General features: G+C 56.1%; 48 protein-coding genes and 4 pseudogenes (1 of these 52 running past the window's edge). 22 read left to right on the top strand and 30 right to left on the bottom strand.

Annotation, left to right across the window (positions count from 1 at the left end; translation table 11 throughout):
- The 12 genes from AC1DXW_RS14180 to AC1DXW_RS14125 form a co-directional block, all read right to left on the bottom strand.
- Nucleotides 1-2836: the 5' portion of a helicase C-terminal domain-containing protein gene (locus AC1DXW_RS14180; RefSeq protein WP_477760111.1), read on the bottom strand. Its footprint begins 383 nt before the window's first position; the window shows 2836 of its 3219 coding nt (coding positions 1-2836); it begins with the start codon at nucleotides 2834-2836; its stop codon lies beyond the left edge, outside the window.
- Nucleotides 2833-4650, bottom strand: coding sequence for a phospholipase D family protein (locus tag AC1DXW_RS14175; protein WP_477756291.1), 1818 nt, complete (start codon nucleotides 4648-4650; stop codon nucleotides 2833-2835). Before AC1DXW_RS14175 ends, AC1DXW_RS14180 begins: the two co-directional genes overlap by 4 nt.
- Nucleotides 4647-5861, bottom strand: coding sequence for a DUF6361 family protein (locus AC1DXW_RS14170; RefSeq protein WP_477760110.1), 1215 nt, complete (start codon nucleotides 5859-5861; stop codon nucleotides 4647-4649). Before AC1DXW_RS14170 ends, AC1DXW_RS14175 begins: the two co-directional genes overlap by 4 nt.
- A 573-nt stretch (nucleotides 5862-6434) precedes the next feature.
- Entirely contained in the window at nucleotides 6435-7460 is a 1026-nt protein-coding gene (locus tag AC1DXW_RS14165; protein WP_477760109.1) for a hypothetical protein, read from the bottom strand.
- Between the two features lie 62 nt (nucleotides 7461-7522).
- A complete protein-coding gene (locus tag AC1DXW_RS14160; RefSeq protein WP_477756542.1) occupies nucleotides 7523-9202 on the bottom strand; it encodes an AAA family ATPase in 1680 nt (559 codons plus the stop codon).
- 205 nt (nucleotides 9203-9407) lie between these two features.
- Entirely contained in the window at nucleotides 9408-10736 is a 1329-nt protein-coding gene (locus tag AC1DXW_RS14155) for a restriction endonuclease subunit S (protein WP_477760108.1), read from the bottom strand.
- Nucleotides 10729-12276: a class I SAM-dependent DNA methyltransferase gene (locus AC1DXW_RS14150; RefSeq protein ID WP_477760107.1), complete on the bottom strand. Its 1548-nt coding sequence runs from the start codon at nucleotides 12274-12276 to the stop codon at nucleotides 10729-10731. The genes AC1DXW_RS14155 and AC1DXW_RS14150 overlap by 8 nt, the downstream gene beginning before the upstream one ends.
- Nucleotides 12273-12974, bottom strand: a complete 702-nt coding sequence (locus tag AC1DXW_RS14145) for a protein phosphatase 2C domain-containing protein (protein ID WP_477760106.1) — start codon at nucleotides 12972-12974, stop codon at nucleotides 12273-12275. Before AC1DXW_RS14145 ends, AC1DXW_RS14150 begins: the two co-directional genes overlap by 4 nt.
- Complete coding sequence (locus AC1DXW_RS14140; RefSeq protein WP_477760105.1) at nucleotides 12975-13679, bottom strand: hypothetical protein; 705 nt, start codon at nucleotides 13677-13679, stop codon at nucleotides 12975-12977.
- 2 nt (nucleotides 13680-13681) lie between these two features.
- Nucleotides 13682-14314, bottom strand: a complete 633-nt coding sequence (locus tag AC1DXW_RS14135) for a hypothetical protein (protein ID WP_477756485.1) — start codon at nucleotides 14312-14314, stop codon at nucleotides 13682-13684.
- Nucleotides 14315-14393: 79 nt separating this feature from the next.
- Nucleotides 14394-17870, bottom strand: coding sequence for a type I restriction-modification system endonuclease (hsdR, locus tag AC1DXW_RS14130; RefSeq protein WP_477760104.1), 3477 nt, complete (start codon nucleotides 17868-17870; stop codon nucleotides 14394-14396).
- A gap of 702 nt (nucleotides 17871-18572) precedes the next feature.
- Nucleotides 18573-19568, bottom strand: coding sequence for a tyrosine-type recombinase/integrase (locus AC1DXW_RS14125; RefSeq protein ID WP_477760103.1), 996 nt, complete (start codon nucleotides 19566-19568; stop codon nucleotides 18573-18575).
- Between AC1DXW_RS14125 and AC1DXW_RS14120 the strand changes: the two genes are divergently transcribed.
- The 3 genes from AC1DXW_RS14120 (at nucleotide 19561) to AC1DXW_RS14110 (ending at nucleotide 22691) form a co-directional block, all read left to right on the top strand.
- The gene (locus AC1DXW_RS14120; RefSeq protein ID WP_177413246.1) at nucleotides 19561-19824 is read left to right on the top strand and encodes a hypothetical protein; all 264 of its coding nucleotides are present in this window, start codon (nucleotides 19561-19563) and stop codon (nucleotides 19822-19824) included. The two genes, AC1DXW_RS14125 and AC1DXW_RS14120, sit on opposite strands and share 8 nt — an antisense overlap.
- Before the next feature lie 28 nt (nucleotides 19825-19852).
- Entirely contained in the window at nucleotides 19853-20308 is a 456-nt protein-coding gene (locus AC1DXW_RS14115; RefSeq protein ID WP_477760102.1) for a hypothetical protein, read from the top strand.
- Nucleotides 20309-20519: 211 nt separating this feature from the next.
- Nucleotides 20520-22691 carry a right-handed parallel beta-helix repeat-containing protein gene (locus AC1DXW_RS14110; protein ID WP_477760101.1) on the top strand — a complete coding sequence of 724 codons (2172 nt, stop codon included), beginning with the start codon at nucleotides 20520-20522 and terminating at the stop codon, nucleotides 22689-22691.
- 149 nt (nucleotides 22692-22840) lie between these two features.
- On the opposite strand, the pseudogene AC1DXW_RS14105 reads toward AC1DXW_RS14110, so the two are convergent.
- Nucleotides 22841-23016, bottom strand: a pseudogene (locus AC1DXW_RS14105) (transposase); the annotation flags it as partial.
- Between the two features lie 104 nt (nucleotides 23017-23120).
- On the opposite strand from AC1DXW_RS14105, the gene AC1DXW_RS14100 reads away from it, so the two are divergent.
- From AC1DXW_RS14100 to AC1DXW_RS14085, 4 genes and pseudogenes are all read left to right on the top strand, one after another.
- Nucleotides 23121-23714, top strand: coding sequence for a serine O-acetyltransferase (locus AC1DXW_RS14100; RefSeq protein WP_477756953.1), 594 nt, complete (start codon nucleotides 23121-23123; stop codon nucleotides 23712-23714).
- A 266-nt stretch (nucleotides 23715-23980) separates the two neighbouring features.
- A pseudogene (locus tag AC1DXW_RS14095) lies at nucleotides 23981-24061 on the top strand (glycoside hydrolase family 19 protein); the annotation flags it as partial.
- 2 nt (nucleotides 24062-24063) lie between these two features.
- Nucleotides 24064-24489 (top strand): cell wall hydrolase, encoded by a 426-nt coding sequence (locus tag AC1DXW_RS14090; protein ID WP_477760100.1) that lies wholly within the window; start codon nucleotides 24064-24066, stop codon nucleotides 24487-24489.
- Between the two features lie 70 nt (nucleotides 24490-24559).
- Nucleotides 24560-24769, top strand: coding sequence for a DUF7940 domain-containing protein (locus AC1DXW_RS14085; protein WP_477756482.1), 210 nt, complete (start codon nucleotides 24560-24562; stop codon nucleotides 24767-24769).
- A gap of 100 nt (nucleotides 24770-24869) precedes the next feature.
- Here AC1DXW_RS14085 and AC1DXW_RS14080 read toward each other — a convergent pair whose 3' ends face one another.
- Both AC1DXW_RS14080 and AC1DXW_RS14075 read right to left on the bottom strand, forming a co-directional pair.
- Nucleotides 24870-25316 (bottom strand): winged helix-turn-helix domain-containing protein, encoded by a 447-nt coding sequence (locus AC1DXW_RS14080; protein WP_477756481.1) that lies wholly within the window; start codon nucleotides 25314-25316, stop codon nucleotides 24870-24872.
- Nucleotides 25317-26050: 734 nt separating this feature from the next.
- Nucleotides 26051-26320 (bottom strand): short-chain dehydrogenase, encoded by a 270-nt coding sequence (locus AC1DXW_RS14075; protein ID WP_477756480.1) that lies wholly within the window; start codon nucleotides 26318-26320, stop codon nucleotides 26051-26053.
- A 466-nt stretch (nucleotides 26321-26786) separates the two neighbouring features.
- Here AC1DXW_RS14075 and AC1DXW_RS14070 point away from each other — a divergent pair, with 466 nt between their 5' ends.
- Nucleotides 26787-27008 carry a hypothetical protein gene (locus tag AC1DXW_RS14070; protein ID WP_477756479.1) on the top strand — a complete coding sequence of 74 codons (222 nt, stop codon included), beginning with the start codon at nucleotides 26787-26789 and terminating at the stop codon, nucleotides 27006-27008.
- A gap of 73 nt (nucleotides 27009-27081) precedes the next feature.
- On the opposite strand, the gene AC1DXW_RS14065 is transcribed toward AC1DXW_RS14070, so the two are convergent.
- Nucleotides 27082-27843 carry a transporter substrate-binding domain-containing protein gene (locus AC1DXW_RS14065; protein ID WP_477760121.1) on the bottom strand — a complete coding sequence of 254 codons (762 nt, stop codon included), beginning with the start codon at nucleotides 27841-27843 and terminating at the stop codon, nucleotides 27082-27084.
- A 392-nt stretch (nucleotides 27844-28235) separates the two neighbouring features.
- Here AC1DXW_RS14065 and AC1DXW_RS14060 point away from each other — a divergent pair, with 392 nt between their 5' ends.
- Genes AC1DXW_RS14060 through AC1DXW_RS14050 form a run of 3 tightly spaced genes read left to right on the top strand, consistent with a single transcriptional unit; the run spans nucleotide 28236 to nucleotide 30258 of the window.
- A complete protein-coding gene (locus AC1DXW_RS14060; RefSeq protein ID WP_477754081.1) occupies nucleotides 28236-28463 on the top strand; it encodes a hypothetical protein in 228 nt (75 codons plus the stop codon).
- Entirely contained in the window at nucleotides 28460-29872 is a 1413-nt protein-coding gene (locus AC1DXW_RS14055) for a PAAR domain-containing protein (RefSeq protein ID WP_477754080.1), read from the top strand. Before AC1DXW_RS14060 ends, AC1DXW_RS14055 begins: the two co-directional genes overlap by 4 nt.
- A 17-nt stretch (nucleotides 29873-29889) precedes the next feature.
- Nucleotides 29890-30258 (top strand): hypothetical protein, encoded by a 369-nt coding sequence (locus AC1DXW_RS14050; protein WP_223542390.1) that lies wholly within the window; start codon nucleotides 29890-29892, stop codon nucleotides 30256-30258.
- Between the two features lie 201 nt (nucleotides 30259-30459).
- Here the strand turns inward: AC1DXW_RS14050 and AC1DXW_RS14045 are convergent.
- The 7 genes and pseudogenes from AC1DXW_RS14045 to AC1DXW_RS14015 all read right to left on the bottom strand — a co-directional run.
- Nucleotides 30460-30744: pseudogene (locus AC1DXW_RS14045) on the bottom strand (type II toxin-antitoxin system RelE family toxin); the annotation flags it as partial.
- A complete protein-coding gene (locus AC1DXW_RS14040) occupies nucleotides 30737-30976 on the bottom strand; it encodes a type II toxin-antitoxin system RelB/DinJ family antitoxin (protein WP_477754079.1) in 240 nt (79 codons plus the stop codon). The gene AC1DXW_RS14040 and the pseudogene AC1DXW_RS14045, both read right to left, overlap by 8 nt.
- A 175-nt stretch (nucleotides 30977-31151) precedes the next feature.
- On the bottom strand, nucleotides 31152-32120 hold the full coding sequence (copD, locus tag AC1DXW_RS14035; protein WP_477760099.1) for a copper homeostasis membrane protein CopD: 969 nt from the start codon (nucleotides 32118-32120) through the stop codon (nucleotides 31152-31154).
- Nucleotides 32121-32123: 3 nt separating this feature from the next.
- On the bottom strand, nucleotides 32124-32507 hold the full coding sequence (gene copC, locus AC1DXW_RS14030) for a copper homeostasis periplasmic binding protein CopC (protein ID WP_477754077.1): 384 nt from the start codon (nucleotides 32505-32507) through the stop codon (nucleotides 32124-32126).
- A gap of 52 nt (nucleotides 32508-32559) precedes the next feature.
- Entirely contained in the window at nucleotides 32560-33423 is an 864-nt protein-coding gene (locus AC1DXW_RS14025) for a copper resistance protein B (RefSeq protein WP_477754076.1), read from the bottom strand.
- A 10-nt stretch (nucleotides 33424-33433) separates the two neighbouring features.
- Nucleotides 33434-35140 carry a copper resistance system multicopper oxidase gene (locus AC1DXW_RS14020; RefSeq protein WP_477754075.1) on the bottom strand — a complete coding sequence of 569 codons (1707 nt, stop codon included), beginning with the start codon at nucleotides 35138-35140 and terminating at the stop codon, nucleotides 33434-33436.
- A gap of 108 nt (nucleotides 35141-35248) precedes the next feature.
- Complete coding sequence (locus AC1DXW_RS14015; RefSeq protein ID WP_477754074.1) at nucleotides 35249-35950, bottom strand: murein L,D-transpeptidase catalytic domain family protein; 702 nt, start codon at nucleotides 35948-35950, stop codon at nucleotides 35249-35251.
- A gap of 85 nt (nucleotides 35951-36035) precedes the next feature.
- Between AC1DXW_RS14015 and AC1DXW_RS14010 the strand changes: the two genes are divergently transcribed.
- The gene (locus tag AC1DXW_RS14010) at nucleotides 36036-37793 is read left to right on the top strand and encodes a L,D-transpeptidase family protein (RefSeq protein ID WP_477754073.1); all 1758 of its coding nucleotides are present in this window, start codon (nucleotides 36036-36038) and stop codon (nucleotides 37791-37793) included.
- Nucleotides 37794-38017: 224 nt separating this feature from the next.
- On the opposite strand, the gene AC1DXW_RS14005 is transcribed toward AC1DXW_RS14010, so the two are convergent.
- Nucleotides 38018-38485, bottom strand: coding sequence for a hypothetical protein (locus AC1DXW_RS14005; RefSeq protein WP_477754072.1), 468 nt, complete (start codon nucleotides 38483-38485; stop codon nucleotides 38018-38020).
- A 244-nt stretch (nucleotides 38486-38729) separates the two neighbouring features.
- Here AC1DXW_RS14005 and AC1DXW_RS14000 point away from each other — a divergent pair, with 244 nt between their 5' ends.
- Entirely contained in the window at nucleotides 38730-40301 is a 1572-nt protein-coding gene (locus AC1DXW_RS14000) for a sensor domain-containing diguanylate cyclase (RefSeq protein ID WP_477754071.1), read from the top strand.
- Nucleotides 40302-40413: 112 nt separating this feature from the next.
- Complete coding sequence (locus AC1DXW_RS13995) at nucleotides 40414-41820, top strand: DUF1254 domain-containing protein (protein ID WP_477754070.1); 1407 nt, start codon at nucleotides 40414-40416, stop codon at nucleotides 41818-41820.
- 35 nt (nucleotides 41821-41855) lie between these two features.
- Here the strand turns inward: AC1DXW_RS13995 and AC1DXW_RS13990 are convergent, their stop codons facing one another.
- Nucleotides 41856-42188, bottom strand: coding sequence for a hypothetical protein (locus tag AC1DXW_RS13990; protein WP_477754069.1), 333 nt, complete (start codon nucleotides 42186-42188; stop codon nucleotides 41856-41858).
- Between the two features lie 177 nt (nucleotides 42189-42365).
- On the opposite strand from AC1DXW_RS13990, the gene AC1DXW_RS13985 reads away from it, so the two are divergent.
- Nucleotides 42366-43196: an arylamine N-acetyltransferase family protein gene (locus AC1DXW_RS13985; protein WP_477754068.1), complete on the top strand. Its 831-nt coding sequence runs from the start codon at nucleotides 42366-42368 to the stop codon at nucleotides 43194-43196.
- Nucleotides 43197-43251: 55 nt separating this feature from the next.
- Here the strand turns inward: AC1DXW_RS13985 and AC1DXW_RS13980 are convergent, their stop codons facing one another.
- Together AC1DXW_RS13980 and AC1DXW_RS13975 are read right to left on the bottom strand one after the other, a co-directional pair.
- On the bottom strand, nucleotides 43252-43557 hold the full coding sequence (locus AC1DXW_RS13980; protein ID WP_477754067.1) for a BrnA antitoxin family protein: 306 nt from the start codon (nucleotides 43555-43557) through the stop codon (nucleotides 43252-43254).
- A gap of 3 nt (nucleotides 43558-43560) precedes the next feature.
- Nucleotides 43561-43842 (bottom strand): annotated as a pseudogene (locus AC1DXW_RS13975) (BrnT family toxin).
- 256 nt (nucleotides 43843-44098) lie between these two features.
- On the opposite strand from AC1DXW_RS13975, the gene AC1DXW_RS13970 reads away from it, so the two are divergent.
- The 3 genes from AC1DXW_RS13970 (at nucleotide 44099) to AC1DXW_RS13960 (ending at nucleotide 47951) form a co-directional block, all read left to right on the top strand.
- Complete coding sequence (locus AC1DXW_RS13970; protein ID WP_477754066.1) at nucleotides 44099-45616, top strand: nucleobase:cation symporter-2 family protein; 1518 nt, start codon at nucleotides 44099-44101, stop codon at nucleotides 45614-45616.
- 237 nt (nucleotides 45617-45853) lie between these two features.
- Complete coding sequence (locus tag AC1DXW_RS13965; protein ID WP_477754065.1) at nucleotides 45854-46480, top strand: TetR/AcrR family transcriptional regulator; 627 nt, start codon at nucleotides 45854-45856, stop codon at nucleotides 46478-46480.
- 199 nt (nucleotides 46481-46679) lie between these two features.
- Nucleotides 46680-47951 (top strand): OmpP1/FadL family transporter, encoded by a 1272-nt coding sequence (locus AC1DXW_RS13960; protein WP_477754064.1) that lies wholly within the window; start codon nucleotides 46680-46682, stop codon nucleotides 47949-47951.
- A gap of 105 nt (nucleotides 47952-48056) precedes the next feature.
- Here the strand turns inward: AC1DXW_RS13960 and AC1DXW_RS13955 are convergent, their stop codons facing one another.
- Complete coding sequence (locus AC1DXW_RS13955; RefSeq protein WP_477754063.1) at nucleotides 48057-49517, bottom strand: efflux transporter outer membrane subunit; 1461 nt, start codon at nucleotides 49515-49517, stop codon at nucleotides 48057-48059.
- A 70-nt stretch (nucleotides 49518-49587) separates the two neighbouring features.
- Here AC1DXW_RS13955 and AC1DXW_RS13950 point away from each other — a divergent pair, with 70 nt between their 5' ends.
- Genes AC1DXW_RS13950 through AC1DXW_RS13940 form a run of 3 tightly spaced genes read left to right on the top strand, consistent with a single transcriptional unit; the run spans nucleotide 49588 to nucleotide 53985 of the window.
- Nucleotides 49588-49803, top strand: a complete 216-nt coding sequence (locus tag AC1DXW_RS13950) for a hypothetical protein (RefSeq protein ID WP_477754083.1) — start codon at nucleotides 49588-49590, stop codon at nucleotides 49801-49803.
- The gene (locus AC1DXW_RS13945; protein WP_477754062.1) at nucleotides 49736-50845 is read left to right on the top strand and encodes an efflux RND transporter periplasmic adaptor subunit; all 1110 of its coding nucleotides are present in this window, start codon (nucleotides 49736-49738) and stop codon (nucleotides 50843-50845) included. Before AC1DXW_RS13950 ends, AC1DXW_RS13945 begins: the two co-directional genes overlap by 68 nt.
- Entirely contained in the window at nucleotides 50842-53985 is a 3144-nt protein-coding gene (locus AC1DXW_RS13940) for an efflux RND transporter permease subunit (protein WP_477760098.1), read from the top strand. Before AC1DXW_RS13945 ends, AC1DXW_RS13940 begins: the two co-directional genes overlap by 4 nt.
- Before the next feature lie 640 nt (nucleotides 53986-54625).
- Here the strand turns inward: AC1DXW_RS13940 and AC1DXW_RS13935 are convergent.
- Nucleotides 54626-55816 carry an acetyl-CoA C-acyltransferase gene (locus AC1DXW_RS13935; protein ID WP_477760097.1) on the bottom strand — a complete coding sequence of 397 codons (1191 nt, stop codon included), beginning with the start codon at nucleotides 55814-55816 and terminating at the stop codon, nucleotides 54626-54628.
- Between the two features lie 60 nt (nucleotides 55817-55876).
- Nucleotides 55877-56644, bottom strand: a complete 768-nt coding sequence (locus tag AC1DXW_RS13930) for a 3-hydroxyacyl-CoA dehydrogenase (protein ID WP_477756342.1) — start codon at nucleotides 56642-56644, stop codon at nucleotides 55877-55879.
- Between the two features lie 351 nt (nucleotides 56645-56995).
- On the opposite strand from AC1DXW_RS13930, the gene AC1DXW_RS13925 reads away from it, so the two are divergent.
- The coding region (locus AC1DXW_RS13925; RefSeq protein WP_477760096.1) for an AraC family transcriptional regulator at nucleotides 56996-57671 on the top strand (676 nt) is incomplete at its 3' end.

The raw sequence follows: 57671 nt of genomic DNA, 5'->3' as shown, positions 1-57671 counted from the left end.
TCAGCTGTGAGCGATGCGCACGAGCGACGTTTTTTCTGACGGCATATCCCTTGTAGCGATGCACTCGACCTTCTCGTTGTTCCATGTCAACGGGGTTGGAGGGGAGATTCCAATGGACAATGGTGTGACACCATGGGTGGAAATCGAGCCCTTCCTGTCCAACGGACGTCGACGCCAAATAGAACGGCCAAAAAGGAGAGTTGAAGGCGGCTTGGACGGACTCCTTACGCGCGACGGCACCCACATCCTCGGTTTGTGCACCAAAGCGCAACGCAAAATGACTACGTAGTCTTTGAGGTAGAGGTGAAATTTGAAGCCGCCCATTTTTCGTTTCGATCAGGTCGGGGTGGAGTGTGGAAGTACGCAAAGTCATCGCCTCAAACATTGCTTCGGCGATCGGACCATGAACAGGTGTGTCTGTTTTGAAGCCAGCGCATTTTGCTTCAAGCAGAACATGGCAATATTCATCCAGCAGCGATTGAAGGTTTCCGTCAATGCAGTACTGCAAGGACAATTTCCAATAGCTGTCCTCATCCTCAAGTGAGCTCAATAGGGCAATCGTTCGAGGAGAATTGAATTGCCGGCGAAGGCCCTCCGCGATTAAGGCAGCAGAGCCCAGAAATTCAGTATCAATGCTGTCTGATGTCTCGCGTCGTACCCCTATCAGTGACCGCAGTGCGCACACACCCGGCGCGGCCAATGCTATGTCCGCCAACACACCAAACAGATCCTCAGGGACTTTTCCTAAGTCGGTGATTTTGTCGTCCCAAGCTTCAAGCCACTGGTCCACGTGGGACTGGAAGCCGCTGAGGCCTTCATCTGCATCGTCGCTCTCACGCGTTCTGGCCTGTCTCCACTGATATTCACACCAGCTTCTTGTCGTGGGATTCATCGTTCTTTCTAAGCGAGCAAGAGCTACCCAGTACCAGCGTCGGTCTGGCTGCCCATCAGTGATACTTCTGGAGATGAGGGGCTCCATTTTTCCCGCAATCAATTCGACACATCGTTCTCGAAGGTGCTCGTAGCCGTTGGTGCCTTCAAAGCTTTCGGCCAAACTCAATGGACTTACAAGCTCCACAAGGGACAACGATGGGAACACCAACATCAATGTAGTCATCCCACTTGGTTTTTCATCTCTCCCGCGGGAAAACTTCAGGTGAGGGCTGAATTTCTTCGGCATCGTTGAGTACTTTGCTTGACGAGATGATGCTTTCACTAATAGGCGTTCGATTTCATAAGAAATTAGTGAAGCAATAGCATCTGGTACGACATTCCAAGCCGAAAAAATGAGCTGTTTGCTGGCGGACTCTACGTCGCTGAAGGCCCCTGTAGGTTTCCAGTAGGGAAGTGATGGAGGCATCCATAACAATCGCCAAAGGCCTTGGGATTCAATTTCCTGCATCAGCAGTCGCAGCCTTGCGTTTCTGGTGTCGACAGGAAGGTATTTTTCGATCTCATTTGAGTTAAGCAACGTCCCGGGTGATGCCTGAAAGAGATCGGCAACAGCGGAGACATTTTTGGCCTGGTCTGATCTCAATGCTCGCTTAAAATTGTACTCGTGCATGAAATTGGCGAGATAAGGTGCAGATTTCCAGTGCTCGACAATATCGGGTTGATCAAGCCGGCGGGCGACTGCGTCAACTGTTCGCAGATCAAACAGATCACCTGAGGTCAGTGCCGGCACCATTTGGGTTGGTTGGACCATGGCGTCCTGCTTCTTGGTTAAACCGACGCGTTCGGTGCGACACATCACTGATTGAAGGGCTGACTCGATTCGTGCTTTTAGACGCGTCACCGGTGCGAAGTCCTCGGCGGATCGAGCGCTGAGTAGTGCCGATCTGAAAGCTCCTAAATCATCTTTCAGATGTTCCAACTTCCTATCGTCCTCCATCAGGAAGCCAACAGTCTTGAGAAAATCTTCGTAGTGATCCTCTTCATCTAGGGCCGAAGAGTACATCTTGTAAGGCGTAGCTGAGAGCAAAAGAACCTTGCCGACCGAGCTGTTGAACATCGCCTGAGCGAGTTCTGCTGCGGGATTGTCGTCCGCAGGGGCAAGCAGATCATTAAACCTTTGAAACTCGTCGAGGATGATCAGGTTGGGGTTGAGTGCGGAGAGGCATGACTTGGCGAGGCACCGCCTCAACTCACCAATCAAGCGGAGGCAGTTTTGACGGGTCTGAGAGGATATTTTTCGGCGACGATCACTGTACGACTGCGCGGTCTCAATTAGTAATGCATGAAGAGCGTTGTCAGCAATGACCGCGGAACAAAACGTCGTTGCTATGGCTGTGTCGTACTCCAGCTTGATGTCTGCATCAGCAAACCAGCTTTCCTTTGCCTGGCCTTGCAGTGCGTTTTTAAGCCCTCTGCGGGTCAGTCCAGGAAGGTTGGCTAGCATCTGATAAATCAGCCGACGCTCGTCTTTTCTGCCCGGTCGATTTCCTTGGTTGAACGTGGTTCCGGGGGTGAAACTAATGAAGTTGATTGAATGCTCCCGCAGACGATGAACTTCTAGAGGCAGTAGCGTGAGTCTTGTTGCTCTCGCGAACGATGGTTGGCCTGGCAGCATGAGGCGCGCCACGTTTTGGGCCGCGATGTCGGCGTTGGAGCAGACGTAGATGATGTCAATCCGCTCAGATTGCACTTGGAGCCTTTCCACTACCCGTGCGATGAGGCCTTTGGCAACCAGCGTTTTACCAAGGCCGACCTCATCCGCCACAAGGAAGCGTCGAGTGGGGTGCGGTGAGTCGAAAAGGTGATGAAAAGCGTAGTTAACGGTCGTTCGTTGAAAGTCTTTGAGCTGAGCAAGGACTAGATCTGATGAGAACGAAGTCATGCTTTACGCTTCCTTTTTTGCGCCAAGGCTTGCTCAAACGGTTTCCAGAGTGCTTCGAAGTCATTGGGTATCGCAGACTCAACATCCATGGGTAAGTCCCTGCGCAGGCGTCGCATGAGCTCAGCGATAAAAGTGAGCCTTTCTGGCTCGCGAGCGAATGCCCTGGCCAGCATTTCAAAAAGGGGGGCATCGCCGGCTGTTGGAGAAATTTGCCATTGGGAGCCAGCTTCACCATCGTACGTACGCGAACCTGGGTCCCAATCACCGAGCAGTAGAAGTAGGTATCGGATGAAGGCACCAGGCTTCTTTAGCGCTGTCCGAAGCACTTCTATGTCTCGGTTAGGAGGGGCGTTGTGCATCACCAGATTCAAAGCAAAACTTTGCTGCTGACCGTCAAGCTTAAGGTTGAAGGCCAGAAACGATGTCAAATCCTCAAGTGAAAAATTCCCAAGTCTCATCGCTGGAAGGCGTTCTGACGATGATAACGATATCGCTCTTGCTTGATTGATTGATATTGGCCAGCAACTCACCTCGACCTGTCCAAAGTCAACTTTCTCGACCCCGGCCAGCCACAAGACCCAATCATCCTCCTGTTGAGTACAGGTCAGATGCAACTCCGCACTGCTGATAAGTTGACGCAGCTTGTCCAGATAGGCGCGAGTCTGCTCAGCTTCATCAGATTCAATAACGGGTGAGCGCTGATAGCGGCAGATGATGTCGCCTATGCCCACATCAGAAGTCCAGTTCGAGGGGACTCCGACTCTACTGTGGCGTCCAATCAGCTCCACCATGAACTCGACGTTCTGGCCGGCTAGCAGGGCCGCAGAGGTTGCGTTAGCGGATCCTAGAAACATATGCGTATTCCACGCTTTCCTGCCAACGAACAATTTCGCATGTAGCCCTTGCTGCCGACCTGGGAGCTCGTCAGTATCTTCAGGTGAGTCCACTTGGTCATTTARCACCCAGTCCTCACCAAAGTAAGTTGAGTTTTTTTCGGGTAGTCGATCCAGCTCCTCGGGTCTGGATATCAAAAAGGTAGCGGAGTAAGTGCTTTCTGTTAGGGCCTTAATCGCCTCAGCAGTGATGAAAGGCGAAATTACTCCCAGCTCATCCCAGCGCTCATTTATGGTCGGGCATGGAATCCACTTCGCAGGTTTTTTGCCCAACCCCAATGCGTGGAAATTAAGGCTTTCAAAATCACCTGGTAGCTCCCATTCCGCGTAGTGGGCATCGTTTGCGAGGCTCTGTAATTTATCAATTCGGGCTGTAGCTAACTTCCGAATGGACAGCTCGCTCAGGCTAGCAATGAAGTTAACCAAAGGTTTGTTCTGGCTGTTTCGCTTCTTGCTGACATGCCCATCCAATCTTAATGAGAGGTCCCATGATGCATCGTCCGTTAGATTTCGAGACAACACCAAAAGCCGCAGCACAGCCGGCCTGCCAATCACATTGGATTTGAATTTCAACAGCCAAACCTTAGGATGGAAAGCTCCTCCGTGGGGCGCTCTAGCCTCATAGACCATGTCTTCCAGCAATACGAACAAAGGGCTGACAATTCGCGGTGGTTGGAGCCGCCCGGGTTGGCAAAAAACCGTAAGTTTCGACGCGGTCCTACGCATTCCTTCAAGCGTCGCAAGCGGATCGATATCTGCAGTAGGAGTTTTTGGATTTGCGAGCCAGCAAAGATTGAGAGGTACGCTAAGCAACGTCACCAGATCAAGGGAAAATGACGTAACTATGCCGGTCTCGAAAGTGTGATCCGGAGGAGGGGTCAAGGCATCGACTAACATGCTGCGCTGGTCTTGGTTGATCATTTGCGCTTCATCCCTTCATGCCATTCTCCCAGCATGCTTTGTGCAATCGACCATCGAAAATTGAGCCTATTCAGGCCTGCCTCGCCGCCCCAAGACGTACGCGCAGCTTTGTTGCTGAATCTGGAGCGTCCACCCTTTAGCTCACGCTCTCTTCGTTCAATGAGGTCAAGTGCGGGCTTATAGCTCCCAAGACCACTTTGTTTTTTCATGACCAAAGCAAACCAGCGCGTCACAAATTCTTGAGTCCTGATGGGGACCATGTAGCCATTTCTACCTACAGAAATCCAAAACTCAGCAAGACTCCAACCCTCAAGGAGGTGTACCTCTGAAGTCTCCCACTCGATCAGTGCATCGCCATGCTTTTTGATCAGATCTTCCCGTTGTTCCAGTCTTGCCAGTTGGAGGTTGTAGAGACGCGCAGCGCCTTGGATCAGTGCATCAAATCGGCGGCAATGTTTGAGCAGCGTTTTGTATCGACCTGGAAATTCAGCGAATTTTGGGTGTTCCCAAATGGTGTTCACTTCCTTGAAGTTGTCTTGGGGTGAGCTGTTCACGGCCAGCCAAGTCAACAGTGAGTCGGGGTGTAACTGACGCCAACGATCAAGCAAAAACTCTGATTCCAGGCGTGTCAGTGCTAAATGCGCATTTTCAGGGAAGTCTTTAGGCATGAGTTTCTTTAACTCTGGATGCCAGAGTCCTCGTTGTTCCCCTGATTCATACTCAATTTCGATACGTCTGGATCGCGTAGTCTGAGTGGCCTTCAAACGTTCGGCCATAGAAAAGTGTTGCTGCTGGCTACCAGAATGAGTCCGAAAGCCCCAGTTGCCCAGCGCGGCCCAATACACAGAGCTAGGAAGGCGCTTAAGTTCGCTCCGGGATCTACGACCTGCAATACCCCAAGCGTCCGAAGGCTCATTCTTGTCGAGGTAAGCCATTAGGCGAATTTCGGCCTCTCGGCCAGCGGCAGGGAAGCGAGACGCGGTCGTACCTTTGACCTCGATCTCGATGTAAAGCCAAGGTATGAAAAAGAAATAGCGGAGCCGAGTGTGAATCGTTGAGGTACCTGGAAAAAGTTGATCCGAGATGGCGTCACGCACACTGCCGATGCCGAGCTCATCTCTTGACTCAGGAGCTTTAAAAAAACTCAGCAAACGAAGACTTCGGTCGCGGGCGGCACCGTCATGGTCAAGCCAGGTAATCGAGGATCCCATCTGTTTGCGCTCCTTTGTTATCACATCGCGGCACCGAGTGTTGGCGGAGACGCGTGGGAAGTCCATCAAAAAAAATGTCTGATGAGTGTTCGTTAGCTAACACGGAGCAGATTTGGAAATGGATGATCCGCTAGAAAAGTCTCAACTACTCCAGAGAACATAAAAAACTATCGCATTGTTTTTTGCTATATGCCATGCAGAACAATATAGGCAGTCCCTCACTCTCACCATCTAGAAGTGGGTTTGCATTTTTTGGGGGCAAGCGCCGGATGAGGTATACCTAGCCTTAAGGAAACCGGACTTCAGCTGACAGCTGGGAACTAGGCGGTACCGCGCGGCTTGCTGAAATGTGATTGAGCCCGCTGACGTTTCAACTTCAGACCGAAGGATTATGAGTTTCCTGGAAACGCTGCAAGCCCAGTAAAGTCGGGCGTAGCTTAGCGTAGGTATACTTAGCTGAAAGTAGTGTGGTCTCTGGGGGGGTAAGTGTGTTTACGCGTAATAAGAAAAAAACTCACGCGTGTACTGGTGCTTTACCTCTTTTGCGGTTGAATATCGGCAAGGTACAGGCCCTCAGATGCCATATGTTGTTGCGGCATCGCCATTTGGGTCTAGGGCTGCATGAATAAGAATTCTGAGTTTCTCTAGGTCCGTGTCGGCTAATCGAAGTAAGGACTCATACAGCAAGTGGCGCCAGTAGTTAAATGGTGTTCTTCTCTCAAATTGCTTCCTCGCATGGGCTTTGGCTGTGATGGAATGCTTAAAGGCTGCTAGATCTCTACAGTCTAAATCTTCTGCAAGCTTTTCTTCTAAGGCGCGGAACTCTCCTTCAACGCGCTCCTTGACTCGATAAACCTCATCCCAAGTCGTCAGTTTGCTTTGATTTGTAAGTGGTTGAGGTGACATAACCCAAGTAACTATTGGCAAGGTATCTTGGAAATCGATCTGTAGATTTACTTGTCCTTGAAAATTTTCAGTCCAAGGGTCGAAGCACATACGCCGCTGTCCGGCTAAATTGTTCAAAAGGTCTTTAGCGAGTTTGGCTTTTGAATTACACGTGTTACAAATAGGCATCAGGTTGTCGGGGTCGATCCCAAATTGCGGGTATTTTTCCTTCGCCAATAAATGGTCATATGGTGCCCGCCATTGGTCGTTTTCAGCGACTCCACTCCGTCGTTGCGCGAGATACTCTGTCGCGCATATACCACAGACATTGCCATTGCCCGGCGGATGAATAGCGCTGTAACGGTTGTAGTGATCCTTGACAGTTTCTCCGCAAGCCTGCGTGATTCCGGCAAGCGTAGAGCTACTTTTGAATAGATGTGTAGTCAGGTTCTTCAGCTCGGCATTTACTGCCTCTGGAATCTCCTGTGTCGCGGCAATGGGATCTGTGAAGAGTTGCCTCACGCTAGACGCCGTGCGGATCCCAAGATAGAGCTGATACCTGCCCTCATCATCAAGAGCTCTAATAGTGACTGCGAGTGCCTGAAAACGAGCATCCGTAGCGGGATTTGCTTGAACTGCACTCCAAAGCCCATAGGGGAGGGTTGATTCATCGATGGTTCGCCCGGAACAACTAGCAAGGAACACTTCACGCACAAGTGCGTTTAGGCCTCTAAATACAGCGCTCGGGGCAAGGCCTGCTCTTACGGGAAGTAACATCAGACCTCCAAGCGCTGTAGTAAATAGGCGCGCTCCATCGACTCGCCAAGCTGCTCTTCGATCCATTGTCGCTTGTGAGCGTTATCCATATTTACGTCATTAAGGTGGCTGCGAATTTCATCAACTGCTGTTTGTGATATCGCAGATCGGAGGCCGAAGAATTTCTTAATTAGGACTTCAAACGAAGCCCCAAAGGTTTCGCTGGATGGCGAGGCCATGGCTGACTGGCCATCAATCCTCTCGAATCGATAGACAGCCTCGCGATGCAAGGACGAAATCAAGAATGGTGAGTGTGTTGAAATCAACGCTTGCGAGGTAACTAGCCCGCGACCTGCCTGCTCAAACCCCAAGTGATAACGGGTGCGCCAGCTCGGGTTTAGATGCGTTTCGGGTTCGTCGAATATGAATAATGATTCGGCGTCGCCAAAAAGCCTTACCGCACCAATCGTATGGAGCAGCTGAGCTTCTCCGTCACTCAAATCGTCGATTGGTGCAAAGTGCTCTCCATCAGACAGCTCCAGCTCGACCACAGTAAGCGGCAGCTTACCCTTAAGCGGTTTTTTGACATGTTCGTCTAAAGCGTCATCCCGAAGTACTTTTCGTATATTGGGCGACCATTGCCCAACGCCTAACAATTGCAACTTGTAGAGTTTCCAGAATAATCGGGCGGGATCACGATATGTTTCTCTTAGCTGCTCGACGACATTAGGGATCATGAAATCGATCGTGATTTCGGCGCGCAGATAATCGAGTTCGTACAGCTCATACTGTTCATCTGTAGTCCGGGTCGATAGACCTCGTATGCTCCCGTCCCCCACTGCGCGTACTAGCTGTTTGAGATCTTCGATGCTGTCTTGCTCAACAGGGACGCGCCGCAAATCGTAATGCAGAACTACTTTGCGAGGATGCTTCATTCGGATCTCTGGCCACAGCAGGTCGCGCTCGGCATCACTTAATAACCCAAGGGCCGTAACCACCAAATTGGTGCAGTCGTAGTCTAGAAAAAGTGAGCTTGGTAGTGGCGTGTCAGCTTCTCGCGTGCGCAGTGGATCATCCAAGTCGCTCGTCGATGGAGCACCGAATATACCTGGAAAACGCCTTCTGTACTTATAGTTGATCTGTTCGTAAACGACCGCATCGACATTAGGTTGCGCCAACTCGATACGACGTCGAGACCTAGTGCTCATTACGTCAAAGTACTGTAAGGCATTGCGCATGAAGGAGCGTTGGAGGTTCTCGTTTAAACCGGAGGCATAACCTATCAAACGAGGTAAAGGCAGCTCCGCGAGTACGCAGTCTTCCCCATGTGACCATTGCGCTGTAACGTCATTTAAATCATTGGCGACTGCAGATATGAAAACACTGCGGCTGACCAAAATTGACTGGTTAGCTTCAAGTTGTACCGTATAGCGTTTTAGTCGTTCTCTATCATGGTCATCGTCTGACCACTCATAGCTCAGATTGAAGCGATAATTTAGGATTTTTCGAACGCGAAAGTCTGTTCGCTTCCTTCGCTCCAGATAGGCAAAGACTTCTGCGATGAGCTCCATCAGCTGCGACTTGCCTGACCCATTCAAACCAATAAGTGCGATTATTTTTCCTGGGGCATCAGAAAAGTCAAACCGCTGATTAGCCAGTCCCTTGTACTGACCAATTAGTTCGAAGTGCAGAAGCTTCATTTCGGCTTACCTGCTCCACTTATAACTGACCGAGGCTTGATTGATCTGATTGTTTTGCTGCGCATTATCGAATAACTCAAGAGCTCGCAGACTAGGCGAGAGGAATCAGATTGCTGTGAATGGGCAGTCGCAAGCTGCCCCGAAGGCCTAAGCATAGGAATGCTCGAGAATAAGCTTTGGCTTATGTGGTCGACACGCTGCGGCATCAGGCGTTTTTCCTTCCGCGTTTGTCCTTGGAAGTAGCAACGCGTTGGGCTTTGATGCGCTCCAGCAGCACGTTGGCGGGTTCGTCGTTCGGGTCTTGGGGCACCAGTTCACCGCGGAAGGCTTTGGCCAGGATGCTTTGGGTCAAGAGGTCGATACGGGTTTTGGCCGAGGCGACTTTGGCTTCCAGTTGGTCGGCGAAGGCGAAGAGTTGTTCTACGCGACGGACGATTTCGGCTTGTTCATCAAGAGAGGGGAGCGGAACATCAATAGCTGAAAGTTGCTGCTTGTTAACAAACTGGGTAGCCCCGCCACGATAAAGACTTTCGTAATAACCTTGGTGCCTCAAGAGCTCAAGATACATGCGTAGGAAGTCAGCTGAAATCGTGTCGGAAGGCCTGATAAGAAAAATATTCCAGGCAATCAAGTAGTCGGTCGCTTCCTTTATAACAACTGACCTGCCGATGGTTCCAATGTTTGTAAACAGAATTGAACCTTGAGGAGGACAGTACTTGTCTCTGTATTGTTCAAAGAGATTGGAGTTGACGAACCGTGCATCGTGAAAAAGCACTTCCCCAGAAGTTATATGCTTAGCCTGCAGTATTGGAAATCCTGTTTCAGAGTATTCAATTTTCTCAGCGGATGTATTGACTCCTTGATGTAGTCGCTTTGAGAGCTCACCTAATGTGTTACTGCTCCAGGGAGCGGGCATACTGATCTCGCGCCACTCATCTGTCAGCCGCCCAGATACCGCGGCGTCGAGAATAGATTGCCGGAAACGTTTGAGTAGGGCGGGTATGGCATCGATGCGGACTTTGAGTGTGTCGACCTGGCTTAGCAGCTCATCAAGCTTTTGGGCTATACGGGTTTGTTCTGCACGGGATGGGATAGGTATTTTGTATTTACGAATATCAGCACTATTCACAGCCGGATATAGCGCACCTTGGACTTTTTCGCACATGGCTTCGACAAAATGTGCTGACCGTACAGCAGCAAAAATCCATCTCGGTTCGACCTCAACTGGCTTCAAAACATCGAACCCGGTTGAAGCAATGCAGTTGTTATGTTGTTCGTGAATTAAGGCTACAGCGTTAAGATTCGGCCGTGTCATCGAAACGATAACATCGCCTGTGTTGACCATTTTTCGGGCCCGGCTTGGAGCTCCAGCTCCTAGCAAATGTTGTGGCTCCGATACGGTTTTCAGTGTTCGGTCAATGCTTGCGATATCGATGTAAATAAACTCTTCATCATCGCCGGGGGCTCGTTGTATAGGCTGGGTACATACATCCCCTAAGGCAGCAACTTCCCATCCTTGCGGCAATTCACTCATCCCCATTCTCCCGAGCCACCACCAACCCCATCACCTCAGCCATCAACTGCTTCTGCGCCGCCACTTCATCCCCAGCCCCCAGCGCTTTCATCAACTCTTCCAACTCATGCAACGCCTCAGTCAGCTCAGCCATCGCCTCACCCGCCAACACCTCCGGTGCCGGCAAGTCGTTGGCATCCAGACTGTCCGCATCCTTCAACCAACTGATATCCAGCGAGTCTCCACGCTGCCCAATGTCATCGCGAGTAAACACCCGGAAGCGGCTGAGCTCAGCAATCCCCTCGACATTCTCCGCACGCGGGCTGTTGCCATTGGCATCGACCCCGTACGCCTCTTCGAAAGGCTTGAGGTGCGTGGCACCAAACGGCGTGCGCTTACCGAAACTCGGCATGTTGCTGCGCAAGTCATAGACCCAAACGCGCTGGGTGCAGCCCTGATCCTGACGCGGATTTTCAACAGTGCCTTTCTGGAAAAACAGCACGTTGGTCTTCACGCCTTGGGCATAAAAGATCCCGGTCGGCAGGCGCAGGATAGTGTGCAGGTTGCACTTGTCCATCAGGTCGCGACGTACGTCGGTGCCGACGCCGGCTTCGAACAGTACGTTGTCTGGCAGCACCACAGCGGCGCGGCCACCGGGTTTGAGGCCGCGATAGATGTGCTGCAGGAAGGCCAGTTGCTTGTTGCTGGTCTTGTAGGTGAGGTCGTCACGGGTCGGGCCGCCGCCGCCCTTGGCGGTGCCGAACGGTGGGTTGGAGAGAATCACGTCGACTTTCGGCAGGTTGGCGCCGGTTTGGCCGAGGGCGTTGCCCAGGTGCACCACGCCTTCTTCGTCGCCTTCCATGCCGTGCAGCAGGGTGTTCATCAATGCCAGGCGACGGGTGCCCGGCACCAGTTCTACGCCGACAAAGGCGCGGTTGCGCTGGAAACTGCGGGCCTTTTCGTCGAGGTCGTAGTGATCGTCGGTCTGGCTTTTGATGTAGGCATCTGCGGCAATCAGGAAGCCTGCGGTGCCGGCGGCCGGGTCCTGAATGACTTCGCCCGGCTGGGGCTTGATGCAGTTGATGATGCTGTCGATCAACGGACGCGGGGTGAAGTACTGGCCCGCACCGGATTTGGTTTCGCTGGCGTTCTTTTCCAGCAGGCCTTCATACAGATCGCCGAGGCCATCGCGGCGGGCGCTGAACCAGTCGATGCCGTCGAGGCTTTTGATCAGTTGTTCCAGGTGGCGCGGCTCTTTCAGGCGCGTCTGGGCATCGGCGTAGATGGCGGCGATCAACGGGTCGGCGTTTTGACCCAGGTCGAGGAGCATCTGCCGGTAGTGGTTGAGCAGGTTGAGACCGGACTTGCCGTTCAGGTCCGGCCAGCGCGCGCCTTCGGGCAGCTTGTGGCTGAAGCTGTCGTTGTTCTGGACCTGTTCGAATTCCATCTTGATGAACAGCAGCAGCACCAGTTCGGTGACGTAATCGCTGTAGTTGATGCCGTCGTCACGGAGGACGTCGCAAAGGTTCCAGAGCTTCTGGACGATGTCGCTGTTGGTCATGGGGCGCGCTCTAAAAAAATGGGGCTGGGGATGACGCTCAGGCAGCTGATGTCGTCATCGGTGGGCGGGGCGGGCAAGTGGCCGTCTCGCAGAAATGTTTGTTGGGTCTGGGTGCATAAGCCGGCCCAGAAGCCATCGCTCGCCAGTAACCAGTGTTGGTTCGGGCGGGCAGGCCAAAAGTTGATCTCAGGGTTGCTCTCGCGCCGGGCGCTGAAGCAGCGGGTCAGGCTGTGGCGTGTTGAGTCCCGAGCAATCTGTGCGAGGGTGAGATCACCCTGCCAGTTGGGTGCGCAATGTACAGTACTGAGCCAGTTGATTTCACTGTCCAGATCAATGAAGCCCAGGCAGCAGTCGCCTTCGTGAATCGTGAATGCCGCATCGGGGAGCAGGCAAAGCAGTAGATAACTGCAGGCGGCCAGGGGGAAATCGCTCCGCAGTGTTTGATGTCTGGCGGTGATGATCTGCTGGAGTGCGCTGGCCAGTTGCTCGGCGTCCAGTTCTTGCGTCGGTAACTGGCCAAAACCCTGGGTCAGATCATTCAGCAAGGCATGAGCCAATTCACCGCTGCGCGGGTGACTGCTGCTGCCATCGGCGATCAGGTAAAGGCGGGCGTTTGCCTGCGCGGTATGGGCGAAGGCATCGCGATTGTCCGCTGTGTGACTACCGGCCTGGGTCTGCCATTTGACGGTCGCGTGCATTCAGGCGGTTACCTGGATGATGTAGTGTAGGCGCTGCCAGATGATCTGCTCACGGTCGCTATCCCCGCGTGCAGCATCTTGCACCAGATAACCGAAGTCATTGATGCACAGCAGGCCTGCCAGTGTTTGGTTCAGGTAGATGCGAAGTTCTCGGGCGGCAGATTTTACTTCGGCCAGCAGTTCCTCCCGGCCGTTGACCAGATTGAGAATGTCCTCAAGGTCCTGGCTGCCCAGTGGGTTCTGCGCGCCGCGACCGGCGTAGGCTTCCAGTTTGCTGCCGAGAAAGTAGGGCGGGCTGAACAGGCGAATGCGGCGGCCACTTGGCAACTGATGCCATTGCGCGTTGGCCAGGCCGTCGCTGAACCAGCGGTTGTTGCAGCCCAGCAGGTTGGCGGTTTCGGCATCTTCGGGCATGAAGTCGACTTTCAACTCGCCCAGTCGCAGGCGGCAAATGACCTCGTCCTGCGGCGATTGCGTGAAGCCTTTTTGCTTGAGTTGTGCCACCAGCGTTTGCCATTGGGCATAGCCTGTCAGGTGCACCACCAGATCGACATCGTCGGTGTAGCGCACTTCTTCCAGGGTGAATTCGTCGGTCAGCAGCAAGGCGGTCGTGCAACCGCCGACGAAAGCGACCTCCTGGCAGAGGTCTTCGCCGAGCGCCTCGGCGACGACTTCGAGCATCTGAATGTTTTGTGCGCGGCTCATGGTTAAAGAATTTTCTCACGTAGCAGTTTGTTCGCCAGATTGGCTTCCCGAGCATTGCCCAGGCGCACGGCATCGATCAGCGCCAGGTATTCATATAGGCGCGGGTCTTTCTTGACGGCACCGGGCACTGTCTTGAACAGGGGCGTGATGGATTGCCCTTTGCGCGTGCCATAGGCGTCTGGCCAGACGTGAATCAGGTCGCCGCCGCTCATCAATTTGCCCTGCAACACGGGGGCGGAAAAACTGGTGGGGATGCCGCGGACCAGTTCGGCGGGCTTGACCGGAAACACATAGCGCAAGCCGTGCTCAATAAACCCCAACAGCGCTTTGCTGTTGACCCGAGGCAGCAGGGTGCTTGGCTCCAGGCGTAACAGTCCAATTTGCTGGCAGCGTTTGAGTGCAGAGGCAACTTCGGTTTTGCTGATGCCCAGTGAGGCTTGCAGGGCGCGCACGGAGTAGCTTTCCTGGTGCACGGGCGGGTCTTGTTCGGTGTGGTCTTCCCAGCCTTGCCATTGCTCGGCGGTGTCGCTGAGCTTGAGCAGTTCTGCTGTTTCACTGTCGAGTTGCTGCTGCTGGCGCTCGCGCTGCTCCAGGCAAATCAGTTTGATCAGCAACAGTACGTCTTGACTCTTCATATCACCTCAGCTAGCAACTGTCCTTTGTCCTGGGACTGAGGACAGTCTAGGTGTTTTCGCCCGGTCGCTGTCAATGGGCTCAGCCGACCGCAGGCCACAGGTTGTCATTCAAGGCTCCCAATACCTTATCCAGGTTGCCGCCCAGGTGACGGTTCAAGCTCTTGAGGCCGCCATCGTTCTGGAAGGCATCGTTGACTTGTTGCGGGTCAATGACCACCTCGTGCACCAATTGTTTGGCCAGGCGATCAAGCCACTTGCGTTGTACGGACGTCCACGGCTCAAGGGCGTAAATTTTTTGCATGGCGTTGGCCACGCGTTGGTCGAAGGGCAGAAGGGCTTCGCCTATCGCGGCCTGGCGGATAAAGCCAATGATGCTGGCAGCGATTTCCTGGTTGGTCTGGTTGCGCCAGGCGCTTTTGAGGCTGACTTCGCTGAAACCATGCTGATCCAGCAGCAAGCGCACAGTGCGCAATTGTTCGCGGGTGAGGTCTTTGGGGCGATTGACGACTACGCCCAAGGCTGTGGATTGGTTGAGTTGGCTGTGGACGAAGTCGTGGAAGCTTTCGAGGTAATCCTGGGGCTTTTGATAGGCGCCGTAGCTTTGCTCACGCAGGAGCAGTTCGTCGCTGTGGGTGGAAATGATCGGATAGTTTTCCGAGCCCAGCAGGGTGCTGACGGCATTCAATTGGGTCAGCAGTTGGCTATGTTCGCGAATGAACTCGGCCGCCTGCCTTGGCCCCAGCTCATGCAGATGTTTGTGCAGTTTTGCCGGTTCCACGCCCCACATGTCCTCCAGTTCCTCAAGCTTCTTCTTCAGCGGGGGCTTGGTTTCAGCTTTGTGATCGGCCTTGCGCAAAATCCGCATGATGCGCTGGCTGAGTACGTCGAGCACGTCATGGGCGTGGCTGCTGTCTTCCTGATTACCGGGAGCGTCATGACTGGCATCGCTGGTGAGTTCGCTGACCAATTGCTCCAGGGATACGTTGGGGTTTTTCACCAGCGGCTTCATGGTGTCGACGGCTTCCAGGCTGGCGTAGAGGTCGACCGGGTCGTAAATGCGGAATACCGTTTTGCCGATGTCGTCGCAACGGCGGGTGGCGCGGCCTTTCATCTGCTCATAGAGGATGCGTGAGCGTACCCGGCGCATAAACACCAGATTGCAGATTTTTGGCACGTCGATGCCGGTGGTCAGCAGGTCGACGGTGATTGCAATGCTGGGGTGCGGTTCGTTTTTGTATTTGCGAATCAGCTGTTCGACCTTGTCGCTTTGGCCGGTGATGATCTGCACCGTTGCCTGGTTGTATTGCTCGCCGTAAGCGTCTTTGAAGGCTTCATTGAGCAGGTTTTTTACCCGCTCGGCATGGGCCTGGTTGACGCAGAAGATCATGGTTTTTTCTTCGCCAAAAGGGTCCAGCTCATTGGCCAGGGCATCGCAAATCACTTTGTCAAAAGCAGGGGTGATCACCCGGCGGTTGAACGACTCGATGTTGAAGTTGAGTTCGTCCTCCAGCTCGGCGACATCGACTTCGCCGGTCTGTGTATCGATGACGCTGACCGATTCTCCCTTTTCAAAACGGATGCCGTGTTTGCTCAGTTGCGTCTCGTAACGGATCGGCGGTTCATGGTCGATCAGCCAGTCGTCTGCCACAGCTTCGCGATAGCTGTAGGTGAACACGGGTTTGCCGAAAATCTCGCTGGTGTGTTTGGCCGGGGTCGCAGTCAGGCCGACTTTGCACGCATCGAAATAATCCAGTACGCGGCGGTACTGCGAGAGGTACTGATTGTGATCGCGGACGGCCAGTTCGCCCTCGCTCATTTCCTGATCAAGGGTGTAACCACGGTGGGCTTCGTCGACGATGATGCAGTCGAACTCGCCGACTGAAGGTGGCGTGTCGGAGCGGAAAATCCGGCTGACCATGGCCTGTACGGTAGCCACCTGGATGCGGGTTTCCGCTTCGGCGGCCATGTCGCCCAGCTCTTTGATGTCGTAGATCTGCGCGAGCGTGTGGTTTTGCTCAAGGGTGGTGTCGTTGAACGAGTCGATCGCTTGCTGACCGAGGGCGCTGCGATCGACCAGAAACAGAATGCGCTTGAAGCGTTCGGTTTTCAGGAAGCGGTACATCAAGCCAATGATAGTGCGGGTTTTGCCTGTGCCAGTGGCCATCGCCAGCAGGCAGTCGCGTTGGTTGTTGGCCAAGGCTTGTTCAACGGCATGGATCGCCTTTTCCTGGTAATCGCGCAACTTCAGATAGGCGAAGCCTTCTTCTTTGAGCTTGGCTTCGGCCTCGGCACGGCTGCGCTTGAGCAGGTCGCGCAAGTCTTCGGGTTTATGGAAGTCTTGCAGCGGCCGGGCTGTGTTGGCCGGGCTGCGCAGGTCTCGGAACCAGGTGCCGGATTGTTCGGCGAGTTGCTTGATGTAAGGGCGACCATTGCAGGCGAAGGCGAAGGGCACCTGGAAGGTTTTGCCTTCACCATCATTCCAGGCAGCAGGGTGACCGGCCTCCAGCCATGGTTTCAGCTGGTCCGGGGCGAACCTGTATTCGCGCGAATAACGCGCAGCCTGTGGAATGCGGTCTGCAACATTGATGCGTTTACGCTTGGCTTCAACGATGGCTACCGGCGTCAGGCCTGCAAACAGGACATAGTCGGCATCGGCGTTTGGAATGCTGGTGGGCCATTCGGCGATAGCTTTGTTTTTTCCCTTTTCGGGGCGGGCGCCTTTTTTGTATGTCAGATCGAGGGAGTCCGCGTCCCAGCCAGCATTGACCAACTGCTGGTCAATGAGGATCCGGGTGAGGTCTTCGCTCAAGTCAAATTTTTGGGTCGCCCGCATTGTGCGGTGCATGACCTGTGATGAGGCCTGTGGCTGGGTTAGCAGCTGAACTTGCAGTGCTTTGATGCTTTGCTCGTGCTCACTGCGCAACCTTTCCAGTTCGGCTTCATGCTGTTTGGCTTGCTGCTTGTGGAGGCTTGATTCAGCACCCATTTGCTCAGCGAGAACGGCGTATTCTTCAGCTTCACGCTTTATCAGCTCAGCCAGTTGCTGGTTGTTTTCTAGTTGCTCACTCGACTCACTCAATTGAGCTTTCAGCTGCTCAATCTGGTTTTGTAGGTCGCGCAGCGGAGTGCTGGGGTCTTCCGGATTTACAAAGGGGCCGGGGCTGAACTTATCACCTTGCTTGCCGAACGACTGGTGGTACCAAATGGTCAAGGCGCGGGCGACCCTCAGCCCGTCCAATGCTTCACGATGCTGAGTACGAAATTGGTGAGTGGCTTTGTTGCCTTCGGTGCGCAGCGTGTGGAACAGACTGCGGATTTTTTGATCGAGCTGGATATCCCGGCTTAATTTGTAGAGCAGGTCGGTCTGCTTGGTGGTGGCATCGAACTCTATACCGGCGCGGCTGGCCAGGTCTTGAGCCAAAGCCTCGCCCAGCTGGCGCAGCTTTATCAGGGTCGTGTTGGGATCGCTGGCAAAGATCTGTTCGGCCGTGGTCGCCAGTTGCAGGAAAACAGGGTCGTGTTCCTGAAGAAAGGAGAAGTTACTGTTCGCGGCCATGGTCGATCCTGTGCATGCTCACTCCTTGATTACGCGTCGCTGAGCTTAGTGGCGCAATGATGCGTCAGATCTTACATAAGATGAGCGAGGTTTGACCATGGTTCGGGAGTACTAATAGTTGGCGCCGACGCCGAATTGACCCACGTGCCGACGCAAGACTGACCCAACTCCAATTGGCAGAAATCCAGCTCAGGAAATGGTTCGCGAGGAATCAGGCAGGATCAGTGGCATCTCGGTAACTGGTCAATTCAGCGTCGGCGCCAACAGTCTCTTAGCGTCATGTCTGGGATGTCAGTCCGGAATGTCATGGATTGGACAGACTTTCGTGTAAAAAATAGCTCTTTCTGGGCTATTTCTGTCTTTTTCACTGCTTAATTTTTGCTACAGCAAGGATTGTTTAGTTTTTATAGTGCTGAAATATAAAGGAATATTATTTTAGTCAGTCCAGTCCATCATCGGCGCGACGGAGAAACGGCGGGAGAGTGGGGCGGGTGTGGCGGTGGTTACGGACATGAGGGATCTGGAATCGGTGAGGCTGGGAGGTGAGGGAGTTTATCAGGAATGGGCTGATGGAGCTTGGGCATGCCTCAGGACGATTGGGCAGGTGCTGGGTATTGCGTTGATAAAATCACGAAAAAGTAGGAGATTTCCCTCAAATCGCGTCCCAAACTTTGGGAATATTTTGGGCAAACGACCACTGCGCTACACCTTCAGGTCGGCTTTCACCTTCATGTAAACCACTTCATCATCACCGAGTCCCGCCTGGTAATGTTCGGTCATCTTCACGTCAGCGTGCCCCATCAGAGCCTGAATGTATTCCTGCTCGAAACCCTGTTGCTCATACAGCCAGGCACCAAGCGCGTGAATCTCGTGGAAGGTTGGGCGCTCACCGGCCGGCATTTCCTCATAAGCCTTCGAATCGTCCCGCGCCTGGGCGAAAGGCTTGGTCAGATAGTCCGCCGTCACTGCGTTCCAGTGTAGCTTGGCGTCCAGCTGGGTCCGCTTGCGCGCCTTTGGCGAGTAGTGAATCAGGTGCGGGCAGACGACCGGCGATCTCACGCACTCCAGCACCACCTCCCGCGGGGCCTGCCCCATGACAATCTCCAGGTGCACAGGTTTCCCATAGTTCTGCGTCTTCCCGGGCGACACCTTGATGGTGTTCAGCTCGAGGTCCACGGCCGATTTCGGCCACATCACGATATCCTCCCGGCGCTGAAGACTCAGCAACCCCAGTCGAATCGCGCGCTTCAGCCAGACCGGCGTCTCCACGTATTCCAAAATCTTGTTCAGACCCTCGACGGTGTGCCGCTGGCGCTTCTTCTCGGCTTCCTTCTTTACCAGGGTCAGCTCTGCGCAGTTGCGATCGCACAAACCCTTGGCCACGGCAAACGCGAATACCTGGACCAGCAGGCCCCGGTGCTTGGTGTAGGCGTTGTTATCGAAACCATCCAGGTACTCCGCTACTGTCAGCACATCCAGTTGGCCCATCATCAGGTGACCCAGGTCCTCGCGGTACCGTGCCAGTTTGAATTTGATTTCCTTCAGGGTGCTGGCGGCGTAGGTCTTGGTGGTCAGCCATTCTGTTTCGAAGCGCTTCAGGCAGCCGGTGAACTTAGGTGCGGCATCATCGGTGATCGTGGCCAGCACCGAGCCCTTCGATTGGTCGGCCAGCGGGGCGCAGGTGGTCGCCTTGCGCAAGCAGGACGGAAAGCTCTCCGGTTCGTGGCCGGCGACCTACGTGGATGAATACCGGGTGAGCGTGAGCAGCCTGGATTTTGATCCCGATACCGCCTGGGATCCGGAGCCACCGCACCTCCTATTCGGCCCGGTTAATCGGTGGAGTTACCCCACACTGGTCACCGTCGTGAATCCATCAGGCAGCGGAAGCGTCGCGGTGGAAGGCATGCCCTACGACGCGCGGGTGTACCTCTATGACAACAGCGCCCCGGAATGAAGCATTTATCGGTCCATAGAGGCAGCAAATGATTGAGTCTCCGAAGTTTCTGCCCCTGCCGCAGCGCGAAGGTTATGGCTTTCAATCCGTGAGCCCGATTGCTCGCTCTGATCTGCAGAGTGGGCGAGCCAGGCAGTGGCGTCGATTCACATCAGTCCCCACCGTGGCGACAGTCACGTGGCTTCTGAATGACACAGAAGCGCAGCTGTTTGAGGGATGGTTCGAGCACATCCTGCTTTCGGGCAGTTTATGGTTTCAATGCCCACTTAAGACGCCACTAGGCTTTGATTATCACCGAGCCCGCTTCATTGATATTTACGATGGGCCGAATTTGGTCGGCGTAAGTCATTGGCGTTTTACCGCCAAAGTCGAACTGTTCAAGCGCCCCATTCTGGACGCGGGCTGGATTATCACTGTACCCAACTACGTTGCTATGGCGGACATCTTCGACCGCGCCATAAACCACGAGTGGCCAGCAGGGTAGGTCTGCATGGTGTTTGGCTGCGTCTGCGTCAGTCTGTTGCAACGATTCGTACATTCTTCATTCGGCCTACAACGCCTGCGCCGGTACACTGCCAACCGATTCTATTTTGAGGTTGGTCGTAATGGTTAGTCGCCGGCAATTGATAAAAATCAGTGCACTCGGCACCGCTTCATTTGCGGCGCCGGCGGCTTACTCTGTGAGCGAGATGACCATGAGCTACAACACCCGAAACCCGATCGGCAGCACCGATCCGCGCGATTTGTCGGACAACGCGAAATGCTTAGATAGCTTCGCGAACGGGCCCGAGCCCACATATACAGATCGGCTTGGGGCGAATCGCAAAAGCATCCCGGGGATGATTGCAGAGTTTGATACCTGCCAGTTGCAACGGGGTGAAGCGTTTCATAGTGCTCAGACCAACCGCGAATCGGCGTTCGATGCGGCGCAGCTTGCGCGTGATACTGAGTTCTCCGACGATCAGGACAATCGCGAAGCGCAATTCAATTCCTTCATAGATGCCAGTGGTTACGAGCCGTCGATTGCCTACGCATCTGGAATCCTGCTAGATCGCACCACCAAAACAGTGGCGTATCTGGGTAATGAATACCGGGCGAAAAGCTCGTTCATCCCGATGACGACTACTAGCTGGGCGACCGACGAAGCTAAGCTAAAGCTGATCGGTGACGACTCTTTGCGGCAGAATCTGGCAGGCTTGCCCGGGTCAGCTATGGTCGGTCATGCGCGCGCCCGGCTGGCCACTGCCATCACGAACGCTGGCCAGTTACTGTCGGTGCAGGCTGTAAGTGTTTGGGAGTTCGCTCATCTAATTACTGTCAAGCCTGTTGCCCTAAACCCGGACACTTGGGACTGGTATCCCGCGGTAAAAGCTGCCCTAGAATACTCCGCAGCCTGGGGGGTCGAGGTCGACGGCTATAACCAACTCTGCTACATCGGAACCAAGATCACCATCGCTACCGGCCAAGTGCGGCTTAAGAACGCCACAATTAAAGCACTGCCTAGTGTCACTGGGACTATGCTAAAGCTGAACGGCGCCACCGCAAACCCGCAGTTCAATCAGGTCGTATTCGACGGAAACTACTCCGCGTACTCTTGGGTAGAGGTGGAGAACACTCACGATGCGGCGTTTACAGGTTGTACATTCAAGACTCTCGGTAATAATCAACCTAACGTCTTCGGTCTATGGGTCAAGGGCTCGAAAAGGGTTATAGTTCTGGGCTGTCGCTTTTCTGACCTCACATCGCTAGATGTAACTCGTGCCATCTACTTCATGGGTGACTGTCGCGGGGCGATCATGTCGGCCAATACCTTTTCCAACATCACCAGCTTGGGCGATGACGCTGACGCCATCGTGTGTGAGGAATTCAGCAGCGATAACCAAGCATTCGTCGTTGATGGTAATTATTTCGAGAACGTTCAGAAACGCCTGGTCAAGGCGGGCGGTAACGGTTGGGTGATCACCAATAACCGAGCGAAGACCACGCTAAGCGGTGGATTGTATTCGATCTTCTCACTCTACGGTTCCGATATCGTACTGACAGGGAACAACATTGAAGTAACAAGCGCTAACGTCGATTACCCAATTGACCTTGGCGGCATCCCTGGCAGCATGGCGTCAGCCAGAAACATTACTATCGCGCACAACATCTTCCGCCTTAAGCCGGTAGTAAGTCCTGGCGTGCAGGATCTTATCCGCCAGTCAAACGTAATCGAGAACCTTCGTGTACATGACAACTACGTGGACCATTGTCGCGCTTTTTATAACAACCCCCTCAGCTTCACGTTGAATAACGCGCATTTTTTTAACAATACGTCTGAGTTCTGCTACGGGAACGACTTCAACCTGGGGGTGGATGCCACCGGCAGTGACGTTCTTATCTTCGGCCACACGAGCCTTAAATCCGTTACGGGTTTTGGTCTGATTTATGGTGGAGGGCTTCTAACTGGGGTTTCAGCCAGCAGCAACAACTACAAGAAGTCTTCTGGCCTGTCGTCGAGCGACATCCGCTTCATTGAGGCGAACGGCAACATCAACAATGGCGTAGTGGACGCGAACGGGGAATATCGAAATGGTGCCCGCTGGTACCACCGCGCATCAGCTCCGGGCAGCGGTCAGCATCGCGTAGGTGACATTACTTGGCGCACGCCAGTTGTTGCGGGCCAAAATGGTGGGTGGCTATGCGTAGCAGATGGTGCTCCGGGCACCTGGGTTCCATTCGCCCCGACCCAGACTACAAATGCCTATTCTGTTACCGGGGGCACCGATAATAGGGCACTAGCTATCTCGGGGGCCACGGTGGATTCAGTGGCGAGCGTGTTGGGAACGCTGATTCGGGATCTGCGCACCTCCGGTCTCCTTAAGTAAAAGCGATTCGTCTATCCGGCCCGTCTCACGGTAGGTTTTTTCGCTTTGAGAAAAGCAATAGAGCGACCGCCTAGCTTGGCCAGAAGGCATCAGCAGATACTGATGGAATGGACACACTATCGGGGAAGGCTCGATCAGCCGGACTTCAGCCCGAACCGCTCAGGAATGTCGCGCCATGCCGTTCCGGAGCACAGATCCATAAGATGCCGTTAAGCATAGGTCGATCGTCGCTGCGGGGGGCATTAGATTTCTTTTCGTAAGAAACCGCATCAGCGATTAATTCCCAAGCGGAATCCGTCAGTTTATAACAAAGATGCAAAAGCATGATTGCTTTGTGAGCGATCATAGAATAATAATGCGCGGCAACATAAGAAAGCATAGTTTGTACATTAAGTCACGCAAACAAATAGTTAAATGCAGGGAGCGTAAATGATTAGTTCACACGATGAATATATTGAATATCTAGAGGCAGATAGGATCTCCTTAAATAGAAAGAAAAGTCTAAAAATGTATTTTTTTGATGATATTTGGCGTTTTCAGCGACTAATGAGAAAGCTAGAATACCTAACAAACTGCAAGAAAAACAGGATTCTCAAAAATATCGTAAAGTATCAATATCTAAAACAGAGCTTGAAGTTGGGATTCGAAATACCAATAAATGTCTTTGGGCCTGGATTATCAATTGCACACGCAGGAACTATCGTTGTAAACAGTGGCGCAAAAGTCGGCGCAAATTGCCGCCTACATGTATGCGTGAACATAGGGACCGAGGCTGGAAAAGATCATGCTGCTCCGTCAATAGGTGAAAACTGCTATATAGGTCCTGGAGCGAAGCTATTTGGAAGAATAGATATTGGGCCAAACATGGCAATCGGAGCCAACGCAGTGGTAGCGAAGAGCTTCCCCGCTGGAAACGCAACAATTGGCGGAGTGCCAGCAAAAATAATATCTGAGAAAACATCAGATGGGCTTCTGATCAAGGGATACACAAAACTGACAATAGAGAAAATCAAAATTCATTAAAAGCCTCTAATGCAGTTAGCCGAGGTTTCAGCGAGTGCGCCCCGGCAAAATCGGGTTGACTGAATTTTTATCTGCAGGGAGTTCTCATTTTAGGTAAATCGAGCCACTCGACACCCTTGAGCCATTTGTTGTGTGCCGGGCGCTCAGGGCGGAAGGCGTAGCGCCCTTGCGCGCTGGGATCTTCTGGGCTCGCGTGCGAATAGCTGGAGCGTCCAAATACACCAAGACCCCGACTAGTTCGGGGTTTTTTACGACCGAAGAAAAGTATGCCGATCACCACGCAGCAACTGCTGCAGATCCTCCCGAACGCCGGCCCAGTTGCCGGCGTTTTTATGCCCGGAGAAAATAAATGACTGCAACAGAAAAAGATCGCGACATCCTAGCCCGCACTCTGTGGGGAGAGGCTCGAGGCGAAAGCTTGGCCGGCCAGATCGCCGTGGCTTGGACCATCCGCAACCGCGTGAACGATGGCAAGGCTAAGTCGTGGTGGGGCGAGGGCTACACCGGCGTCTGCCAGAAGCCGTACCAGTTCAGCTGTTGGAACAAGAACGATCCGAACTTCGCCTACATGAGTGGCGCGAAACAGATTCCTTTCCGCGAGTTTGCGCAAGCGCAGATCGCCGCTGACCAGGTGATGGCCGGCAAAGTACCGGACCCCACCGGCGGTGCAACCCACTATTACGCGACCACCATGCCAAAACCACCTACGTGGATTAAGGACGCCAAGCAGGCGATGAAGCTCGGGCGTCACATTTTCTTCAAGGATGTGCCGTGAGCCCCGCGGCACTGAAGTTTGCATTTTACCAGGTCGCGCTGAAGGCGCTGGTCCGAACCTTTCCCAACACATGAGGCAACAAAATATGCAACTGATTAGTAATTGGAAAGATGCTTTGAAGATGTCCAGTGTTCAGGCTGGCGGTGCGATTGCGGCGCTGGGTATTGCTGAGCAGATGTTGCCTCAGTTGCAGGCGGTTCTGCCGCCTGCAGCCTACGGTGTTCTGGGCATTCTGGTGATGCTGGCACGGGTGATCCTGCAGCCCAAGCTGAGTAACTAGCGAGGGACTGGCGCGAGCTCAAAGAATTGGCGCTATCACCGGCGACGGCGATCAAGGACTGATCACCTTGATCGCGTGCCATTGTTTCGTGAAAGAGGTCTCAGCCATGAACCAGAGACTTTATTGTTTGGGTAAGGCAGTAACCACGACTTCTTACTGAACGGAGGAGGCATTCTCCTTTAGTGACCTTCTTGAATTTCGCTTGCAGTCTACTGAGGCACATGGGCAATCCTTTGTAATTATAAGGGTCCTTATTTAACTTCATAAGGATCTCCTCGTTGCTAACAACACGCTCCTCGCTGCTTGTTAATAAGTCAAGTACTACGCATTCCATGCGTGTTAAATTGATAATCGTTAGGTTGTTAGAAAGCAGGCGTTGGGGTTTGTTGAATGCCCAAGTTTGTAACTTTGGCATGTTGATGCGATCAGATACACACGTAGGACCGCGATGGTCGATCCAGGCAACCACCTCATCGATAGTATGTCCGAGGGCAATTAAGTCTTCATCGGAAGGATTGAGATGGGCGGGGGGTAGATCTTCTGGCATAGCGCTTCCTCCATGCACAAGAAAAGCGTAGCCCAAGAGGTGCGCCCACTGTAAATAGACGGCGAAAAAAAACCCGCGTGGGCGGGATTAAGGGGGGACAAACAAAAAGAAAGGTGCTGATCCGTCAGCAGAGGTCAGCTTAGACGGGAGTTGGCGGAGTGCTCTGACGGAAAATAACGCAGCGCTTGGGTCGATCTCAATCGTTCATCAGTTCGGCGATTCCGTACATGATGGCCTTCAAGTTCTCATTGAATTTCGTTAGTGAGTTGCGGATTCTGCCCGTGTCATCGGTGTAGCCGTGCAGTTGCAAAGATGGAGAGCCTCACATAAAGTCCGGATGTATGGCTGCAATCTCAACCCCGTCTGTGTTGTCACGAATTGAAAGCTCGGCAAACTGGGGGCGTCCATGTATGTGAGAGGACGGCGGATGTAAATCCGCCTCCTACTCGATTGTTGGAACCACAAAACGAACTTCCATTTCTCTATAAAAGCCCCTTTGAAGGCTGTTGTAGGAAAAAGACATTTCCTTTTGACGAAACTTCTTAATCGTTCTTTTGACCCTGCCTTGAGCGTCGCGACGCTGTTAGCGTCCTCTCGGCATTTCCCGTCGTAGCCTGGTGGACATATGTGACAAGGCCGGGACACTGGGCAGGGTAAGTTAAAGCAGGACTGCGAAATTCGAACGGCACCGGAAGGTGCCGTTTTTTCGCCCAAGTAGAACGCCTCTCCTGATTTCAGGACGGCTCTGAATCCATCCGCCGCGCAATCACATCCAACACATCACAACCATCGCGCAACGGCACGCAGCACAACAACGCAAAGTCGCTGAGAACCACCGTATCGCTGGTGATGTCACCACGCATTGCAAGATTTTCAAGAATCTGCGTCACAGCTCGAATTCTATAGCTGGCGGTGCTGAGCAGTGAATGCAGAGGTTGTGTGGTGTTGACGAACAGCGAGGGCAGGTCATCGGCATTGCTGGTTAAAGCCATGTACTCATTCATAAGTGAAGCTCCATTAGTTCATGAGAGCTATCACTCAATCGTCGCCAAACGAGAGGGTGGTAGCCGTACGCGGGTTGGCGAACCGGGCAATGGAGAAACCGGCAGACCCTGAGGTCTCCCGCGCACAGCCACCATAAAACAGGCAGCTAGGTGCGTTCCGAAGCGCTCCGAAATGGTCGAAGACTTCAGTTCAATTGCAATCGAGTCGCCAAACCCGACACGCCGTGAGGGCGTGGGCCGGACTATAGGACTCGTGGCAAAGGCGCAGCAATGGCGGAGTGTACGGACAATTCCTGATGTCGTGTAGGACGCTGCTCTTTTTGAGCAGTGGCACCGTTTTTTAAGACATCGCATTGCCTGAACCAACGCTGACTTGCCGAAAAGTTTCATGATGTGTCGTTGAAATGAGGCATAGGATAACCACCAAAGGTCATGCCCCCGCGCCTCAACCCACAGGAATAAAAAAATGATCGCAAACCTCGTCAAAGTCTCGCTGATCGCCGGTGCTTTGCTGTTGAGCGCCTGTTCCGGTGTGAGCTCCCATAGCGATTATTCGACCGACTCGGTGCAGCCGGCCGGTTTCGGCCCGGGGCCGACCAGCAGCAATACCGCCAAGATGAATTTCCATGGCAGCGCGCTCGGCAATAGCTTCGGCGAGTACAGTTCAGGATTGCTGCACGACGATTGATACGCGGTCCGCAATGAAAAAAGGGCGCTCCCATGGGAGCGCCCTTTTTTGTGCGGGTGTGAAGAGCGCCCCATTACTTTGCGTCAGGCACCACCAGCCACTGCCGCCGAATCTTCTGGTAGTTGCCCGTCGCCTTGGCCAGATGCAGCCATTGATCGACGTACAGTTTCCAGGTGATGTCGTCGCGGGGCAGCAGGTAGGCTTTTTCGCCGTATTGCAGGTAGTGCGTGGGGTTGACGGCGCACAGGCCCGGTTTGAGTTTCTGCTGATACAGCGCCTCCGACGCATCGGTGATCATCACGTCGGCCTTTTTATCCAGCAGTTCCTGAAAAATGCTGATGTTGTCGTGCAGCTGCAATTGCGCCTGGGGCAGGTAGGCGTGAACGAACGCTTCGTTGGTGCCGCCGGCAGGTTCGACCAGGCGAACCGAGGGCTGGTTGATCTGTTCGACGGTCTGGTACAGCGCCTGGTCTTCGCAGCGCACCAGCGGGATTTTGCCGTCGACTTCCAGGGTGGTGCTGAAGAAGGCTTTTTTCTGCCGTTCCAGGGTGACCGAGATGCCGCCCATGGCGATGTCGCACTTGCCGGCGAGCATGTCGGGCATCAGGGTTTTCCAGGTGGTGGGCACCCACTCGACCTTGACGCCCAGGCTGTCGGCCAGGGTGCGGGCCATGGCGATGTCGATGCCGGAATATTCGCCGTCCCCGGCTTTGAGGGTGTAGGGCTTGTAGTCGCCGGTGGTGCAAACGCGCAGTTGTCCCTGTTGCATGACGCTGTCCAGGTGCGAAGGTTCTGCCTGTGCGCCAAGGGCGAGTGCGAGCAAGCCGCCGAGCATCATTGCTCTGTTGATTTTCTTCATTGTTATCGGGCTTTTGTGCTGGAGTGGTTTTGAAGGGGAGTGTAGTGAAACTTTCACCGGTGTGAAAAATTCCGTCCGGGAAGATGTTGTTTTTTAGTTAACCCATCGGACTACGCTCGCACGTGAAATAACCACACACAGCGGGCTTCCACTGCGCAAAAAAATACTTCTTGTAACTCCCGTTGTAGGAAATGGGTTGTTGGTTATTGCGAAAATTCCTATTCGTTCATTTTGGCTATGCCATTGGATTGCGTTCAGCAAGCGTCCCACCGTCTTATTCGTCGTCGCCCAATATTCTCTCTGCTCGGCGCTTCTGCCGAGATGAGAAGGAAAGGCAACTCAAACCGATGACGATAAGGAAGTTGCAAATGAATGCACCTGCGCATCCCTTGTATACCAACGAAGTCTCCGCTGAATTTCTTCGCAGTCTTGACGCCCCCCACTTCACTGAAGGGCGGCTTGCGCACTTTTGCGACGAAGCTCTGGCAGTTGTTCGCCAGGGGCAGGCATACATGGAAGCTCATCCCGCTCACGCCATTTACCGAATCGCAACCGAGGACTTTCTGCCTTCCATCAAGGAGGAAGAACATCAATGAACGAAGGACATTTCATTGGTCTGCATGACAAGACCACCTGTGGCGGTAAGGTCCTGGATGGTGACACCCGGATCATGATGTACGGCATTGCCCATGCCCGCGAGGGTGATCGAGTCACCTGTGGCAAGGACGGCAAGACTTACAAAATTGTCGGTGGCATTTCGCACATGATCAGTCATGGCAAAGCCATGGCGGGCACGCTGGACAGCCACAGCGATTGCCCCTGCAAGGCCCGGCTGATCCCCTCGGTGGTCACGGCGACCTATCGCAGCGCTAACTCCGCACCGCGAACGGGCAGGGACGTTGTGCAACCCGTTTCCAGTGCGGCAACCAGTCAACCGGCCGCGCCACGTCAGCCTGGTTTCGCCCCTTCGTACCCACCGGCGCCTGTCATATTCGCCCGCGTAGACCCTCAAGAACCGGGCTTCCATGTGGTGCCCAAAAGCATGACCCGCGAAGCCCTGGAGGCCACGCTGTTCGCCACGCCCGGTGCCGCCGTGATGCGCAAGTTTCGGGCACTCAACCCAGTATCAGACAACATCAAAGCCGGCTCGTTGATCGTACTGAGCGACCCGAACAACACCTCCTGCACCTACCAGGAAGCGCAGCTGATGCAGGCCGCGCAGCAGGTCAAGGCCGCCCTTGATCCCCTGACGCCGGAGGAAGCTGAGTTCATGTTCCGCCATGCAGCGGAAATCGCCAGTTTTACCGGCGAGACTTCGACCTGGCTCGGCGTCAGCGCGGTGGTGATGGAAAAACACCTGGCCCGACTGCGCGACACCCTGCAAGCCATGGAGCGCCTGCATCAGGACAGCTATCGTCAGCACGGCCACCTGCGATCGCCGCAGTTCTTCGCCGAACGCCAGCGCCTGCTCGCCCAACTCGATGCTCATCTGCTGAACTCCACTCGCCTGCGCGGCCAGACCACCCTGGGCGATCACCCCAAGTTGAAAACGGCCCTCGGCATTTCCAGTCGCAGTCTGGTGCACCATTGGGACAAGGCTGGGGCGCCGGGGCAGATACCGGGGTATTCCAACCACGTGAACGCGACCAGTCGGGCAGCCAAGTACATGAGCACCGGTGGTTACATCGGTGTTGGTATTGGCGGGGTTTCTTCGCTGTTGGCTGTTCAGGAGGTTTGTAATAGTGGCTCTGGGTCCGCTTGCGAGAAGGTCAGGTTTACGGAGGGAGGAAAGTTTGTTGGGTCCACCTTTGGTGGCGTTGCGGGTGCAGAGATAGGTAAATATGTCAGTGGACCTATCTGTCTGGCGCTTGGCGTCTCTACAGGAATTGGGGGAGTTGTCTGCGCCGCGACCTTGATAGGTGCTGGAACATGGGTGGGCACAACTTATATGGGGGATGGGGGTGAGTTAATGGGTGAAATTTTATACGAGAAAACCCAGCCATGATGGGAAAGGGTTTTTGGATGTCCTGGCTAGCTTTTTGGCTTCTAGCCGGTCCGATCTTGCTGGCCATTGCGAGCACTGCATACAGTCTCTACCTCAGATGGCGTTACCTTGACGCCATGCTGGAGGCCTTAAAAAATAGTCGTTATGTCCACACCTGGGGGCCAGGTTTGCGGCAGCAGGGGTGGTTTGGGGGCCTCTTGCTGATAGCAAAAATCGCCGGGATGGTGACTATGCCAAGGGTTTCAATCCGCATTGGTGAGCTGGACCCCGAGGATATTAAAAACTTTCCCCCACATCTAAAGCGTCTTTTGAAAATCAAAGCGGTGATGCTGGTTGGCATTGCTGTTTGGGGATTCATTGCGTATGGGCTGATGAAGTTGGAGTGATTTTTTGGGGCTATCACCTCAAGCTTAAAACGGCGCTCGGCATTTCCAGTCGTAGCCTGGTGGACCTCTGTGACAAGACCGGGGCACTGGGCAAGATAAGTTAAAGCAGGACTGCGAAATTCGAACGGCACCGGAAGGTGCCGTTTTTTTCACCGGTGTGAAAAATGAACGATCCCCCTAAACGAGAGGGTCAATCGACCACTACTTCAAACGTTCAGCCGCCTTGCGATAAACCTGCTCACGTTCCCGTTTATCCACGGCTACCGCAAACACAGTAATTTCCTGGTCAATCACTTGATAGACCAAGCGGTAACCGCTGCTACGTAGTTTGACCTTGTAGCAGTCGGGAAAACCATGCAGGCGGTTAGCTTCAATGCGTGGATTGTTCAGGATCTCCACCAGCTTCTTTTTGAGCTGCTGTCGGACTGTGTCGCCAGGTTTTTGCCACTCCTTCAATGCACGGGCATCAAACTCAAGGCTATAGGTCCTCTATAGAAACCTTTACTCGTTGAGGAGATGCAAGCCGTTCCCGCACGGTAGCCAATAAAGCCTCATCGTCTTCAGTCATCAAGACAGGCTTGAAAGGCAACTGACCACGCTCCGCTACATATTGCAGGGTCTGGCGCATCAGTTCGGAAGGCGTGACGCCGAGCTTTTCCAGTTCGAGAAAGGCGCGAGCCTTGAGGTCGTCATCGATACGGATGTTGATAGATGCCATGGGATAGATTCTCATGTAATGACATTTGTCATTACATTGAATCAAGAGTTCCTCATTGGCAAGTCCGCCGAGACGTACGGCTAATTTGGAGAAAATTCGTACTCGGGAGGATGAAAATGCCAACCAGCAAAGATCCCAACGCCTGGGCCTTTGCCCAGGCCTGGCTGGCCCAAGTTTAAATCAGTACGTAAATGTCAGAGATTTCCCCCTGAAGATGGCTCATTTCCACTTCCGGACTCAACGTCCCCAGCCACGCCACCAAGCCCACAATCAATACCGCCGCGATCATTTCCAGCACCACACTGCGCCGAAGTGCATGGGCTGCCACGCGATATTGGCCCTCTCGCAACGACCGCTCCAGCAAGGGCCCAAGATGAAAGCGGTTCAACGCCGCCAACACCAGCATCCCGGCAAACAGCAACACTTTGATCGTCAGCAAAATTCCGTAGTGGCTGAGTAAAACCTCATCGAGCTTCGGCCCGACGATGAACAGGTAGTTCACCACGCCCGTCAGGGTGATGATGACGACGATCAGTGCTCCGGCAAGTTCGAATCGCTTGATCGCGCGAGCCAGTAAGCGAATGTGTGCTTCGGTTTGCAGAGCCCGGGTTTGCGCCATCAGGGCAAACGCCAGCAACGCACCGAGCCAGGCGCCCGCTATTTGCAGGTGCAGGATGTCCGCGGTGAAGTGCCAATAGCGGCGACTTCCGTCGTCCATGGCGCCGTGCCCGCTCCAGGCCAGGCCGGCGAGGGCGATGCCGCCGGCCGTGGCGGCGATCACCAGGCTAATGCCGGGCGCGCGTGGGTTGAGTATCGACGCCAGCCCCACGACCGCTAGCGCAATCATCCGCACAGCCCAGGCCAACCCGACATCGGTCTCGAACAGCATCATCTCGATGTGAGGTCGCAACTCGGCAACGTCTGATTCGCCGCTCATGGTGCTGGCCATCAGCACCATGCCGGCGCTCGACAACAATGCCCCGAGTCCGGCAAACCCCGCCAGCAATCCGCGAAAGGGCAGCACGGTCCCCGAACGTCGTTCCCGTCCTTCAAGGCTATACAGCCCGAACAGCGCCACGCCAAACAACAGCATCAAATCCACATACAACACAAACCGCAGCATGACGTTGGCCGAGTCGCTCATCGATCATTTCACTTTGAAGGTGACGTTGCCGGTGATCGGGTGGGTGTCCGACGACACCGCGCGCCATTCGACCTTGTAGGTGCCGGCAGTCAAGGGCGCTGTCGGGGTGATGAACATGGTCTTCGGATCACTGCCGCCGCTGACTTTGGCCTTGACCGGCATCGGGGCGTGGGCCATGCCGGACATTTCGGTCATCAGCAGTTTGGCGCCAGAAAACTGGGTGACGAGGTTTTCGGAAAAGTGCAGCTCGATCTTGTCGGGCGGCGTACCTTCTGCGCCTTGCGCTGGGGTGGAGGCGAGCAGTTTGGGGTGCGCTTGAGCGAGGGTGCTCATGAGCAGACCGCTGAGCAACGTGATAACGACGGCGGTGGGTTTGATGAGGCGCATGCAAGGTCCTTTACCGCTTGAAGCGGTTGTTGTTGGTTTGAGGTGAGTCTGTTCAGAACCACAGCCGAATACCGAGCACCAGGCGGGTTTCGCTGCGGTCCTCGCCTTCGTCACTGGCGTAGTCGGCGGTGTTGCCGTAGGTGCGGTTCCAGGTCACGCCGAGGTAGGGCGCGAATTCCCGGCGGATTTCGTAGCGCAGGCGCAGGCCGGCTTCGGTGTTGGACAGCCCCGCGCCGATGCCCCGTTGCGGGTCGTTTTTGCCATAGGCGTTGAGTTCGACGGTTGGCTGCAGGATCAGCCGATTGGTCAGCAGGATGTCGTAGTCGCCTTCCAGCCGCACGGCGCTCTGGCCGCCTTCGCCGATGAAAGCCGTGGCTTCGGCCTCGAAGTTGTACAGCGCCATGCCTTGCACGCCGAACGCGGCCCAGGTTTGCGGGGCGCCGGGCTTGAAGTCCTGGCGCACGCCGCTGACGACGTCCCACCACGGGGAAATGGCGTGGCCCCACAGGGCCTGGATTTCCGCGTCCTCGGTCACGCCATTGCTGCGTTCGCCTTCGGAGCGCAGCCACAGGCGATCGATGTCACCGCCGACCCAGCCGGACAAATCCCAGGCCAGGGTGCTGCCGTCATCGGCGTCCTGCCATTCCAGTTTGTCGGCGAGGAAGAATGAATTGAGCGTGCTGTCATGTACGTGGTGACCGGCGGGATCGGCATACACGGCAGCGCGATCGGCATCGGTCAGCACCGGGATCGGTGTGCGACTTTCGCTGGGGGCGGCGGGCTGCATCTGGCCCTCGTCCATGCTTTGCATCTGACTGTGGTCCATCTGGCTGTGATCCATGCCTTGCATGTCATCGCTGGCGGCCATCGCCGTCGAGGTCGCGAGTGCGAAAAAAACCGGGGTGAATCGAATCATGGGGTGCGCCTCATTCTTCCACGCGAACTTCACGGAACATGCCCATTTCCATGTGGTACAGGAGATGGCAGTGATAGGCCCAGCGGCCGAGCGCATCGGCGGTGACCCGATAGCTGCGCCGGGAGCCCGGTGGCATGTCGATGGTGTGTTTGCGCACCATGAACTGGCCGTTCTCGTCTTCGAGGTCGCTCCACATACCATGCAGGTGGATGGGGTGCATCATCATCGTGTCGTTGACCAGCACGATCCGCAGCCGCTCGCCGTACTTGAGGCGCAACGGCTGTGCATCAGAAAACTTCACGCCGTTGAATGACCAGGCGAATTTTTCCATGTGGCCGGTCAGGTGCAGTTCCAGGGTGCGGCCGGGCTCGCGGCCGTCCGGGTCTTCGAAGGTGCTGCGCAAGTCGGAATAGGTGAGCACACGGCGACCGTTGTTGCGCAGGCCCATGCCGGGATCGTCGAGTTTCGGTGAGGTGGACATGGCTTGCATGTCCACCAGCGGGTTGTCGGTTTCCGAGGCCGGGTGGGACTGCATGCCGGGCATGTCGCCCATGGCCATGTTGCCGTGATCCATGCCTGCCATGCTGCCGTGGTCCATGCCGGCCATGCCCATGTCATCCATGGTCACCAGCGGGCGCGGGTCCAGTGGCGGCAGCGGCGCAATCAGTCGCGCTTTTACCGCGAGGGTGCCGCGTGCGAATCCGGTGCGATCCATCGCCTGGGCGAACAGGGTGTAGGCCGCTTCGGTCGGCTCGACGATGACGTCGAAGGTTTCCGCCACGGCAATGCGAAACTCGTCGACGCTCACCGGTTTGACGTGCAGGCCATCGGCGGCGACCACGGTCATTTTCAGGCCGGGGATGCGCACGTCGAAGTAGGTCATGGACGAGCCGTTGATGAAGCGCAGCCGCAGCTTTTCCCCCGGGCGGAACACCCCGGTCCAGTTCATGTCCGGCGCCTGGCCGTTCAGCAGGTAGGTGTAAGTGGCGCCGCCGACGTCGGCCAGGTCGGTGGGGTTCATCTTCATCTCGGCCCACATCTTGCGGTCGGCGACGGTCGGCCCCCAGCCTTTTTCGCTGACGTCGTGGATGAAGTCGCCCACGGTGCGTTTGTTGAAGTTGTAGTAATCGGACTGCTTTTTCAGGGTCTTCATCAGGCCGACCGGGTCTTCGTCGGTCCAGTCGCTGAGCATCACCACGTAGTCGCGGTCGTACTGGAACGGCTCCGGGTCTTTGGCGTCGATCACCAGCGGGCCGTAGACGCCGGATTGCTCCTGAAAGCCCGAATGGCTGTGATACCAGTAGGTGCCGTTCTGTCGCACGGTGAACTGGTAGACGTACATGCCGCCCGGCTCGATGCCCTTGAAACTCAGCCCCGGCACGCCGTCCATGTTGGTCGGCAGCAAGATGCCGTGCCAGTGAATGGAGGTGCTGTCCTTGAGTTTGTTGCGCACCCGCAGCGTCACCGTATCGCCTTCACGCCAGCGCAGCAGCGGGCCGGGGATGCCGCCGTTGATGGTCATCGCGGTGCGTGGGCTGCCGGTGAAGTTGACCGGGGATTCGCCGATGTACAGGTCGAAATCGTGACCGGCCAACACCTGCGGTTCGCCGGGACTGCTGATCGCCCAGACCGGCGTGCGCCATAACCCGAGGCCGCCGAAGAGCCCGCCGATGGCCAGGCCTTTGACGAAGGTGCGTCTTGAAGTGTGGGAGTGCATGCCGTTTGTTCCGCCCGTCAGCCTGTTGAACTTGTCGACGAGGCTAACGGGCGGTGCCTTTCAGCAGGCTGAGGCGGGGATTACAGTTTTGACAGGTTGGGGCGTTGCTTACTGGCGCGAAGTGGTCTTTTCCCTCGAGGCCACGGTATCGCTGCCGCAGTTGATGTAGGAAGACGACTTCAACCAGCGCTGGTCCGGGTAGTAGGAAAACAACAACTGCCCGTCCTTCATCGAATCGATCAGTCGATGGGCAATCGCCGGTCTGACGGCCGGGCAACCCAGGCTGCGGCCGATCCGGCCATTCGCGCGGGCCAGCACCGGGCTGACATAGGGCGCGCCGTGAATGACGATGGCCCGGTCAAAGGCGTTATCGTTGAAGCCGGGCTCCAGGCCTTCCATGCGCAGCGAGTAACCGTTCTGGCCGAGGTAGCTCTCTTGTGTGCGGAACAGGCCGAGGCTGGTGGCGTGGCTTTCATTCTGGTTGGAGAACAGCGTGGCCATGTTTTCACCGCTGTTGCGGCCATGGGCGACCAGTTCGTGAAACAGCAACTTGCGCCGTTTAAGGTCGAAGACCCACAGGCGTTGTTCGGTCGAAGGCAGGGAATAATCGATCACCGCCAGTCTTTGGGCTGGGGCGACACCTTGGGCGCGGCTGCATTGGGTTGCGCGAACCGCCAGGGCAATCACTTTGGCGTCGGCGCCTGGAGCTGCTTTGACCAGCGCGTTTTCAAGCGAATCGGCGTAGGCTGACGTTACTGAAAGGCACGTCAGTAAAATGGCAAATAAAGGGCCAAAGCGGTTGAGCGCCATAGTCGGGTCTCATCATGATAATTTCGAGTCTAGCTGGCAGCGAGTGGAAAGCTAGCCGTTTGAAACGGGTGATTAAGGATTATCCATGGTGCAATTAACAAGGTCATTCGTCATAAGCCGCATATTTTTTATGGGCTTTCTGATCAGCGGTGCGGCGTTTGGGCAAACTTCGCCGATTGAGCCGGTATCTGCGGCAAGCAGCACAATCGATGCCGCAGCGCCCGACGATGCGGTCGGCCAGGCGATTCAGGCAACACTGGAACCGCTGCGCTCGGCCTTTCCGCCGTTGCTCACTTCGCGGCGCTATCAGCGCGTGGATGTCAGCCGGGTGGTGCTGGATTTCTATATGCATCGCAACTATCGCGCCGCGTGGACAGATGAACGTGACGTGGCCCAGTTACTCAAGAGCCTTGAAGACACCCGGATCGACGGCCTGAATCCGGCGGATTTCCGCATCTCCGAACTGGCTCAGGCCCATGAATCGCTGGTAGTGGCCATGCCTTCCACGGCGCAACGGGCGATGTTCGACATGGCGGCGACCCGCACGTTCATCACCGCGCTGCTGCAACTGCGGCGGGGCAAGGTCGATCCGTCGCGGCTGGACATTCACTGGAATTTCGAGCCTTCCGGCGGCGATGCCCGCGAAGACATGAACAACCTGTTCGCCGCCCTCGATGCCCATGACGTGGCGCGTGCCTTTGCCGAGGCGCCTCCTCAGGAAGAGATTTACCGCAACTTGCGTGAGGGCCTGGCCCGGTTGCGTCAGGTTCGTGATGCGGGCGGCTGGCCGAAAGTCACCGAAGGGCAATCGCTCAAGCCCGGCATGGACGGGGTGGCTGTCGCACAATTGCGTGCGCGTCTGGTGGCGGGCGGATACCTGGACCCGCAGCTGTCGAAAAAGGCCGGTTACGACGACAAGGTCATTGCCGCGGTGAAGAAGTATCAGACCGAGCAATACCTGGGTGCCGATGGCGTGGCGGGGGCGGCGACGCTGGCGGCACTGAACGTGCCGGTCGAGGCGCGGATCGATCAGGTGCGGGTCAACATGGAGCGCGCCCGGTGGCTGTTGTACAAGCTTCAGGGCACGTTCGTGATCGTCGATATCGCCGGATACAAGGTGGCGATGTACCGCGACGGTCTGCCGATCTGGCGTTCGCGGGTGCAAGTCGGTAAACCGGTGCGCAGCACGCCGGTGTTCCAGGCCGAAATCACCTACATCACGTTCAACCCGACCTGGACCGTGCCGCCGACCATTCTCAAGCAGGACGTGATTCCAAAAGTCCAGAACGATCCGGGCTATCTGGAGGCCAACCGGATTCGCGTGCTTGATCGCGAAGGCAATGTGCTCGATCCGTCGAGCGTTGACTGGAGCAACCCGCGAGGCATCCACCTGCGTCAGGATGCCGGGCCCGACAGTTCGCTGGGGCAGGTGGCGATCCGCTTCCCCAACGACTATTCGATTTACCTGCATGACACGCCGCACCGCGAACTGTTTGCCAAAACGGTTCGGGCCACCAGTTCAGGCTGCATCCGCGTGGAAAACCCATTGCAACTGGTCGAGTTGTTGTTCAACGACCCGGTGCGCTGGAACAGCGCCGGCATTCAGAAGCAGTTGGCCAATGGCAGGACCGAGAACATCCAGCTACCGGTGAAAGTGCCGGTGCTGTTGGCTTACTGGACCGTGGACCTGAGTAAGGATGGGCGGGTGACATTCAAGCCCGACATTTATGATTACGATGCCAGGGTGCTGCAGGGCTTGAGTCAGCCTGTGAAGTTGCCCGCTCTGGACTTGCGTCGAGCAGAGATACCGCTGGTGGTGAAGGGACAGAACCAACAGCAATGAAATAGCTGAAGAAGGGCGCTCCAGGGGCGTAATGCCTGTCGGTTAAATGTTTGAACACCACAAACCTTGTGGGAGCGAGCTTGCTCGCGATGACGGTCGCACATTCAAAATCAATGTGTCTGACAGTCCGCTATCGCGAGCAAGCTCGCTCCCACAGGTTTCGTGTGTGAACTGATCGGTATTAGTCTCTGGAGCGCCCTTTTTTATGTGAGTGCTTGCCCCCCCTAAAGCGCCAGCCCTTGTTGCACTACTGCAAGCAGATCGCTTTCCGTCAGCGCCACCGCATCCAGCTGCGCTGTGGCCTGCTCGATCGTTTGTAGCCACCAGTGTGTTTCACCGTGTTCGTCCACGGTACGCAACAGGGCGAATTCGTTGCCTTGGGAGTGAATCTCGACCCGCCCTTCGCCATCGGCGGTGAAGCGTGCAACCGGGTCAAAGGTGAGGCTGTGCTCGTTGCCGGCAATCACCAACTGGTCGATGGCGTAGTCGTAAGCGTCGCCATTGGGGTGGCTCTCGAACACGTGGGTGGGGTTGCGCCGCAGGACCAGGCCCGCTTCGGTCAGGGGCAGCAGCCAGGTTTCTATCCGTTGATACAGTTCGTAGACCTGGCTCGGCCAGGCATCGATCGCCTGATCCGCGCTGGTCAGCCGTGTCTGTTTCAATTTTGCCGCGAGCTCGTCTGCCTTGCTCATGTCGATTCCCTGTGTGGAGTTCAGACTAATCGTAGCTCGTTGATGCGGGGGGCGCGCTTGCCTTGGGTCATGTTTGCGGCACATGCCGGGTGCAGGCGCTGTGCTTGGGCAGCACCCCCGGGCAGGTGTGATACCGCTGGGCAAGTGGCCACCCATTTATCATGGATAACCCCGTAAACTACGGCCCATAAAGATTGAGGGCTTTGGGTCGGTGCCCATGCCTTGCCCCCGACAGGATGAACTTTTGCCCACTCGCTTTAACGACCCGGACCACGCCCCTGGCGTCGCATTGAAACGCATACCGCTGCGCAAGGCCGCGGTGTTGTTCATTGCCACGGTGTGTCTGTGCCTGTGCGGTTTGCTCTACCTGCAACTGGAACAGTCCCGTCGCCATGATCTGAGCCTGGCGCAAGTGGCGTCTTCGAACCTGACGCGGGCCATGGCGCAGCAAGCCGAAGACACCTTCATGAAGGCCGACCTGGTGCTGACCAGTCTGGTGGACTGGATTCAGGTCGACGGTTTCGGCCCGGACCAACGACCACGCTTGCAGCAGACCTTCGCCCGGCGGGTGCTGGCACTGGATCAGTTGCACGGCATCCTGCTGTTCGACCAGAAGGGCCAGTGGGTGGTGACCTCGTTTGAGAACCTGCCCCGGGGTGCCGGGGTCGCGGATCGCGAGTACTTCAAGTATCACCAGCAGAACGTATCGTCGGTGGCGCACATCGGCCCGGCCATCCGCAGCCGGGAAAACGGCGAGTGGATCATTCCGGTTTCCAAACGGGTCAACGACAGGAACGGGCATTTCCAGGGCGTGTTGCTGGCCGGCATCAAGATGTCGTACTTCGACCAGTTCTTCAAAAGTTTCAGCCTCGACGACAACGGCTCGATGTTTCTCGGCCTGACCGATGGCACGCTGTTGGCGCGTCGACCTTTTGTAGAGGCGCAGATCGGCGTGTCGCTGGCCCAGGGCGAGATTTTCCAGAAGTTCCTGCCACTGGCCACCTCCGGCAATGCGATGTTCACGTCCATCATCGATGGTGTGACACGCCTGTACGGTTACCGCCAGCTGGAGGCGTATCCGCTGGTGGTCGCCGCTGCGTCGTCCACGGAGACCATTCTCGCGGGCTGGTACGACACGGCGTTTCGCTCCAGTCTTATCGTTGCCCTGGTGTTGCTGGTCGTGGGTTTGTTCGGGTGGGTGTTCCTGTATCAGGTGCGTGTTGGCGAGCGGGTCGAGTCGGATTTGCGCAGGGCCCAGCAAGCGCTGGAGCTGATCGCCACCCACGACAGCCTGACCGGGCTGGCCAACCGCCGACTGTTCGAGCGGGCGCTGGGCATCGAGTTCGGGCGCGGCGCCCGGCAGGCCAGCCCTTTGAGCCTGATCATGCTCGATATCGATTACTTCAAGCGCTACAACGACACCTACGGCCATGTGGTGGGGGATCACTGCCTGGCCGAAGTGGCACGGGCGCTGAAGAGTTGCTGCCACCGCAAGGCCGATCTGGCGGTGCGTTACGGCGGTGAGGAGTTTGCGGTGCTGTTGCCGGACACCGACATCCACGGCGCCATGACGATTGCCGAGCAGATCCGCCGCAGCGTCATTGACAAGAGCATCAGTCACACCGGCTCGCCCAATGGCTACGTAACGGTCAGTCTGGGTTGCTATTCGTTCGTGCCATCGGGGCGTGACAGCATGGACGTGTTTGTCGAGCGGGCGGATGCGGCGTTGTATCAGGCCAAGCATTCGGGGCGAAACCGCGTGGCAACGTTGTCGATGGCGGGCGGTGTCGAGGCATTGATGCGTTCCGATCGTTGAAGTGTTGTTCCTGCCGGTGGTCCGCCTCTCGGGCCTGGCTGAATTGATCGTCTAGAGTTCCGTTAGCGCTGCCGACCCCGGCAGGCTCCCCCTCGCACGGACGATCGCCAACATGTTGATACCCCAAGCGTTGACAGCCGTTGCTTTGACCGTCGCAGCCGCTGCCATCTTCCCGCTGGCCAGCCACGCGCAATCGAAAATCACTGCCGCAGAAGCTCACGCGATCGGCGTGGATGCCTACATCTATTTTTACCCGCTGCTGAGCATGGACATTACCCGCAAGCAGTTCACCAACATCGAACCGGGCAAGGAATTCGGCAAAGGCCCGATGAACATGTTTGTGAGTGTGCCGCAGTATCCGCCGGCCGAGTTCAAAGGGGTGGTGCGGGCTAATTTCGACACCTTGTATTCGATTGCCTGGCTGGACTTGACCAAGGAACCGCTGGTGATCGCCGCGCCGGATACCGACGGGCGCTTCTACCTGTTGCCGATGCTGGATATGTGGACTGACGTGTTCGCTTCGCCGGGCTGGCGCACCACGGGCACCGAGGCCGGGCAATTTTTGGTGACGCCACCGGGGTGGACCGGCACGGTGCCCGCCGGGATGAGTCATCTGCCGGCACCCACGCCTTTTGTCTGGGTCATCGGCCGTACCAAGACCGACGGTGCGGCGGATTACGCGGCGGTGCACAAGATCCAGGCCGGCTACACGGTGACGCCGTTGTCCCGGTTGGGTAAGGAACCTGAAGCCGTCACCGTGAAGGTCGACCCGGCGGTGGACATGAAAACGCCGCCGAAGATTCAGGTCGATTCCATGTCGGCTGCCAATTACTTCACTTACGCGGCTGACCTGCTGAAGGTGAACCCGCCGCACAGCACCGACCAGCCAATGCTGGCGCAGATCAAGCGTATCGGCATCGAAGCCGGCAAGCCGTTCGACATGGACGCGCTGGACCCGCAGATCCGGGCCGCGCTGCAAACGGTGCCGCAGGATGCGCAGGCCTTGATGACCTGGAAAGTGCCGACCCTGGCGCGGGAAGTCAATGGCTGGTCGATGAACACCGACACCATGGGCGTCTACGGCAACTACTACCTCAAGCGCGCCATCGTTACGCAGATGGGGCTCGGTGCCAACCTGCCCGAGGATGCGATTTATCCGTTGAACATCGGCGACAGTGACGGCAAGCCGCTCGAGGGTGCAAACAAGTACGTGCTGCATTTCAACAAGGGCGAGGCGCCGCCGGTGAACGCCTTCTGGTCGATCACCCTGTATGACCCGGAAGGTTTCCAGGTCGGCAACTCGCTCAATCGTTTTGCGGTCAGTAGCTGGATGCCGTTCAAGGCCAACGCCGATGGCTCGCTGGACCTCTATTTCCAGAACGAAAGCCCCGGCAAGGATCTGGAGGCCAACTGGCTGCCGGCGCCCAAAGGCCCGTTCAACCTGACCATGCGTTTGTACGGCCCGAAAGCCGAGGCGCTGAATGGCCAATGGAACCCGCCGGCGGTCAAGCCGATGTAAGCCCCAGGCGACAAAAAGCAGCCAATGACTGCACGTCATCGGCTGCTTTTGCCTGTCCAGCTGCCCGTCCCGCCGCCAGCACCGCCGGTTCCACCTCCGGGGGCGCCGGTTCCACCACCCGCGCCGCTACCCGGACCATTGACGCCGGTGCTGCCGATTGACGAGCCGGGGCCATGACTGCGGCTGTAGTCACCGGAGGGTGCGCTGGGTCGGTTGTTGTCTGGCCGCATGGTTGGGTTGCGGGTGGCGCCCGATGTCGTACCGGGCGTGCCAGTGCCATTGCCATTGCCGGACGCCGCAAACATGGCCAGGGGCGTTGCCGACAACAATCCCGCCAAGAGCAGCGAAGTCATTCTGATGTTCATCATGGTCGTCTCCAGGGATGAGTCGTTACCTGATGCCGGTGTGTAGGGCTGCGCAAGCGCAGTAGAGTTTTTTCATTTCCGGTGATTGGCTAAATCAATTGTCGGCGGCAGTGCTTGATCCCGTATACATAGCGGCCACTGGCGGAGTAATCCGCCGCTTGCGTGCAAAAGGATTGAGCGATGAGCGAGCCATGCCTGACTGACCGTGCTTTGTATCTGCGACGCCTGGGCTTCGACGCACCTCCGGCACCGACCCTGGAAACCTTGCGCCAACTGCAACTGCGCCATACCGGCGTTTTCCCGTTTGAAAACCTCACCACATTATCCGGCGATCCGGTGCTGATCGACTTGCCGTCCATCGAGCAGAAGGTCTTGCATGACGGTCGTGGCGGTTACTGCTACGAACTCAACAACCTGTTCCTGGCCTTGCTTCAAGCACTGGGTTTCGACGCCCGTGCCATCAGCGGCCGGGTGGTGATGGGCCAGCCGGAGGGCGCCTGGACTGCCCGGACCCATCGCTTGAGCCTGGTTATCATCGATGACGTGCGCTACATCACCGACGTCGGCTTCGGCGGCATGGTACCGACCGCGCCCCTGTTGCTCGATTCCCGCGCCGAACAACTCACCCCTCACGAGCCGTATCGCATCGACCTGCACGTCGACGGCTTTACCCTGCGCGCCAACGTTGCGGGGGAATGGCGAGCGATGTACATCTTCGACCTGCAACGCCAGGAGAATATCGATTTTGCCGTGGGCAACTGGTACGTCTCGACCCACCCCGAGTCGACTTTCGCCGAGCAATTGATGGCGGCGCGCACCGGGGAGGGGTGGCGGCGTACGCTCAACAACGGCAACTTCGCGATCCACCGGATTGGCCACGACAGCGAGCGGCGGCAGGTGACGGATGTGCAGGAATTGATCGGCCTGCTGGGCAGCGAGTTCGGCATTCGCGTACCGGAACAGGCGCAATTGGTGCGGACACTGGAACGATTGATCGCAGCGCCGCAATAGCGGGCTGATCGTAGACATCACCAAGGGCTGATCCGATTGATCGGCCCTTGGTGTTTCAGGGCCGAATACCCGGCTCCATCACCCGTTGAATTTCGCGCAAGGCCTCTGCCAGTTTCTGCTCCAGGCCCTTGAGTTCGGCAGGGGTGAGGGTTGGTTTCAGTTGTGTGGTCTTGCCTTCGTTGAGCAGGGCCCGGCGCAACGTATTGTTGATCGCCGTCTGGTAGCCGTACCCCTCGTTTTCTGCCAGTGCGCGGGCGGCTTCGATGACAGCGTCATCGAGCATGATGGTAATGCGGGTCTTGCCTTTGGCGGGCACCACGGCCCCGCGCCTGGCGTTGCTGAAATCGTATTCGTCTTTCATCGGTCATGCCTCCAGGTACTGACGGCGCTCGCTTTTGGTGGCGATGCGCGCGGAAATGATTCGAACGAAATCCGGATCGCGATGGGTGTACGCGACGACCAGCAATCGGCCTTTGGCATCCCGCCCCAGGGTGATTCAGCGTTGTTCATCATGGTGGTTGTCCTCGATGGTCAGCGCTCGTTCGTCATGGAATACCGGTTCAGTCTCTGCGAGGCTGATGCCTTGGTGCTTGAGTTTGTTGGCTGCGTTCTTTGCCTTGTGGAACTGAATTTCGAATGGCTTCATTATGCATACTTTATATGTATATAGAAGAGGCGGGCCTTACCGATGGTCGCCAGGAATTCGAAAGACTAGCCAGCACCCGCGTTTGGACAGGGAGGGATGTATTTCAAGGTTTTTTGGCGGGGCCTGGAGGGTGGGTAGCAGGTGGAAATGGACAGGTATCCATTTTGTGACTGATAAGTTGTATACAACTCTATAGACATTTGTCCTGACTATTGCATACAGTGTGCGAATAACAAAAACCAGGGAACCCCCTACCATGAAAACGCCCCATGTTTCACACCAACGGCCCGAGGACGAAAATCTTGGGATCGGCGCGAATATGGCTTATGGCCTGCAACATGTTCTGACCATGTATGGCGGTATTGTCGCGGTGCCATTGATCATCGGCCAGGCGGCCGGGCTCTCGCCGGCGGACATCGGTTTGTTGATTGCTGCTTCATTGTTTGCGGGGGGGCTGGCAACGTTGCTGCAAACCCTGGGTTTACCGTTTTTTGGTTGTCAATTGCCGCTGGTACAGGGCGTGTCCTTCTCCGGCGTCGCGACCATGGTGGCGATTGTCAGCAGTGGCGGGGAGGGCGGGTTTCAGTCGGTGTTGGGTGCGGTGATAGCGGCGTCCCTGATCGGGTTGCTGATAACCCCGGTGTTCTCGCGTATCACCAGGTTCTTCCCGCCGCTGGTGACCGGGATCGTGATTACCACCATCGGCCTGACGCTGATGCCGGTAGCCGCGCGCTGGGCTATGGGCGGCAACAGCCACGCGCCGGAATTCGGCAGCATGGCGAACATCGGTCTGGCGGCGGTGACATTGGTGCTGGTGCTGCTGCTGAGCAAAATCGGCAGTGCGACCATCTCCCGCCTGTCGATTCTGCTGGCCATGGTCATCGGTACGGTGATCGCGGTGTTCCTCGGCATGGCGGATTTCTCGTCTGTAACCCAGGGCCCGATGTTCGGCTTCCCGACGCCGTTCCATTTCGGCATGCCGACCTTTCACTTCGCTGCGATCCTGTCGATGTGCATCGTGGTGATGGTGACGCTGGTGGAAACTTCGGCGGATATTCTGGCCGTCGGTGAGATCATCGGCACCAAGGTCGATTCCAGGCGCCTGGGCAACGGTCTGCGTGCCGACATGCTGTCGAGCATGTTCGCGCCGATCTTCGGATCCTTCACCCAGAGCGCTTTCGCCCAGAACGTCGGCCTGGTGGCGGTCACCGGCATCAAGAGCCGCTACGTGGTGGCCACTGGCGGTCTGTTCCTGGTGATCCTCGGCCTGCTGCCGTTCATGGGCCGGGTTATCGCCGCCGTGCCGACCTCGGTACTGGGTGGCGCCGGCATCGTGCTGTTCGGCACCGTCGCGGCCAGCGGCATTCGGACCTTGTCCAAGGTCGACTACCGCAACAACGTCAATCTGATCATTGTCGCCACCTCCATCGGCTTCGGCATGATCCCGATCGCGGCGCCGAACTTCTACGATCACTTCCCAAGCTGGTTCGCGACCATTTTCCATTCGGGCATCAGCTCGTCAGCGATCATGGCTATCGTGCTGAACCTGACCTTCAACCATCTCACCGCCGGTAACTCTGACCAGCAATCGGTGTTTGCGGCCGGTACCGAGCGGGTGCTGCGTTATCAGGATCTGGCGGCGTTGCGCGAAGGGGACTACTTCAGCGACGGTAAACTGCACGATTGCGACGGCAAGGAGATTCCGGTGCTGGAATCGGAACACGGCGTGGCAGAACCACGGGCGGTGCACGCGAAAAGCAGTGAGCATGTCTAAAGGCTGGTAGATCAAAAGATCGCAGCCTGCGGCAGCTCCTACATGGAACTGCCGCAGGCTGCGATCTTTTGACTTTATGAAAAACTACAAAAAAGCCCCTGATCMTTTCGATACCCCATGAACAGGGCCGCAGCATGTGTGATCGCTCGGAAAAGTCGTTCAAAACGGTCGATTTGTGACTATAAAACTAATCGGTCACAAGTTGTCAGTCTTCGATAGGGTGAGTAAGCTGTGCTCATGAATCAGCCATCAAAATCTTCATCTTCGCCCAGCCCCCGTGGCCCAGCCGATCACGACATTCGAGACCAGATTGTCGCGGCGGCCAATGAACATTTCAGTCAGTACGGCTACGGCAAAACCACGGTTTCCGACCTGGCAAAGGCCATCGGGTTTTCAAAGGCCTACATCTACAAATTTTTTGATTCCAAGCAGGCGATCGGTGAAGCCATCTGCGCAAATTGTCTGGCAGAAATCGTCGCGGCTGTGGAGCAGGCAATCAATGTAGAAGACCTGTCGCCGACGGAGCGCTTTCGACGCTTGGTCAAAACTGTGATCGCCACAGGTGTGAATCTGTTCTTCAACGACCGAAAACTGTATGACATTGCAGCGTTCGCGGCGTCGGAAAGCTGGCCCAGTTCGCAGGTTTATGACGCACAGATCAAACACTTCGTGTTGCAAATCGTGCGGGAAGGGCGAGAAATTGGCGAATTTGAACGCAAGACTCCACTGGACGAGACAGTAGAAGCGATACATCTCGCGCTGCGGCCATTCGTCAATCCTTTGCTGCTGCAGTACAACCTCGATTTCGTCGAGGAAGCGCCCACGCTCACCTCCAACCTCATCTTGCGTAGCCTCATGCCTTGACCCTCGGCTAAAGGTTTACGGCATACCCGGGTAAGCACCAGATCATCAAAACGGCTTTTCACTTTGCCCTTCTTCTCATCCGTCGAAGGGCATTTTATTTATCTGCTTTGTGACTATTGACTGAATTGGTCACATGAATAAGTATGGGGATGCGTCGCTTCTACTGTTTCATCTCAGTGATACCCATAGAGTTCAAACAATGCAAACAATATTGCTCAAGAGCCCATTGGGCCTTGCTGTCGTGCTCGCATCCTCAAACGTTTTTGCAAGCGGCTTCGCTCTCAATGAACAAAGCATCAGTGGGATGGGATCCGGGTTTGCCGGTCGCTCCTCCTCCGCTGAAGATGCGAGCACGGTCTTCGGTAATCCCGCGGGAATGTCCCGCTTGAAAAGAGAGCAGGTCAGCGTGGGGGCGGCGACGCTTTTCGCCAAGTCCGACATAAGCCAGACCCGCAGTACATTCGGAGGTCAGGAAGATGGTGACATGGTGCCCACGACCACGGTGCCTATGGGTTACTACGTCAAACCCATCGATGAGCATTGGGCGTTCGGTGTTGGTTTTTATGTACCGTTCGGTCTGATGACCGATTATGGCAGCGGTTATGCCGGGCGTTACTACGCCAACAAAAGCGAGGTCACGACACTTACGTTCCAGCCCACCGTCAGCTATGCCTTTAACGACAAGGTTTCGATCGGGTTCGGTCCGACCATCAACCGTATCAGCGGTGAGCTGTCCGGTATGGTGCCCAACCCACTCAGTCCTGGTCGCAACGACGGAAAACTCAAAAGCTCTGGCGACGACACGGCCCTCGGTTTCAACGCCGGTATCCTGGTGCAGGCTACAGACCGAACCCGTTTGGGCATGACCTACCATTCCAGGGTCAGTTATCAATTGGATGCCAAGACCAAGGTCACTGACGGCATCTTTAGCGTGTTGGGGGTCAGCGGCCGGAGTTATGACGCTTCGCTGGATGTGGATACACCAGAGTCAGTGGATTTCTCGGTGACTCATCAGCTTGATAACGACTGGACCCTCTACTTGGGGAGCACCTGGACTCGCTGGAGTCGCTTCAAAGAGTTAACCATCGAGAACACAGGTTTACCCCCTGCGTTGAGCGGCGCGCTAGGCACCATTACCGAAGAACAGAATTGGCACGATACATGGGCTCACGCTATTGGTACGGCGTATCAACTGAACAACCAATGGGTACTTCGCGCAGGTTTGTCGGTTGATCAGTCGCCCACCAACAACACCAACCGGGGACCACGCATTCCTACAGGCGACCGGAAGGTTATCAGCTTCGGTGCTGGCTGGACTCCGGCGGACAACGTCACGATCGATGTTGCTTATTCCTACCTGTGGGAGGAGAGCGTGCAGGTCAACGAAACCTCGCCGACCAGAGGTGCATACAGTGCCAAATACAAGAACAGTGCGAGCGGGCTCGGTACTTCTGTCAGTTACCGTTTCTAGTTGAGTACTGTTACACGATAACTGTCCGGTCGGGAGCACGCGTTGCCTCCCGACCTTTAAGAGCACATCTCGAGCCTTTCTGTAGTGCTACGTCACCTTATCAGGTCATCGTGTCGCAACAGGCTGGGCTTCAAGAGGTTGCCAGCCACCACCTAGCGACTTGAATGCCGCAACCGCCGCTCGTGCCGATTCCGTTCGTGCTTGCGCTCGGGCATCAGAAGCCTGCAGCATCGTCTCGTCGGCGTGCAGCACATCGATCAGGCTGGCCGTGCCTTTCTCATAGGCAATGAACGACGATTGGCGAGCCTGCGTCAGAGACGCCTCTCCCCCGGTGAGGATGGTTGCTTGAGCTTCCCGATTCACCAGGGCGGAGAGCGCGTTCTCGACATCCTCGGTGGCGCGCAGCACGGACTGACGGTAAGCGGCCAGGGTTTCGGCTTCCTGTCCCTTGGCTTGGTCGATTTGGGCGTTAATACGACCGAAGTCGAAGAGTCTCCAGCGTAGACCCAATACGCCCGCCGACTGGCTGGCGCCGCTGGTGAAAAGGTTGCCTGCGGATACAGCCGTGGCACTGCCCAGCAATGCGCTAAGGGAGAATTTCGGGTAGTACTCGGCAATCGCCTCCCCGATGCGTGCGTTTGAGGCGGCGAGACGGCGCTCAGCCACAATGAGATCTGGTCTGCGGCGCAGCAAATCGGCCGGCGTTCCCATCGCCTTCAACTGCGGTGCTACAGGAATGCTCCCCGCACTTGCCAGTTGCGTGCGGTGAGTGCCAGGTGGCGTGCCGAGCATCACATCCAGCGCATTCATGGCAGCATCCAGACCGGTCTGCAGGACCGGCACTGTCGCTTGGCCCTGCGATAGCTCCCCCTCGGTCTGGCGAACCTGGTAGTTGGCGGCGAGCCCCTTGCTGTAGAGCAATTGGACTTTCTCTAGTAGCGCCTGCTGCGTTTTGACTTGCCGATTCGCAATGTCCAGCCGGGCCTGCAGTCCGCGGATAGTGATGTAGATATCAGCGGTCTGCGCGGCGATGGCCAGTCGTGTGGCAGCGGCGCCCGCCTGGGAAGCCTGGTACTCGGCCAGGGCAGCCTCGCGTGCGCGGCGCAATCCGCCAAAGACATCTGCCTCCCAGCTGGCATCGAGGTTGGCCTCGTAGGAACTTGCGTACCGATCATTGCCAGGCGTTGAGTTCAACACCTGGCCGAGCGGCGTCTCGATTGACTGGTAGGAGCGCGCGGCCTGTCCGCTGATGTTCCCTGAGGGGAGTAAAGCGGCATTTGCAGCACCTAGTCCGGCCCGCGCCTGCGTGACTCGCGCCGACGCCTGCGCCAGGTCCAGATTCTGCTCAAGCGCCTTGGAGATGAATTCGGTTAGCACTGGATCGCCAAAGCCTTCCCACCAGGCTGCAAGGCTGGTCGGCGTCGCTCCACGCCGCTGTTCGACAGAGAGCTGACCCAGGTAACGATCCGAAAGCGGAGCCTCTGGACGATGGTAGTCCGGACCGACCGCGCAACCTGCCAATAAGCCGGCGCTGACCAAAAGAGCAATGGGACGGAGGGGCGGCATTGAGATTCCTTCGATAGAGGATGTTTGTGACCATATTACGCAATAGTCACACTCTGTCAATTGAGGCGATTTGAGCAAATTTTTGGTTTTCCTCGTTGATAACGGCGGTTTCTGTGTTGAGCTTGAGACACTGGATGTTTCATGGTTTGTGACCATTGACACTTATAGTCACCTGGCTGAGAATATGACGCTCGTCCTATTTTTAAGTAAGGGAACCTATGCGCCGGCTTCGACCTTTCCCTATTGCCGCTTGCTTGTTGCCTCTCGTCCTGACGGCGTGCGGTGATTCATCCACCGTTGAAGATCCACGCACGCATGCCCCTTTGGTGAGGTCCACTGCTGTTCAGGCTTCGTCCGACGTCTCGCGTTCCTTCACTGGTGTAGTGGCTGCCCGCGTCCAGGGCGACCTTGGCTTTCGGGTATCAGGCAAGGTACTTGAGCGTCTGGTTGATACCGGTCAGACCGTTAAACGTGGTCAGCCACTCATGCGCCTCGACCCAATCGACCTGGGGTTGCAGGCGCGAGCACAGCAAGAGTCGGTCATAGCGGCTCGGGCCCGAGCCAGGCAGACAGCCGATGACGAGGCGCGATACCGCAGTCTGGTTGCCGCAGGCGCTATTTCTGCATCGGCCTATGACCAGATCAAAGCCGCAGCCGATACCGCAAAGGCGCAGCTCAGCGCTGCAGACGCGCAGGCTGACGTTGCCCGTAATGCTTCTGGTTATGCGGTGCTGTTTGCGGATTCCGACGGCGTTGTGGTGGAGACGCTCGCCGAGCCAGGACAAGTTGTCAGCCCGGGACAGCCCGTGGTTCGACTGGCGCGGGCAGGGCAGCGCGAAGCGATCGTGCACCTGCCCGAGACGTTGCGCCCCGCAGCAGGATCCACCGCGCAGGCGACGCTTTATGGCAATGCCACGGATGCTGTTACAGCGAAGCTGAGGCTGCTTTCTGACTCGGCCGACCGAATGACACGTACCTTCGAGGCGCGGTATGTGCTTGACGGCGCGCTGGCCAATGCACCGATAGGTTCGACCGTCACGCTTCGGATCGCTGAGGGCACCACGCAAGGGCAGGGGCTGCAAGTACCGATCGCAGCCGTTTATGACCCAGGCCAAGGCTCTGGCGTGTGGGTCATCGCCGGTACACCGGCGAAGGTGGCCTGGCGACCTGTACAAGTCCTGGGCTTGAGCGACGACACAGTGCGAGTCGCGGGCGACCTTAAAGTCGGCGAGCAGATCGTAGCGTTAGGCGCACATCTGTTGCGCGAAGGTGAAGAGGTGAGATTGCCTCAACAGGATGGCGTCAAAGTTGCCGGGGGTCGTCCATGAGCGAGGGGCGCTTCAATCTTTCCGCGATCGCCGTTCGTGAGCGCTCTATCACGGTATTTCTGATCTTCCTGATTGCCGTTGCGGGCATCTTGTCGTTCTTTCAGCTGGGGCGTGCGGAAGATCCTCCGTTTACGGTCAAGCAGTTGACGGTCATTACCGCGTGGCCGGGCGCCACGGCACAGGAGATGCAGGATCAGGTAGCAGAGCCACTTGAAAAACGCCTGCAAGAACTGAAATGGTACGACCGCACGGAAACCTACACCCGTCCTGGCCTTGCTTTCACGATGGTGTCACTGCTCGATAGTACGCCGCCCTCGCAAGTGCAGGAGGAGTTCTATCAGGCGCGTAAAAAACTCGACGACGAGGCCAGGAAGCTGCCGGCGGGTGTCATCGGGCCAATGGTCAACGACGAGTTTTCGGACGTGACATTTGCGCTTTTCGCCCTGAAAGCCAAAGGCGAGCCGCAGCGACTGTTGGTGCGTGATGCAGAGTCGTTGCGCCAACAACTTTTGCATGTGCCGGGCGTGAAGAAGGTCAACATCATTGGGGAGCAGCCCGAACGTATCTTTGTTTCCTTTTCGCATGATCGGTTGGCCACCTTGGGTGTATCTCCTCAGGACATCTTTGCCGCGCTGAATAATCAAAACGTGCTCACGCCCGCCGGTTCGATCGAAACCAATGGGCCACAGGTCTTCCTCCGGCTGGATGGCGCCCTCGATAAGGTGCAAAAGATTCGTGACACACCCATTGCGGTTCAGGGGCGCACGCTCAAACTCGCCGACGTGGCGACGATCGAACGTGGGTATGAAGATCCGGCAACCTTTCTCGTGCGCAATAACGGTGAAGAAGCCTTGTTGCTGGGGATCGTGATGCGTGAGGGCTGGAACGGCCTTGACCTCGGCAAGGCGTTGGACGCGGAGACGGTCAAGATAAATGAAGGCATGCCTTTGGGCATGACGCTCTCCAAGGTCACCGATCAATCTGTAAATATCGATTCGGCCGTCGGCGAGTTCATGGTCAAATTCTTCGTCGCGCTGCTTGTGGTGATGCTTGTCTGCTTTCTCAGCATGGGCTGGCGGGTAGGCGTTGTGGTCGCTGCGGCGGTGCCATTGACGTTGGCCGTGGTGTTTGTGGTGATGGCGGCCACAGGAAAGAACTTTGACCGTATTACCCTCGGCTCGTTGATTCTGGCGCTCGGACTGCTGGTGGACGACGCCATCATCGCTATCGAAATGATGGTGGTGAAAATGGAAGAGGGCTACGACCGCATCAAAGCTTCCGCGTACGCCTGGAGTCATACGGCCGCGCCGATGCTTTCCGGTACGCTGGTGACGGCTATCGGCTTTATGCCCAACGGCTTCGCGCAATCGACAGCCGGCGAGTACACCAGCAACATGTTCTGGATCGTGGGCATTGCCCTGATTGCCTCCTGGGTGGTTGCGGTCGCTTTTACCCCATACCTGGGGGTGAAGATGTTACCGAACATCAAGAAAGTCGAGGGTGGTCACGCGGCCATCTACAACACCCCTAACTACAACCGCTTCCGCCAGGTTTTGACGCGAGTCGTCGCTCGCAAATGGCTGGTGGCCGGCATTGTCATCGCTTCGTTTGTCGTGGCGATCCTCGGCATGAGCCTGGTCAAGAAGCAGTTCTTTCCTACCTCGGACCGTCCCGAGGTATTGATTGAAGTGCAAATGCCTTATGGAGCCTCCATTGAGCAGACCAGCGCCACCACCGCCAAGATAGAGACCTGGCTGCAAAAGCAGGCTGAGGCAAAGATCGTAACGGCCTATATCGGGCAAGGCGCGCCGCGCTTCTATCTGGCAATGGCGCCGGAACTCCCTGATCCGTCGTTCGCGAAGATTGTGGTGCTGACGGACAGCCAGGAGGCGCGCGAGACCCTCAAGTTCCGTATCCGCGAAGCGGCGGCCGAGGGACTTGCCCCAGAAGCGCGTGTCAGGGTGACTCAGCTTGTGTTCGGGCCGTACTCGCCATTCCCTGTTGCCTACCGGGTGATGGGACCTGATCCGTCAACGTTGCGCGAGATTGCGGGCCAGGTACAGGACGTGTTGCAGTCGAGCCCGATGATGAGAACCGTCAACACCGATTGGGGGCCGCTGACGCCGACGCTGCATTTTGCTCTGGATCAGGATCGCCTGGAGGCGGTGGGGTTGACGTCAAATTCAGTCGCGCAGCAATTGCAGTTCCTGCTGGCCGGAGTACCGATCACCGCGGTTCGTGAGGACATTCGTTCGGTGCAGGTGGTTGGTCGCGCAGCGGGTGATATCCGGCTCGATCCCGCCAAGATAGAAGGCTTTACGTTGGTAGGTACGGCGGGTCAGCGGATTCCGTTGTCCCAGGTGGGAGCGGTCGATGTGCGTATGGAAGATCCGGTCCTGCGGCGTCGTGACCGCACACCGACCATCACCGTGCGTGGTGACATTGCCGAAGGCTTGCAGCCACCGGACGTCTCGAGCGTGATCATGAAGGAGCTACAGCCGGTCATCGACAAGCTGCCTGGCGGATACCGGATTGAGCAGGCGGGTGCAATCGAGGAGTCGGGCAAGGCCGGTAAAGCGATGTTGCCGCTATTCCCGATCATGATTGCCATGACGCTGCTGGTCATCATTGTGCAGGTCCGTTCGATCTCGGCGATGATCATGGTGTTCCTCACTTCGCCACTGGGGTTGATTGGTGTGGTGCCGACACTGCTTATCTTCCAGCAGCCGTTTGGTATCAACGCTCTGGTCGGTCTAATCGCCCTTTCGGGCATTTTGATGCGCAATACGCTGATTCTGATTGGGCAAATCCATCACAACGCGCAAGAAGGGCTGGACCCGTTTCATGCAGTGGTCGAAGCCACGGTACAACGTGCCCGCCCGGTACTGCTGACAGCGCTGGCGGCAATCCTGGCATTCATTCCGCTGACACACTCCGTCTTCTGGGGGACGCTGGCCTACACGCTGATCGGAGGCACGTTCGTCGGAACCATCATGACGCTGGTGTTCCTGCCAGCGATGTACGCCATCTGGTTCAAGATCCGTCCTGACAATACGGGTCAAACTGAAACAGCGAATAAGCAAGCAAGCCTGGTGGATAGGACGCCACCCCGTCCTCTCGTCGATCACCAGACTCTGTAGGAGCGAGCTTGCTCCGGGCGGCGTTCCGACGATGGACTCAAGAGCGCCGCGTTTAGCCAGTAAATTCGCGTTATCGTTAACGACCATCGCGAGCAAGCTCGCTCCTACATAAGGGGGCTCCCTTTTATCGAACTGACCTTTATCCCGGGCTCTACCCTTGAAACGGCTGGTACCCACCGGGATTCCACGGAACGCCAAAACGAAAAAACCCGCCAGAAGGCGGGTTTTTCGGTGGTTTCAGAGATTTTGAAAGCCTTCTCTGGAACCTTGTCTGGCTCCACGACCTGGACTCGAATAGAAAAATAAGCACCTGTTTTACAATGAAATTATGCTGATTTTTAGTATTCATATCCCTACGATTATCCTAATCAAGCCCGTATTTTATTGGAGTTCTTTCGATATCCCATGAGCACGGCAGCAGCAAGCTGTTGACGTCGACGTCGAATTGACCCATTTACTGAAGCAAGACTGACCCACCTCTAAATCTGCACAAATCCCGTATAGGCAATGCTTCGAGAGGAACAGACTGGGTCAGTGGCGTCTCGGCAACTGGGTCAATTCGGCATCGGTGCCAACACCTTTAGGCAAAAAAGATGCCCGATGCGCAGCGGGGGACTTATTACAGCCAGTCAACGCTTCTCTATGAGAGGAGTTCGATAGCAATCGCGGTCGACTCACCGCCACCAATGCATACAGACGCGATGCCACGCTTTAGCGCGTTCTGCCTCAAGGCATTTACCAACGTAACAACAACACGCGCGCCTGACGCGCCAATCGGGTGCCCCAAAGCGCATGCCCCACCGTGGACATTTAATTGCTCATGTCCGACGTTCAAGTCTCGGATAACAACCATGGGCACCACGGCAAAGGCCTCATTGATCTCAAAGAGATCAACATCCTGCATTGACCAGTTGGTTCGCTCTAGCAAGCGTTTAATCGCACCGACCGGAGCGGAGGCAAAGAGGCCGGGAGCGTGCGCGTAGGATGCATGACCTGCTATCCGGGCCAACGGTGTAAGGCCTCTACGCTCGGCTTCAGACAAGCGCATCAGCACGAGGGCAGCCGAGCCATCCGAAATAGAACTGGAGTTCGCCGCAGTCACCGTCCCGCCTTCGCGAAACGCAGGTTTCAAYGTAGGAATTTTGTCGATCCGGGCCTTACCCGGCTGTTCATCGCTTTCAATCGAAACCGTCTCACGGCCAGACGAAGCCAGCACAGGGACAATCTCGTCCYGGAAACGCCCTTCGGTGATTGCCTTCTGAGCTCGGGTCAACGAGCTGATCGCAAACTCATCCTGCTGGTCTCGAGTGAATCCATAACTCTGAGCACAGTCTTCGGCGTATGTGCCCATGAGCCGGCCTTTCTCGTAGGCATCTTCCAACCCATCGAGAAACATATGATCAATGATTTTACTGTGGCCCATTCGATARCCTGAGCGAGCTCGCTCCAACAGGTAGGGAGCGTTTGACATGCTTTCCATACCTCCGGCAACCACCACTTCCGCGCTCCCGGCATGGAGAAGGTCGTGGCCGAACATCAGCGCTTTCATGCCWGAGCCGCACATCTTGTTGACTGTTGAGCACACCACTTGCTCCGGAAGATTCGCCAACAGGGCAGCTTGGCGAGCCGGAGCCTGGCCTTGCCCAGCTTGTAGCACGCATCCCATGATGACCTCGCCAATGTCACTGGGCTGCAGGCTGGCTCGTTCCACGGCGGCGCGAATTGCAACCGCACCCAGCTGCGCAGCGGTGACTTCCTTGAAATTCCCAAGAAAGCCTCCTAACGGAGTTCGGRCAGCACTGACAATGACGATAGGGTCGGTATGGCTCATAACTGAATCCTCTGTTTCATGTTGGGGGGCTTGTGCCCGATCACAGACCTTTAGCTCGAGCTATTTCGCGGCCATTCTCAAAGCACCATCCAAACGAATCACCTCACCATTGAGCATGGAGTTTTCGATGATGTGCGCTGCCARCGCCGCGTACTCGGAGGGCCGTCCCAGCCGTGGAGGGAACGGCACATTGGCTGCCAATGATGCCTGCACGTCCTGAGGCATACCCGCCATCATCGGGGTCTCAAATATTCCGGGTGCAATGCACATAACACGGATGCCTGAACGAGCCAGGTCGCGTGCCAATGGCAATGTCATGGCAGCCACTCCACCTTTGGACGCGGCGTAAGCGGCTTGGCCCGTCTGACCGTCAAAAGCTGCGACAGAGGCCGTATTTATGACTACGCCGCGCTCACCTTCTTCATCGGGCTCTCCTCCCGCCATAGCCTCAGCAGCAAGGCGAACCATGTTGAAGCTACCGATCAAATTGATTTCGATAGTTCGGCGAAAACTCTCAAGCCCATGTGCGCCATTACGGCCTAAAACCCGTTCGGCTGGAGCAACCCCCGCGCAGTTGATCACCCCATGCAACGCGCCAAAGACGCCTACTGCAGAGGCAATTGCTGTACGGCAATCAYTTTCACTGGTGATGTCTGCTCGCACGAAAATCGCACGTTTTCCYAGCTCGTCAGCGCGAGCTACACCAGCGGCTTCGTTCACATCGACCAGCACCACGTTTGCACCCCGGTCCACCAACTCACGCGCCGAAGCCAGCCCGAGTCCAGAACCTGCGCCAGTAATCAGGAAGACTGAGTTTTCGATGCGCATGATGTTTCCTCACAAATTGGCAGTGCCGCATAGCCGGCCGCCGGTTTACTTCAGGTGTAAGCCACGCTGGAGATTCTTAAACGGATATTGTCGGTGATCAGTGGCCCCGACAATGCTCAAACGCCTCAGCTTGGTTGAATGCTTTGGATAATCGAGGCCAGGCATCGAGGGCTAGAAGGAGGGGTTGCAAATGGGCTCCCTGCTGACAAAACCTTCGGGTTGACATGCAATGCCGTGAAGCTGGAACGTAGATAAATAATTCAGGCTCGTCAGGTTGCTCAAAGCAGAGACCTGCCGAAGAGATTTGAAAATCAGCATAAAGTCAGATTTCAACTGCGCAGAGGAATAAGCATGCTCATCCAGGACAAGGGAACTACTTCGATTGGATTGGTGCATGAAGCCCTCGATGGCGCATTGCGACGCCAACTGGACACATCCATCGCATTGCAGCAAGCGCGTATAGATCCGGAACTCCTCACTTCTCCCCAGGCCAGGGTTTCGGCGGCTGCATTTTCTCGCCTGTGGGTCGCTCTTTCAGATCTACTCGACGATGAGTTTTTCGGAATCGATAGCCATCCAATGCGACGAGGTAGCTTCCGATTGATGTGCCAGGCTTCGATTGACTGCGAGTCGTTAGAGCAAGCGTTGCGGCGGATTCTGAAATTTCTACGCCTCGTATTGGACGATATTCACGGTGAGCTGAGGCTTGAAGACGACTCCGCCGTCATCGTTATCCATGACAAAGGAATTGAGCGCCGCCTCTTTAGCTACGGAACATGGCTGATCTTGGTACATGGATTGCTCTGCTGGCTGGGCAACAGACGCATTCCGATAAAGGAACTCTGCTTTAGACCGAATCGACCGCTCGACGATAGCGACTATCGGATGCGCTTTTGTGAAGAAATTCAGTTTGGCGCTCCAGTTACGATGATTCGTTTTGACCGTATTTTTCTAAGCCTCAAGGTCGTGCAAAACAAGGCGAGCCTATCGACGTTCTTGAAAGAGTCGCCTGCTAGTCTGTTGGTAA

Source organism: Pseudomonas sp. P4_C4 (assembly GCF_056402055.1).
Note: the sequence above shows the minus strand (reverse complement) of the source record. Positions and strands in the feature narration are given on the sequence as shown.

What these genes read in the sequence shown, in the direction of transcription:
- AC1DXW_RS14170 (WP_477760110.1), bottom strand. Translation starts at nt 5,861, where the DNA reads ATGGGATCCTCGATTACCTGGCTTGACCATGACGGTGCCGCCCGCGAC.
- AC1DXW_RS14160 (WP_477756542.1), bottom strand. Translation starts at nt 9,202, where the DNA reads ATGAAGCTTCTGCACTTCGAACTAATTGGTCAGTACAAGGGACTGGCT.
- AC1DXW_RS14155 (WP_477760108.1), bottom strand. Translation starts at nt 10,736, where the DNA reads ATGAGTGAATTGCCGCAAGGATGGGAAGTTGCTGCCTTAGGGGATGTA.
- AC1DXW_RS14150 (WP_477760107.1), bottom strand. Translation starts at nt 12,276, where the DNA reads ATGACCAACAGCGACATCGTCCAGAAGCTCTGGAACCTTTGCGACGTC.
- AC1DXW_RS14145 (WP_477760106.1), bottom strand. Translation starts at nt 12,974, where the DNA reads ATGCACGCGACCGTCAAATGGCAGACCCAGGCCGGTAGTCACACAGCG.
- AC1DXW_RS14140 (WP_477760105.1), bottom strand. Translation starts at nt 13,679, where the DNA reads ATGAGCCGCGCACAAAACATTCAGATGCTCGAAGTCGTCGCCGAGGCG.
- AC1DXW_RS14135 (WP_477756485.1), bottom strand. Translation starts at nt 14,314, where the DNA reads ATGAAGAGTCAAGACGTACTGTTGCTGATCAAACTGATTTGCCTGGAG.
- hsdR (WP_477760104.1), bottom strand. Translation starts at nt 17,870, where the DNA reads ATGGCCGCGAACAGTAACTTCTCCTTTCTTCAGGAACACGACCCTGTT.
- AC1DXW_RS14115 (WP_477760102.1), top strand. Translation starts at nt 19,853, where the DNA reads ATGATTGAGTCTCCGAAGTTTCTGCCCCTGCCGCAGCGCGAAGGTTAT.
- AC1DXW_RS14110 (WP_477760101.1), top strand. Translation starts at nt 20,520, where the DNA reads ATGAGCTACAACACCCGAAACCCGATCGGCAGCACCGATCCGCGCGAT.
- AC1DXW_RS14100 (WP_477756953.1), top strand. Translation starts at nt 23,121, where the DNA reads ATGATTAGTTCACACGATGAATATATTGAATATCTAGAGGCAGATAGG.
- AC1DXW_RS14090 (WP_477760100.1), top strand. Translation starts at nt 24,064, where the DNA reads ATGACTGCAACAGAAAAAGATCGCGACATCCTAGCCCGCACTCTGTGG.
- AC1DXW_RS14085 (WP_477756482.1), top strand. Translation starts at nt 24,560, where the DNA reads ATGAGGCAACAAAATATGCAACTGATTAGTAATTGGAAAGATGCTTTG.
- AC1DXW_RS14080 (WP_477756481.1), bottom strand. Translation starts at nt 25,316, where the DNA reads ATGCCAGAAGATCTACCCCCCGCCCATCTCAATCCTTCCGATGAAGAC.
- AC1DXW_RS14075 (WP_477756480.1), bottom strand. Translation starts at nt 26,320, where the DNA reads ATGAATGAGTACATGGCTTTAACCAGCAATGCCGATGACCTGCCCTCG.
- AC1DXW_RS14070 (WP_477756479.1), top strand. Translation starts at nt 26,787, where the DNA reads ATGATCGCAAACCTCGTCAAAGTCTCGCTGATCGCCGGTGCTTTGCTG.
- AC1DXW_RS14065 (WP_477760121.1), bottom strand. Translation starts at nt 27,843, where the DNA reads ATGCTCGGCGGCTTGCTCGCACTCGCCCTTGGCGCACAGGCAGAACCT.
- AC1DXW_RS14060 (WP_477754081.1), top strand. Translation starts at nt 28,236, where the DNA reads ATGAATGCACCTGCGCATCCCTTGTATACCAACGAAGTCTCCGCTGAA.
- AC1DXW_RS14055 (WP_477754080.1), top strand. Translation starts at nt 28,460, where the DNA reads ATGAACGAAGGACATTTCATTGGTCTGCATGACAAGACCACCTGTGGC.
- AC1DXW_RS14050 (WP_223542390.1), top strand. Translation starts at nt 29,890, where the DNA reads ATGTCCTGGCTAGCTTTTTGGCTTCTAGCCGGTCCGATCTTGCTGGCC.
- AC1DXW_RS14040 (WP_477754079.1), bottom strand. Translation starts at nt 30,976, where the DNA reads ATGGCATCTATCAACATCCGTATCGATGACGACCTCAAGGCTCGCGCC.
- copD (WP_477760099.1), bottom strand. Translation starts at nt 32,120, where the DNA reads ATGAGCGACTCGGCCAACGTCATGCTGCGGTTTGTGTTGTATGTGGAT.
- copC (WP_477754077.1), bottom strand. Translation starts at nt 32,507, where the DNA reads ATGCGCCTCATCAAACCCACCGCCGTCGTTATCACGTTGCTCAGCGGT.
- AC1DXW_RS14025 (WP_477754076.1), bottom strand. Translation starts at nt 33,423, where the DNA reads ATGATTCGATTCACCCCGGTTTTTTTCGCACTCGCGACCTCGACGGCG.
- AC1DXW_RS14020 (WP_477754075.1), bottom strand. Translation starts at nt 35,140, where the DNA reads ATGCACTCCCACACTTCAAGACGCACCTTCGTCAAAGGCCTGGCCATC.
- AC1DXW_RS14015 (WP_477754074.1), bottom strand. Translation starts at nt 35,950, where the DNA reads ATGGCGCTCAACCGCTTTGGCCCTTTATTTGCCATTTTACTGACGTGC.
- AC1DXW_RS14010 (WP_477754073.1), top strand. Translation starts at nt 36,036, where the DNA reads ATGGTGCAATTAACAAGGTCATTCGTCATAAGCCGCATATTTTTTATG.
- AC1DXW_RS14005 (WP_477754072.1), bottom strand. Translation starts at nt 38,485, where the DNA reads ATGAGCAAGGCAGACGAGCTCGCGGCAAAATTGAAACAGACACGGCTG.
- AC1DXW_RS13995 (WP_477754070.1), top strand. Translation starts at nt 40,414, where the DNA reads ATGTTGATACCCCAAGCGTTGACAGCCGTTGCTTTGACCGTCGCAGCC.
- AC1DXW_RS13990 (WP_477754069.1), bottom strand. Translation starts at nt 42,188, where the DNA reads ATGATGAACATCAGAATGACTTCGCTGCTCTTGGCGGGATTGTTGTCG.
- AC1DXW_RS13985 (WP_477754068.1), top strand. Translation starts at nt 42,366, where the DNA reads ATGAGCGAGCCATGCCTGACTGACCGTGCTTTGTATCTGCGACGCCTG.
- AC1DXW_RS13980 (WP_477754067.1), bottom strand. Translation starts at nt 43,557, where the DNA reads ATGAAAGACGAATACGATTTCAGCAACGCCAGGCGCGGGGCCGTGGTG.
- AC1DXW_RS13970 (WP_477754066.1), top strand. Translation starts at nt 44,099, where the DNA reads ATGAAAACGCCCCATGTTTCACACCAACGGCCCGAGGACGAAAATCTT.
- AC1DXW_RS13965 (WP_477754065.1), top strand. Translation starts at nt 45,854, where the DNA reads ATGAATCAGCCATCAAAATCTTCATCTTCGCCCAGCCCCCGTGGCCCA.
- AC1DXW_RS13960 (WP_477754064.1), top strand. Translation starts at nt 46,680, where the DNA reads ATGCAAACAATATTGCTCAAGAGCCCATTGGGCCTTGCTGTCGTGCTC.
- AC1DXW_RS13955 (WP_477754063.1), bottom strand. Translation starts at nt 49,517, where the DNA reads ATGCCGCCCCTCCGTCCCATTGCTCTTTTGGTCAGCGCCGGCTTATTG.
- AC1DXW_RS13945 (WP_477754062.1), top strand. Translation starts at nt 49,736, where the DNA reads ATGCGCCGGCTTCGACCTTTCCCTATTGCCGCTTGCTTGTTGCCTCTC.
- AC1DXW_RS13940 (WP_477760098.1), top strand. Translation starts at nt 50,842, where the DNA reads ATGAGCGAGGGGCGCTTCAATCTTTCCGCGATCGCCGTTCGTGAGCGC.